Source organism: Candidatus Aegiribacteria sp. (assembly GCA_021108005.1).
GTDB lineage: Bacteria > Fermentibacterota > Fermentibacteria > Fermentibacterales > JCC-6 > Aegiribacteria.
Genome location: JAIORS010000101.1, coordinates 1 through 57094, shown reverse-complemented (window position 1 = coordinate 57094; position 57094 = coordinate 1). Strand labels below are relative to the sequence as shown.

Here is a 57094-nt window from a genome sequence, read left to right as displayed (position 1 = left end):
TTCAATTCTGTCAGCTGCCCTTGCAGGCACCTGCCTTGTTATTCCCGTGATAATCCGAACCACCGAGGAAGCGCTGAAGGCAGTTCCAAATTCCTACAGAGAAGCATCCCTGGCTATGGGCGCAGGTAAGTGGGAGACAATATGGAAGGTTGTTCTTCCATCGGCGATAACCGGGATATCTACAGGCATCGTACTCAGCGCCGGAAGGATTGTCAGTGAAACAGCAATATTCTATGTAACCCTGGGTGGAAGCTACAGAACCCCAACATCCCTCATGTCCAGCGGAAGAACAATGGCTCTTCACGTTTATTATCTGGCCATGGAAACCAGGGCTTTCGATAAGGCTCTGGCTACTGCCGCGGTACTGGTTATACTGATCGTTCTACTTAATCTGGTAATCAACACTGTATCGAGATGGCTTTCCGCATGAAAAAAGAAGGAGTAATGGAAACAATAGACTATTCGCTGTATTACGGAGGTTTCAAAGCTCTGAACAGTATAACCATGGACATTCCGATCAACAATATAACCGCTATCATCGGACCCTCCGGCTGTGGAAAGAGTTCTTTGATTCGAAGCTTTAACAGAATGAACGATTTGATAAGCAATTCCAGAACGGAGGGCAGCATTCTCGTAGATGGAGAAGATATTTACTCTCAGGATGTAGTCAGACTCCGGAAAAAAGTGGGAATGGTTTTTCAGCGGCCGAATCCTTTTCCGAAATCCATTTTTGCTAACGTTGCGTACGGTCCCCGTATTCATGGTATCAGAGATAAGTCGAAGCTTGCGGCAATTGTTGAAAGCAGTATAAGGGACGCTGCTCTCTGGGATGAGGTCAAGGATGACCTTGGCAAATCGGCTTTTTCCCTTTCAGGGGGACAGCAGCAGAGGCTCTGCATAGCGAGGGCATTGGCAGTGGAACCGGAGGTTATTCTCATGGATGAACCTGCATCCGCCCTTGATCCGGTCGCTACTTTGAAAATAGAAGAACTCATGGAGAAGCTTAAAAGCAAGTATACCATTGTGATTGTAACACATAACATGCAGCAGGCTGCAAGGGTATCGGATTTTACAGCCTTCCTGTTGACGGATTCCAACAGATCCGGTAACCTGATTGAGTTTGGAAAGACCAGCGATATATTCACTAATCCGGTTGACACCAGAACTGAAGACTATATCTCAGGCAGGTTTGGATAAAGGAGAGAAGATATAATGCCAAGAGAGACATATGAAGCGGAAATGAACAGCCTCAGGGAAGAGCTGCTAAAACTCTCAAGGATGGCTGAAAACGCACTTGGTGAATCTGTCGGTATCCTCAAGGAAAGACTGTTCAGTGAGGGTAAGGAACTCGTTCTGAATGATGAGAAGATCAATCTCCAGTGCCATGATATCGAGGAACAGTGTCTTAATATAATCGCCACACAGCAGCCGGTTGCGGGTGACCTGCGTTTTCTATTCGCGACCATGCAGATAGCGATGGAACTTGAAAGAATCGCGGATTATGCAAAGGGCATAGCGGTGATTAACAGCAAGATTCCTCCTGGAAGCCATATACAGCCTCTTGTTGATATTCCCATAATGCAGCGGAAGGTAAAAGAGATGCTCGAACTGTCCATAGATTCATTCCTTAACCGCGATATAGCGATAGCTGAGAGGTTACCGGCAATGGATGTTGAAATAGACATGCTTTACGAACAGGTCTTCAGAAAACTTGTTACCCATGTAATGCAGAATCCGGACAGCATAGCGGATGCCATGCTGCTGACTTTTGCTGCCCATAACCTGGAGCGAGTCGGAGACAGGGTTGTCAATATATGCGAACGCGTTGTCTACCTGTGCACCGGTGAAGTGGTGGACATGAGCTGAGATACTCTTCTCACCCCATGCATTTTAAACCATTCTATAAACGGAACTGCTGTAGCGGGTCTGATTACATTTGAATCTCTATATTGGAACCGGTTGACGCTTTAGTCATATGTATTAAATTGTATTCAGTTTATTGTATCGTTTGTCCAGACGAAAGAATCAGGAATTGCTTTTTTAACAGGAACCGGGAAAACCTTCCGATCACGTGAATAGAACGGATACGGAGTAACGAATGCGTACTTTTCCTGAAGCATTAATCCGCTTATGTGTATCCTTCGCCCTGGCTGTATTTCTTGGAGTGGGGCCTACCGGTCTCCCTCATATGCAATTACTTCATTTAAAACAGACAGCATCCCGCGAAAACCCGATAGAGGCTTTCAACCTTGAGCGGAAACTGTCACGCTCTGGTTCGATCCAGACAACGTCTTTATTCAGTTTCCCTGACACACTGAGACATAATCACGAACACTGCGCTTTCTGCAGTGGACATATGTATTCACAGTGTGCGGATATTAATGAATGCGTTCCCTGTCTTACAGTACTCGACATCGATGCATCGCATCAGGAAACCATACATATCTCTCCTCAGCCTGCTGAACTGACCATACGCTCACGAAGCCCTCCTTTCACAAATGCCTGATTGATCAGCTGACATAACAGTTGGTGACTTACCCGGTTAACACATATCCGGATAATCGAATAAACCAATGAGGAGGCGGTTTGCGAAAAACAGGATTACTAATCCTGGTATTTGCTATGATTACTTCATTATCTTGCCAGGATTATGATATAAGTGAAGTAGTTGAAGATTCCTATCTGTTTTCCAGGGACAGCATTGATGCAGAACCATCACTACGCAACACTCGATTTTTCTGCGAATTGGAAATCAGCGATTCGCTGACGGAATCAGCATCGGCAAACAGAGGATCACCTATGCATGCTCCCGGGCAGCGGAACATGTCCACAGCCTGGTTCTTCAATCAGCCCTGGGCAGCAACTTTCATATGGGGGAAGATGGTTCGCGATTCACTTCTGCTTCTGGGACTAGCGTTCGTGGTAGTATTCATTACCAGACCGAAAAAGGGAGGTGGATCGTCTTGAATGATACCGCTTACGGTTGCATTGAAGTGGACAGGAAATACAGGTTGTATCTTGCATTCCTGATTGTTGCTCTGCTCATGCTGCTGTTGACGCGCGATGTTGACTCTTTCCATACAGCCTTTCTCAGCTTTTCCGGCATTGTTCTGGAAGCTTTCCCGTTCATGCTGCTGGGTTCACTGGTTGGCGGAATCATTGAGGAATACATGCCGAAAAAAATGGTGAATTCGTTGAAAGATGGACGTCTGAAATCAGTACTGCTGGGTGGCTTGATCGGCTTCGCGGTTCCCGTTTGTGAGTGTGCCGTTGTAACTGTTGTATACAGGCTGATCAAGAAGGGGGTATCTCCAGGTGCGGCAATTGCTTATATGCTTGCGGGACCTACTATTAATCCAATTGTTGCTCTCTCCACTCTCGTGGCTTACAGGTTCTCATGGAAGATCATGGCTTTGCGGATAATAGGGGGATATACAATCGCTGTTATCGTGGCTCTAATAGTACAGAAGTATGCGGGAGATTCGCTGATCAGAAAGGATATCACTTCTCAAAAGACATGCAATCTGATGGACAGTGGGGAATCCGGAAGCCGGTGGAGCAGAGTTATTCGAACCGCTGCCGGGGATTTCGTCATTGCAGGTAAATATCTTGTTATGGGAGCTTTCCTGGCGGGGCTTCTTCAGTCTATTGTCAGCCGGAGTATAATCTCGGGAGTCATCGCGAGCCCTGTCATGTCAATCCTGATGATGATGGGCCTCGCTGTATGTCTCAGTATATGTTCTGACGGAGATGCCTTCGTGGCGGCCTCATTCGGTAAGAACGCTTTCCCATTATCCTCACAGATGTCATTCATGCTTATTGGACCAATGCTGGACATCAAACTTATGCTGATGTACAGAATCGTCTTCCGGAAAAGGGCCATTCCTGTAATCGCGATAAGCGTGATTGCAGTGGTTCTATGCGTTTCATACCTGCTTCATGTTCTGGGACCGGTATTCACATGAAGAAGCCACAATCGATTCCAACGCTTCTTAAAATGCTGGTATACACCGCCTGGATGGTAATGCTCGTTCTGTTGCTTCTTAACGGAAGGTACAAAATGCATATAGCCATTCATCTATGGCCGATTATTGCTATCGGCGCGATTCTATCCGGCTTGTTTCTTGCCTCTCTCGTACTATCTCCGGTACTCCTCAGAAAGGAAGAAGAGAGCAGAGCGGATCTGGTTGATACCGGTATTCTTCTTTTTCCACTGATTTATCTGGTTTTCAGTGCCGGGGATCAACTTGGTGCATACGCTTATTCGAGAAGAAGTATATCCATGGTCGAATCCCTGGACGGAATTGAATTGCAGCCCGGATCATCCGGATTACAGAATACGGTCATGCATACAGACCTTTACTCACTTTTGTCCGATTACGGATGTGCTTTCGAGCGTACAGTCACTCTTGAGGGTTCGCTGATTAATACGGACAGCATTTCCGGAAATATGCCTGTACTGTTTCGCTTCCTGATTGTCTGCTGTGTTAATGATGCGATTCCTTACGGAATCTATCTTGAAGGAGGTTCAGTCACAGGAATTCCCGATGATCAGTGGCTGAGGGTTACAGGAACAGCAGATACTCTGATTATTAATGAAGAAGTATTCCCATTTATTAAAGACCTTGAAATCACTGTTTTAGAATCGCCGGAATGTCCATATATGTATCCATAAGTGATATATAGCTGCATATTGAGAAGGGGAGCTTTGAATATGGATCAAAACAACAACTCAATTCCAGAAGAAAACCGCGGAAAACGAACGTTTTCATCACGAGTGGTCCGTTTCGCTGCCTGGTGGTTCGGTTATACCGGTTTACTTGCGTCAACAACCCCTTGCCCGTTCTGCGGCAGCAATGGATGTCCTTCCGGAATAGGGATCAGCAGTCTTATCGGAGCCCTTTTCGCATTCCTCACAAGCAGAGGAGAAAAGGGTTCTGGGAGCGGGAATCAGCGGAATAAGTAACCTTCACGGTAATATGGAAAAATCGAGCAATATGGACGAAGCGTAGACAGAGAATCCTGAAAGCCGTAAAGTGTATTGTGTATTATGAAGAACCTGTATAACTTCGTTCCACAATCAATTATATATTGCTGAAGTTTTTAAGGAACACAGCAGACATCAAATAACTCCGGAGTATTTCTACAGTGAAAAAGATTAAGAATAGCATTATCATATTCAAGGATCTGTTCGATATAAACAGGATACAGAAACTCCAGGATGCATTTGCCTCAGCAACAGGTGTAGCCTCCATAATCACAGACCCTGACGGAAAAGCTATTACCCGTCCGAGCAATTTCACAAGATTCTGCAGAGACATCGTAAAAAAGACAGAGAGAGGATGCAGCAACTGCAGACATTCCGATGTTATTACAGAAAAGGCCATTGCAAGCCCTGACGCCGATGGACCGGTGATAACGAATTGTTTAAGTGCCGGCTTATGGGATGCAGGAGCGGGCATATATCTTGGTGAAAGACATATTGCGAACTGGCTTATCGGCCAGGTTAGAGATGTTGAAACGGATGATTCAAAGTTTCTGTCGTATGCCCACGAGATAGGTGTAGATGAAGATACGTTCATGGAAGCTCTTGCTGAAGTAACATCCATGAAAAGAACACAGTTTGAGAACGTTTGCAAAACTCTCTATCTGATGACCAAGCAACTTTCAGAGCTTGCATTCAGGAACGAAGCTCTTAGCAGGGAAATGGAAGCCAGAAAGAGTGTGGAAGAGGAGCGCAGGAAGATCGAAGCGCAGATGATGAATACGCAGAAACTTGAAAGTTTGGGCGTACTTGCAGGTGGAATTGCACACGATTTCAACAACATGCTTATGGTCATACTGGGTTATGCGGATCTTGCCCTGACATCAAATCCAGCAGGAACGCAAACACACAGACAGCTATTGGAAATTAAAAAGGTGGCCAGACAGGGCGGTGATCTCTGTAACCAGATGCTTGCCTACTCCGGCAGGGGTCAATTCGTGATTGAAAACATCAATATAAACGAGATGATCCATGAAATAGCGCAAATGCTGAGTATGACCGTATCGAAAAGCACTGTACTACGTTACGAACTCGCCAATGATCTGTGTTCTATTCAGGGTGATTTGAGTCAATTGAGGCAGGTAGTAATGAATCTCGTTACAAATGCTTCTGACGCGATTCACGAAGGACAGGGTCTGATTACTGTCTCAACCAGTGTTTCGGGAAGGAGTCAGATAAAGGAACTGGGAAGCCTGATAAAAGGAGATCTGTCGTCGGAAAAATATGTTCTCCTCGAAGTCACTGACACCGGATGCGGAATGAATAAGATGACGATAAACAAGATTTTTGATCCTTTCTTCACAACCAAATCAACCGGCAGAGGACTTGGGATGGCGGTCGTTCTTGGGATTGTGAGCGGGCATAAGGGCACAATAAAGGTTGATAGTCAGCCAGGTGAAGGGTCAAAATTCAGATTGTTCTTTCCGGCAGCTTCAGATGAAAGCACTTGTTAAAAAATGACAAAACCCGTTACCGGAGAGCTGCCCGAATCACGAATCGATGGAACAATTCTTCCTGTTGATGATGAAGAGGGCGTGAGAGACGTTCTTTAGATAAGCTCGGATTAAATTCACTCCGTTTTGTGTGGAAATACTTCGCGGATTGCTTTTCCTCCGCCGGTGAGCCACCACAACGGAATGTAGATCAATGATGGCAGGAGCAGAGCAGGGAGGAATGGCAAGCCGCGTATCAGAATAACAGCTGCGAATGCCGGTATTGAGACAAGTATGGAAATGGCCGCCTCCTTCCAGATCGGTAGAGAATAACCGATTCTCCTGATATATACCCAGTAGCTTACGATTACCAATAAGTTTCCAGCAACATAAAAAATCCCGGCGGAGGGCAGCCCTATCACGGGCAGAAGCAGAAGATTGCCACAGATGACGAGTATCAGTGCCGCGGTCGTGACAGGTATAACCACCTTGAATTTACTCAAAGCCAGAAGAGCTGAAATCAGTATGTTCCAGAGATACAATGCTGCAAGTCCTCCAAGGCATAAATAAAGACATAACTGCATTTCCGAAGAGCTGAAATTTCTCAGGTATTCGCTTCCCCATATGAACCTCAGGAATCTGTCTCCGGTTGAAAAGACCGAAAGGGACAGCGCTACAGTAAGACCGACAAAAATTCTGGACATGTTGCCGGTCTGCCGTTTATACCCGCCATTCTTGAATGATCTGCAAAGAGACGGGAACAGTGCCCCTGGCAACAATGTGGGAACGACCAGCAGCAGCATCAATTCTACAATTTTAAGACACTCCTGCCATGCTGCCACTGCGTTTTCACCGAGCATCTGTCTGATCAGAATATTGTCGGCCCTTTGATGGACGATGCCAAGAAATCCCATAATTCCAAGTGGTAGCGCGGCAATGAAGAGTTCCTTTATTCTTCCCTTATCGATAGAGGGCAGTATTGAGAATCCTATCTTTCTTGCGAATACAGCTGCAGCAATAACTGCAGCAAGAGTTCTTATGACATAGGCAAAGGCAATTACAGTGAGATCCATTTTAAATTGAATAAAAGTAAGTACGGCTATCAGACAGATCGCGCCCATTGTTATTCTGCAGATAGATTCGTAAACCATTTTTTCCCTTGCTCTGAAAACCGAGTAGATCATTTCAGCAAAGGATTCGAAGAAAACCGAAAAGCCGATAATCCCGAGAACAAGCATTCTCTCTGAGGACATATTCAAAAGGAAACCTGCCAGAATCAGAAGAGGAAAACCAAGCAGCGAGAGGATTATCCGGAGAGTAATGGAAGTGGAAAGCAATCCCTGAGTATCGGTGGGACGTACGCTTGAACGCATATTAAGAACCAGCGAAATACCCATATCGGAAAAGGAAAAGTACAACTGTCCAAGTACCACCGCAAAGAGCAAGCAGCCGAAATCCGTATTGGACAGATACCTTGAGAGCAGCATAACCGAAACAAAGAGAGAACCTTTTCCAATAAGCTGGCCAGCCAGCATGAATGCGCTGTTTGCAGCCTTTGAGGATTTGTTGATATCTGTGGAGTTATCCTTTTTATCAGAATGGTAGGTGCTTCTGAATCCCGATCCAGCATTTTTCAATATACTTGACCTGGAAAGGGTAACCAGAGGTTACAGCAGAGCTGCTTTGCGGCCTTGTATTCTTCATAACTTTCGTATGGCAGTGCAGTTCTCCTGTCTTCCTGGCATCGTTAATTTTTGCCTGATGGAAGGCTAAAATACGCAACTAACCGAAAAGTAACAACACTGTCCATTGAAATTTGTTGCCGGAAAACAGACACAGTATACATTGCTTATGGGTGTTAGTTCTTTATTCCTTCTGCTCATCGGAAAGCCCCCGGCAGGTAGAGATGCTCATATCACTGCGGAAACAGACCTTCTTCCATTAAAAAAACATCGTATGTCTGCCAGTCCTCTATAATTGTGCAGTCCACTTCGAGCTTTCGCAGGATGTCTTTCATTCTGCTGAATTATCCTTCAGAATACTGTACAATCGCCATGTCTTCGTAATATATCATTGACAGAATGGATATGATGTATAATACTGGTGTATACATTGGAGGTGTGTAATGGTGAGAACACAGATTTATCTTACAGAAGAAGAGCGTGACAAACTGAGCGCCCTTGTCAAAGCAACGGGCAAGAGGCAGTCAGAGCTTATCCGTGATGCGGTCGATATGTATATAGACTTGGCCAATGGAAGCCGCCGAGATTCAATTCTGAATAAAGCAGCTGGCATGTGGCGAGATCGCAAGGATCTACCTGACTTCAGCTCAGTACGGCTTTCATGGGACAGGAGTTAAGCTGTGTCTGGCCCTGTTCTGGTTGATACAGATGTGATAGTAGATTTTTTAAGGGGTCACCCGAAGGCCGTTGCTCTCGTAAATGCACATTCCGTCCGGATCATTCTGTCCAGCATAGTTACTGCGGAACTCTACGCCGGTGTAAAGGGTGATAAAGAATTGGGCACTCTGGACAGTTTCATTTCCCTGTTCCGAGTAGTTCCTGTATCCGCCGCAATTGCCCGAAACGGTGGTCTTTACAGAAAAGCCTTTACCAGAAGTCACGGGATCGGACTGGCTGACGCTATCATTGCTGCCACTGCAGAAGCTGAATGCGCTGATCTTATTACGTTGAACATCAAACACTTCCCCATGTTCGAAGGCTTGAAACCGGCTTACACCAAGACGTAGAAAGGCCAGTTCGCCGCTACGGTCGAAGAGCTGATCTGTATTCTACCTGAAACACCGACAAATTTTCCGAGCTATCCGCAGGCGTTTATCTGGTTCAGCTGGCAAAAGGTGACATTATCTCAACAAAGGGAGTATCTGTAGTGAGGTAGAACGTACTCTACCGGCTACGAAAACTGAGAAAATTTCTTCAGACGTTTGAATTGTCTTATCAAAAGTGTTAAGCCCCATAGCAGAGCTAGAACCATAAATAGCTTTCCGGTTATTTCAGTAATGTTCGCGATCAGGTGATCATGTCTGAGCAGGTTCAGCTCGGAAAGTATGAAATTCCAGTCATGGAATCCATAAGGGGATGAAGCGCCGGTGTTGCCGCCGAGCAGCGGCAGACTCATTGACCTTGCGTCATTTATATAGGGAGCCATATCCAGTATACTCTCTCCAGTCCACCAGAAACCTATTGAGGCGCCAAAGGTGTCGCGGGTTTTGATCAGAAGAACAAGAGTGCAGACTAATGGCATGATAACCTGTCCCAGGCTTCCGCCAAGGGAATGCAGTACTCTGCCAAAAGGCAAGAAAGCAATATGACCCGCTTCATGAAAAGGCAGGTTCACAAGGTGCATGAAAGACTTCCCAACGTAATTGCTTTCTATGGAACACTGGAGGAATTTCAAACTCCAGATGAAAAGAAAGATGAAAACGATAAGCCTTCCGATGAAGTACACCACTTCAATTTCATCCTTTGTGTGAAACATATAGTTAAGAATTCGCTTAAGAAAAGATGTTTTGTCCGTTTCCATAGAATGTGATATTTTCAGCAATTCCTGGTAATCCCGGGGTCTGTACTGGCTGAAGATCAGTCCGCAACGGATACACTCCGTGTTTTCATCATTCTGTTCATGTCCGCACTTCGGGCAGTTCATATCACCTTTTTCAGATTGTATTACTTCAAATGGTAGTTCCGCTACCAACATATACCTTCTTAATATAGTTCTGATCGTATCCGGATTGTCAATCCTTTTCGAGATCAATTCTTATGATTTGGAATTATTCGTTCCTTTGACACGAATCCGAAGCGAACTTATCATTAATCAGAATTAATCCTGTCATGAGGGAAGCCTGGGAAAAGACCGGGTACAAATTGGAAGAATCAAATATGAGTGTAGCTTCAGACATTTAACTGTTGGCTTTCTTTGAATTCGCTATTATACTTAAAATGATGAATAAATATTTCGCAAAATATGATGGAGAAAAAATGAAAAATACAGTTGTTTTGTCAATTCTGTTGGTATTGATTTCTATTCCAACCCTGGCGCAGGCAACGATTCCGGGTGAGTACATCGTTCAAACATATATCGATGAAGATGGAAATATGATTGATGAGATTGTTGTTCCCGGCAGGCCGCCAATTGATCACAGAGAACCGTCAGTTGAATTGCCGGAAGTGTTGGTAAGCGATGGAGTTAACATTCTGCCGGAAGTTCCGGCGTACGATTGGTGCTACGGATGCTCTGCGACGTCCGGGGCAATGATAGCAGGTTATTATGACAGGGATAATGGAACATCGTATCCAAATATGTATTCCGGACCTGCAAACGGTGGTGTTGCTCCAATAACGAACACCGTGTGGGGAAATGGAGAATGTCCTTTGAGCGCAACTCATCAGGGATATGATGGTTTGTCTGTGAGAGGGCATGTAGATGATTACTACGATAGTAATGATACAGCATTAGACCCGTATTACGGTAATTGGACTCAGCATGAATATGCTGATTGTACAGCGGATTATATGGGAACAAATCAGTATCATAACTGGCAGAATGCAAATGGCTCAACAAGGTTTTACTACTATTCCAGCGGAGCGCCGGTTTACGATTATACAGCATGTGAACCGGATAAGAGAGATGGATGCCATGGATTGAAGCTTTTCTTTGAATCCCGTGGGTATTCAATTCAGTATCATGGAAATTATAATCAATACATCTATGGTTACAATGGGAATACACAAGGATTTACATATAATCAATTCAAGACAGAAATAGATGCCGGACGCCCTGTAATGATTCATGTGTCAGGTCATACCATGGTTGGTTTTGGATACAATGATAATGGGGCTTCTGATGTTGTTTGGATTCACGATACCTGGGACCATAACAATCACACGATGATCTGGGGAGATTCCTATAGTGGGATGACACACTACGGTGTAAGCGTTTTCAACCTGGAATATGCTGTTCCGATAGCAGGAGATGAATCGACTGAAGCATCATTTTACAATTTACACAATGTATTCCCCAATCCAGCGCATGGAACGGCGTTCGTGCAATTTGAAATCCCCGAGATTACAAACGTATCCCTGACTGTTTACGATATATCGGGAAGAGCTGTTACTGAACTGATTTACAGTGAACTAACTCCGGGAGTACATGAAGCTATGATTGATGATCTGCGTGCAGGATTTTACGTTATTCGTATGCACGCAGGTGACTTCATCGATTGCGCGAATATGATTATTGTTCGATAATACAATCACCGATAATTGTGCATAGCTATTGGAAATCATTATCTGAAGGGCTGTAATTCCTGTTTTTTTTCAGCATCCCACGCTTTTTCTTCTGAATCAGCCTTTTCCGTTCTGAGGTAACAGTTGGTTCGGTAGCCCTGCGGCTTCTTTGCTTTTTCGATGCTTTCCTTATTAATTTTATCAGTTTACAGATGGCATTCTCACGGTTTCTTATCTGCGAACGATATTTCCTTGAGTGAACCACCAGGATGCCATCGTTACTCAAACTGTTTCCCGCCACAGCTTTCAGGCGGTCTTTTATATCATCGGTAAGGGAGGGAGAATTGCGAACGTCGAATTTAAGCAGAACAGCCGAGGAAGTCTTGTTTACTTTCTGACCTCCCGGCCCTCCTGAGCGGACGAACTCAAAGCTCAATTCATTTTCGGGGATGCTTATCTGACTGGTTATCTCTATCATATCAATTTTCAGTTACTGTTCCTGCTTGACCTGTTAGCGAATGGATATCATTATCCTTATCAATATATAATAAGGTTAGAAAAGGAAAGGGGTATTTATGTCACAAGCACTTCCGATAATTGTCGTTCTTGCGATTGCAGGGATAATCATCTGGTTTTTCATAATGAGGGAGAAGAAACGGAGAGGTGCCTGGGAAGAGATATCTCATAGACTTGGCGGGAAGTTCATTCCAAAAGGTTCCACAGCCCATACATCTTATCCATTCCAGCTTTTCAACAGGGGATCGAGCAGGAAGATAAAAAATCATCTTCAGTGGGAATCGGAAGGTGTCACGATACATCTCGCCGATTATCAGTACACTGTTCGCACTTATACAGGCAAGAGCAATACATCAAAAACCTACAAGCAGACCATATGTATCCTTGAGAAAGAAGGTCTTGATCTGCCGGTAACCTTCATGAGAAGACAGGTAGCGTTGTTTGACTGGGTTGGCAGCAAGGTTGGCGCCCAGGATATAAACTTCGAAGAAGATCAGGAATTTTCAAAAGCGTTCGTTCTCAAGGGTGATGAAGTTCGAACACCACAGGTTATGGGGCCGGATCTCAGGCAGCACCTTCTTCAGAATAAGAAAGTCTTCAAGACGGTTGAAATGAATGGGAACGCACTGATGATTAATTTTGGAAAGAGAAGGAAGCCTGAGGAATACACCGATCTGGTGGCTCTTGCCATGCCCCTCTACTATATGAGCAGCAATCAGGGAAGCGCCTGGTAGTAAATAGGGACGGAGGCTTTTTATTTTAAATTCGCAAATAAATAGTATGGTTACTATTAGTAAGGATTTGTTTATTTGCCCATTTTGATTAAATTGCCTCCGTCCCTAATTATTACTCGAGAATGTAGAGTTTCTGATAACCTTCTTCCGGATCCTCTTCCCATGCAAGGACACCTTCCGGTGAAACGCTTGTTTTCCAACTCCAGCCCTCTGCCGGGAATACAGTATGATGGAGAAGTTCCCCGTTCTCTGGATCGAAGATATCGAAGAAGGGACTATCGACCGTACCGCGCCGAACCCATAGATTGCCATCCGGCCCTATATCTACTCCTATCACCATATCTTTGAATGAATCAGGCTCGAAGACCAATCCCGCGCCACCTCCGCCGCTCATCCGGTTCAAGTAGTTGTTTACATACGTACTCTCCGCGGCGATCTCTTCCATTGATTTGTTTACCGGTTCGATATTCAGGCAGATGCTCAGGGTTTCCTCTCCCTCCGGATTCCATCCGGTTACCTGATAATCCTCGCCATCTTTAAGAGAGAAATAGATTCCATGTGAACCGTTTCCTCCGATACTCAACGGATCAAGAAGATCGAGTATGAACATGGAGGGATTCTCGATTATCTCATTCATACTCGCTTCAATGGAATCCTGCCAGAAGATCTGATCCCATTCCTTATCTCCGCAGGTATAAAGAGCTACTCTACGGTTCATTACGATCTCGTTATCGGCCATATCCGTGTCAACTTTGTAGGCGACAAATTGACTGTCAGAAACCGCGGTTCCCTGCATTGGCGGATTCTGTGTCCAGAGACCGTATTCCTCAACGAACTGCAGCGAATCATCGAATACAACGAATCCCCGTTTTCCCATGTCAAGAATCATCAGCCTGCCGTCGGCCATAATGAACATATCCCACGGCATGACCAGTTCACCAGGGCCATTGCCCTGCCTGGACAGCTGCTGAAGGTAATTACCGTTACTGTCGTAGATCTTTACGCAGCATGCGACCTGATCAAGCACCAGAATTCTGTTACTCTGATAGATAAGAGCGCTGACTATGGAACCGAAAGTATTCGTGGAATCGCCTGTCTCAACTCCGATCTCATTCATCAGGCCAAGTGTATCAACAGGAAGGGTCGGAATATCCTGAACAGCTGCGGTTTCCTGCCCGTCTTCACCGCATCCTGAAAGAAAAGCTATAGAGATGACAATCAGCAGAAGATATTTCATTACGTTTCCTTCCCTTTAACGACCTTGAATGTCATAAGGCAAATTGCCTGGATCACAAATACATTACAATACTATAATACATTCGGTATCATTTCCAGATTTAATACTGGAAAATGTCTCAGTTACCGTTGTTTCTGTAGTTCATCCATCCGCCGAGAAGAATCAGTCCCGCTCCGATAAATACTGCTGCGACTGGCATAGAATCGAAGAAGAGTATCTGCCACAGCATCGAGAACACAACACTGAGATAGCCGTATATGGCAACTTCTCCACCCGGGGCGCAGCGGTAAGCCTTCGTCATGAACAGCTGACCGGCTGTTCCCGATATACCTATGCAGAAAAGGAAAACAAGCGGTTTTAAACCGGGCATGACTCCCCCAACGATGACTGAAGGGAGAAAGAATACAGTTACAGCTGCCGAAAACCAGAAAACTACGAGCAGGGGTCTGTCCGTTTTTCTAAGGGCTCTCAGGGTCGTATAGGCGCTTCCCGCGAACAGTGCTGAAATTACGGCGAGTCCGGCTGGAAGAGTCAATGGAATGGAAGCTGGTCTGAGGATTACTATCACCCCCGTAAATCCCAGAATTATGGCCAGTATCTGAGTTTTCTTCAATTTTTCACCCAGGAAAATCCAGGAAAGAATAAGAACGAAAAAAGGACTGAGCTTGTTGATCGTTACGGCTTCAGCAAGGGGCATACCTTCCACCGCAAGGAAATAGGCAAGCATTCCCGCAATTCCGAAGAGGGATCTTGCTCCGAGCAGAAGCGGGCTGCCCGGTTTGAAAGAAATGCCCTTTTTAAGAAGTACGACCGCCAGAGCAAGGGTTGCCACTGCTCCCCGCATGAAAAGCTTCTGCGTTGTTGGTATTCCTGCTTCCGGTGGAATAAGTTTCACAAAAACTGGAACTGTGGAAAGGAAAAGCGCGCCCAGAGACATGTATGAAGCAGCTTTTCGCCGAGGAGTATTAAGCATCAACTATTTTTACAAGGTTGTATTCCATGGAGCCCAATCCGATGGATTCAGCGATAGAGAGCTGCAGGATTCCACAGATGTCCGGGCGGCAGGCAGTGAATTTATCCTCTCCCGCTCCCGCCCTGACCGGGGAATTCTCCGAGGCCGGGGCAGCGGTTACCAGGTCAAGCGATGCCATGTCAATCGCGACGGGATCGGTTGAGGCCAGTATGCCGATATCATCAACAAATGGCGGATCGGAATCATGCATACAGTCGCAATCGGGTACAATCGATGTAAGGAAATTAACGTATACAAGAGGCCTTGAAACCTTTACTGCAGCCCAGGCGTACTCCACCATTCTCCTTACGAAAACGTTCATGTTCTGGTTCCAGCTTACCCTTATGGCCCCCTCCGGGCATCGGCCCAGACATTCACCGCAGCCTGTACAGATATCAGGGTTTATTTTCGCATATGTGCCGATACTGATGGCTTTTTCCCGGCAGTATGCGGCGCAGATGCCGCAGGCATTACATTTATCAGTTTTTATCAGCGGATTTACTGAAGAATGCTGATAGAGTTTCCCGGCTCTGGAGGCACATCCCATGCCGAGGTTTTTCAGAGCTCCCCCGAAGCCTGTAAGCAGATGTCCCTTGAAATGACTGATTACAACCAGAGCGTCTGAACTTGAGATAATGGAGGCTATATACGCTTCATCGGTATGAAAATCTTCCGGCGTTTTCACTACCGTCTCATCTTCACCGCGAAGGCCATCGGCTATTATAAACGGTGCTGTATACGGTAATCCGAATCCGTGTTCATTGGTCAAACGAAGGTAATCGGGAGCGGACATTCTTCTTCCCGGGTACAGGACGGTTGTATCGGTAAGAAATATCCTGTTCGTTCCCGGATCGAGAGCATCGATGACTCTGTTCACATTATCCGGGCTTACGTACGAAGTATTTCCCTCTTCACCGGGATGTATTTTTACAGCGACCGTATCCGTCGGTCGAATTCCCTTCATATCTGCGGCTTTATTCAGCAGCTTCGCGAATTCTCCATCCATTAGTGCCTTATCGATCGGAAGAAAGAAAACTTTCGACATGATTCTGCTCCTTTCCCGGGACAATTCAAAATGTTCATCCTTGCATAGAAAATATACGCTGTTTATAAATTATGGCATGGGATATCTTAAATGGATAGAAATCGACGAGTCTGCTCCCGATTGGAATCTCAGGCAGCTGAAATCCTGTTCAGACAATGACAGGATTCTCTTCTGCTCCGTTGTGAAATCCAACGCCTACGGACACGGTGTACGGGAGATTACCTCTCTGCTTCCCTCTGCTGACTGGTTCGCTGTCAATTCGCTTGATGAAGGTCTTGAACTAAGACATTACGGCATCAAAAGACCAGTTCTGCTGCTTGGCCATGTTCTTATGGAAAGGCTCCATGAAGCCGTCGACGCTGATCTGAGATTAACAGTTTACAATATAGAGACGCTTGAAAAGCTGGGGAAGATACCGCGAAACGATACAACCTGCAGGCTGCATGTTAAGATCGAAACAGGAACAGGAAGACAGGGAATTCTTCCGGAAGACGTTCCAGAATTCATCCGAAAGGCCTCCGGAACTCCGGGTCTCGAAATAGAGGGGTTGTCGACTCACTTCGCCAATATTGAGGATACTCTGAACCATGAGTTCGCTGAAAAACAGCTTGGTATCTTCAAAGAAGTGGTTGAAACGGTCAGGAAATCGGGAATATTTCCTCCGATTATTCATACAGCATGTACCGCGGCGACCATACTCTTTCCTGAAACGCATTTCAATATGCTCAGAACCGGGATCGGTCTTTACGGATTCTGGCCTTCCAGGGAAACGTTCCTGTCAGCACAGACAAACGGCATCCCTGTTCCGGAACTCAGACCGGTTCTATCCTGGAAAACCCGAATAGCCCAGATAAAAGATTTTCCAGAAGGAAGCTATATTGGTTACGGATGCACATACAGAACAAGCAGAAAAACAAGGCTCGGTGTTCTGCCGGTTGGTTATGCCGACGGTTACGACAGAAAGTGTGGCAATTCCGCACATGTACTGGTAAGAGGAAAAAGGGCACCCATTCTTGGGCGTGTATGCATGAATCTTGTTATGGTTGACCTTACGGATATTCCCGAAGTATCCCTTGAAGATACCGCCGTTCTGCTTGGGAAAGATGGAAATGAGATCATTACAGCGGAAATGATGGCTGAATGGGTGGGAACGATAAACTACGAAATAGTAACTCGTATAAGTCCTTTTATGCCGAGAGTTATTGTAAAGAGAGGATCGGAAAGTGTACATTGATGTCATAGGTGTTGACGGATCAAAACAGTTAGGGTGTAATCTCTGTTCGATGCTCCTTGGAGAATCGGTTCTTCTCGATGCAGGTTCGGCATCCATGCTTTCGGGATTACAGCAGCAGGAAGTAGAGATGGTTCTTCTTACCCATGCTCATCTGGATCACGTACTTGAACTGGGCTTTATGATAGATGCCACGGTTACCATCCGGGATGAGCCTTTGAGGGTAATGGGCAGTAAAGCATGCCTTGATATTGTTAAAAAGCATTATATGAACGATCTTATCTGGCCGGATTTCAGCCATATAAAAACCTCAAGCGGTCCCGCATTGGTTTACGAGAACATAGAGGACAGGAAATGGTTCGAGCTGCCAGGAGGAATATCCGCATGGGCTGAGCCTGTCTGTCATGGATCGGGTGCCAGGGGTTTTCTTTTCAGGTCCGATACCGGTACTATTCTGCATACCGGCGATACCGGACCAACCGATTCCATCTGGAAAAGAGCTTCAGAGATAAACGATCTGAAGATGGTCATTGCTGAGATATCATTTCCTGATCAGAAGACGGATGTTGCCATAGCAAGCAATCATCTTACCCCGTCTCTTCTTGAAAAGGAACTGGAAAAGCTGAACAAACCTGATATCCCTGTTTATGCTTTCCATCTGAAACCATGGGAAAGACACGAGATCGAAAAAGACGTCGCGCGAAGATTCAGCGACAGAATCGTAATACTCCGGCGCGGAGACAGGTTGGAATTCTGACGGGGTCGGATCTTAAGACAGGTCTTGACAGGCTTACTCGCAAAATGCTTCCAGGAGGAAGGATCGGGCTTCTTTCCCATTATGCGGCGGTGAATTCCAGATACAGGTCTTCACTGGATGTTATTGCGGCCATTCCGGATATTGAACTTCAAATGCTGTTCGGACCCCAGCATGGCTTTCATGGCGAGACCCAGGACAACATGATAGAGTGGGAAGGATATACGCATCCCCATTACGGGATACCCGTATTCAGCCTTTACGGTGAGACACGCAGTCCTGATCCGTCAATCCTTGAAGGACTTGATTGCCTGGTGGTAGATCTCCAGGATGTAGGCGCGAGATATTTCACTTACATTTACACGATGGCATACTGTTTGAGGGTCTGCCGGGAAGCTCGCGTGCCCGTTGTTGTGCTTGACAGGCCGAATCCGCTCGGCAATTCAATAATCGAAGGAAAGCCTCTGAAAAAAGGCTACGAATCCTTTGTAGGGCTGTATCCCATACCGGTCAGGCATGGTCTGACGATTGGGGAGATGGCCCTTCTTTTCGCCCGGCTTGACGGCCTTCCCGAACCTTCGGTTATTAAAATGGGCGAATGGGACGGAGAAGGCATCCCGGCCGATTACCCATGGGTTTATCCGTCCCCCAACATGCCTACCCCCGAAGCAGCATCAGTCTATCCAGGAATGTGTCTGCTGGAAGCCACCAACCTTTCAGAGGGGAGAGGAACCACAAGGCCATTCACAGTTTTCGGTGCCCCCTGGATTAAAGGAATGGAGCTTTGCGAAAGGCTTAATGGAACCGTATGGACGGAAGGAGCGGTTCTACGTTCACACACGTTTATTCCCACCTTCAACAAAAATTCCGGAGAAATGTGTTATGGTGCCGAGATTCATGTACTTGACAAATCCGCATTCAGACCTCTCCGAACCGGACTGGGCATTCTGCTCGAAGTTTTCAGATATTCCCGGACAAGGTGGAATGATCCGCCATACGAATACGAATACAGGAAAATGCCTATAGACATTCTTTCGGGAGGACCAGAGGTGAGGGAAGCGATAAACAGAAGCGATTCGGAAGCTCTTCTAGAACTGGCCGGTGGTAATCCTGTCCAACATACAGAGTTTACCGGTGATACTCTTCTATACGAGAGGGAGTTCCGCAGTTGAAAATAGGAATAATATCGGACATTCATGGGAATCTTCCAGGACTGGAAGCATGTTACAAAACGCTTATTGGAGAAGGTGTAGACCAGATTGTCTGCCTGGGGGATCTTGTCCAGTTCGGTCCGTACCCGTCGGAAGTTATCGATTTCATGCAGCGTAATGAGATTGATACCGTTCAAGGCAACTGTGACAGAGCGGTGGCAAAAGGGAGAGACAGTACTGGTGATTCATTTGTAAATGTTCAGTGGGAACTTCTGGCTTCCGAGCTGCTTCAATGGACGGAAGACCAGATCAGCTCCGAGCAAAGGAAATACCTTAAGAGACTTCCATCCGATATCCGGTACATGGTTGGAAGCCGGCGAATACTATGTGTTCACGGTTTGCCCGGGAATATCTGTGGAAGTATCGGGGGACGAGATTCAAAGGAAGTATACGATTTTATACTAAAACGGAATTCGTGCGATATTCTGCTGCTTGGTCATACCCACGATATGTACCTTCAGCCCAGAAATACACGTATGATTATAAATCCAGGAAGTATTGGGGGAGGAACTCTTCCGGAAGAATCAACAATGGCCATTCTGGATATTAATGAAGAGAACACTACCGCTTCTGTCAGCTGGCAGAGAATTCCCTTTGACATGGCTTTGTATAAGAAGAAATACGAATACGAAAATCTTCCGGAGACCTTTCTGAAATGCGTGACCCTTGGTAGAGACCCCAGGGGTAAATGGTATTCCGAAGATTTCACAAGGAGGCAGAAATGGGCAGAACTCTAATCGAGAAAATCATGTCATCCCATGGCGGAGGAGATTGCCACCCCGGAGATGTGGTCTGGATCGATATCGACAACAGGACGGCAAGGGATTTCGCAGGAGCGAACGTTGTGGGGAACCTTGAAAAGTACGGAGGGGATTCTCCCATAGCTGACAAATCGAAGACATTTTTCACTTTCGACTGCAACGTTCCGGCGAATACCATTCCCTATGCCAACAATCAGCAGCGGATCAGAAACTATGCCGGAAAGAACGACCTTAAGGTTTACGATGTCGATGCCGGTATAGGTTCCCATGTTGTTATCGAAGAGAAATACGCGAAACCAGGAACGACTACGGTCGGAACAGACAGCCACCTCAACATTATGGGTTCTGTGGGGGCTTTCGGGCAGGGAATGGGTGATGTGGACATCGCCTATGCTTTTAAAACCGGGAAAGTCTGGTTTGAAATTCCCGAATCCATAAAAGTTACACTTGAGGGAATGCCTGCTGAAGGAACAGAGGCCAAGGATGTTGCTCTGGCCATGCTCAGAAGGTTCAGCAATCATGAACTGCTTGGCAAATCTGTTGAGATATACGGACAGTGGGTTGAGAACGCGTCACTGGAGGACTGCGTAACACTCTCGAGTCTCGCCACGGAAATGGGAGCTATAATAGCTCTGATACCACCGAATAAAAAGGTTCTGGATTTCTTCGGTATGGGCCGCGGTGAAGCTGTTTATGCGGATTCGGATACTGTTTATCTGGAGGATTATTCACTTGATATAAAGGGGCTGGAACCTCTGATTGCTGCCCCGCCCAGCCCGACGAATGTGTATACCGTATTGGAAAAGACCGATGTAAAGGTAGACGGAGTCTTCGTGGGAAGCTGTACTAACGGTACCTACCAGGACCTGAAGTATGCGGCGGAACTGCTGCGGGGCAGGAAAGTGGCCCCCGGCGTCATGTTGAAAGTCGTACCCGCAACGAGGGCAACCTGGGCAAAACTTCTTGAGGAAGGTCTTCTGAAGGATATGTTCGATGCCGGCGCCATCGTCAGCAACGCCGGCTGCGGCGGATGCGCCTCGGGTCAGATTGGAATGACCGGAGAGGGAGAAGTACAGATAAGCACATCGAACAGGAATTTCAAGGGCAAGCAGGGTAAAGGCAATACCTATCTCGCCGGAATAGGAACAGCTGTGGCTTCCGCTGTGCTTGGCAGAATTGCTTCTGTACACGAACTGAAGGAGGTGCGGTGATGTCCCGCGAATTCATCTTGAAAGGAAGACTCTGGGTACTCCGTGAAAACGGGAAACTCTTCAGCGATATAGATACGGACATGATATATCACAATGCACATCTTGCTGTAACCGATATAGATGAGATGGGGCAGTTCGCATTCGGTAATCTTGAAGGTTACAAGAATTTTGCGGATGAAGCTCAGCAGGATGATCTAATCCTTGCAGGTGACAATTTCGGTTCCGGCAGTTCACGCCAGCATGCGGTTGACTGCTTTAAAGCCCTGGGTGTACAGGCGGTGATTGCCAGGTCATTCGGCGCCATCTACAAAAGGAATGCTATTAACAGCGGTTTTCCAATCATCGAACTGCCGCGCCTGCCCGATGACCTTTTCAGCGATTTCGAGATAGCTGAATTGAACCTTGAAGCCGGTATCCTCATCGCGGGAGGTAACACATATCAGGGCAACCCCATGAGTGAAGTAGCCCGGGATATCTATCTCGCGGGAGGGCTGTTTCAGTACGCTGAAAGAATGTAGAATCATTCTGCAGAAGAGTTTGATGGATGCGGGTTAAGCCCCTGAATATTGCCCCTTCTTGAGTTGATCAAGAACGAAATTGTACCTTTTCACATACTTCTTTCTGAACAGGGGAACAAGAAGTCTATCGTACAAAGGAGACAGAAGAAAGAAGAAGGTTCTGAATAACCATGTTTCCATCAGCCGCACAAGTGGTTTCCAGGCTAGAATCTTTATAATCCGATTGGGTAGACCCCTGTTTACGAGAGAGAAAAGCAGATTAATATATCTCTTGTTTTTCTGGTTGTCCTGCTTCCGATAGTCTACATGCGCATTACTCACAAGCCCATCTTCCAATGCCGTTTTAAGCAACTTCGTCCCCGGGAAAAGGGTCAGTGAAAAAAGGTTAAGCATTTTGGGGGCGGGAAGCTTCATCGCGAGATGAAGTGTTTCGAGAAGAGAATCAATATCATCGTATGGATTATCAAGAATTATATCGTAGATAGTCAGAAATTTACCTTCAGAGAATCTATTGAGTTCACGGGCTCTTTCGAGCAGCTGTTCCCATTTGAAGAAATCTCGTTCATATATCTGGTTCATCCTGGTTGATGCTGACTGTATACCTATCTCGACACTGACCAATCCCGCATCGAGAAGTGGTTTAACTCTTTTCTTATCCATATATGCGGAGGAAAGCAGGCAGAAAAACGGTACGTTGATTTTATCACGGTATTCGCGGCTGAAATGTTCCAGTTCATCCAGAGTTCTCGCTGCGAAACAGTCATCCGTGAAGATAATTGAATTGATCCAGGGAAAGCGTTCCATTATTTCCTTCAGTTCATTAACGAGATGCTTGATACTTCTTTTCCTGAAGAATCTGTTTTCGGAGTACAGATCAAGGAGGTATCCGTTTATGCAGAAAGAACAGTGATGAGGGCAGCCCCTGGTGGACATGATTTCGTAGGCGATCTTATCGTTTTCGCCGTAACTTGCGGTGATGGCGAACAAACCCTTCAGCATTGTTTCATTGAAAAGAACGATATCTTTACCAATAAGCACATACTTATCCTCAAGAGAATAATCAGGCGGCGGGATCGTATCCAGATCCTCTATCGGGGGACGAAGACGATTGCGAATGATTTTCCCATCCCTTTTCAACCATATATTCGGGATATCACGATCTGATCCGTTATCCTCTCCAATGCTTTCAAGGAGCTCAACCAGAGCTTCCTCTCCCTCGCCTACACATACATAATCCGCCTCTTCCAGACATTCATCGGGACAGATTGTCGGATGAATACCTCCCCATATCACCGGGAGTGATATTCTTTCTTTTAGAAGAGCTGTGAGTCGTTTTACCTTGTAAAAATAATTCGTCATGAGGGTAAAACCGACCAGATCACAATCGTCGCATAGTTCAGCCAGCTGGTCCGCTACCTTCTCGGGATAGTCATTGTAAAAATCGACACCTGTCTCAAGATAACTATCAAAATCCGAGAGAAACACGCATTTAGTATCATGCCCTCTGGATTTGACATAAGAACTAAGGGTTCTCAGCCCGATTCCGGTTGGTTGAAGAAAGGGAGATACTAGCATAACTCTCACAATATTATCTCCTTCAGTATATGTATCAGATAAAAAACGTTAGCATGAAAGATAATAGAAAACTGGATTTCCAGTCACCTCCAGTCGGACTGTGAAGCGCCCTGCAGTTCATCCTATGGTCAGGTGCTTTTCCGCTATTCTGAGTTCCAGCAAGGCCGTAGCACTGCCAGGTCATATTCTGTAGATTTACTAATTGATTAGTATCTTACTGGGAAAGCAGCTTCGCAGTGACTGTGTCCGATGATACAGATTGTAGGACTGTCGAGAAGCTGTGAGAACCGGAGTCTATTCGGTCAGTGTCTGAGGAAGCCTGCCTCTCTCAGCTGTGCCGGTTTCACTGACAATGAATTCTCACTGATCATGGAACAATGAACGGAGGATTGTATGGAAAATGCCTTTGAAATCCAGAAACGGTACTTCACATCCCAGCTTTCGCGGTTCAGGACAAAACCTGCGCTTAACAGGGCCAGGATCACAGATTGTGAGTATTACCTGAAAATGCTGGAGGAAACGGGTTCACCTTCCGAATTCAAGAAGAAGATTCAGCAGACCGGGAACATGGTTTCAACTGCGAAAGCCGAAAGCTGCGACAGGTACGATAACAGGGCTTTCATATACGAAGAGCTCGATCAGGAGAGAAAGGCTGAAGAGGACAGACTCCGTCTTGAAATAATAGAATCATCGGAGACCCACAGCGAACTCTGTCAAAAACTTGAGGATTTTGAGCAGAATACCGAACTGTCATTCAACGAGAACAAGGCCATAAATTCGATGAACTCGATTATCAGCGCTCTTTTCCATCTGAACACCGATGGGGCGGGCTCAAATGATGAAGAGCGGTCATTGATTAATTTTCAGACGTACTGGAAACTGATGAACGAAGCTGATCCGGATGTCTCATGGGAAAAGATCATGACGTATAAACCGTACAGGGACCGCATCATTTTCACCGATGAACAGATGGCATCGCTTGAAAGAAAATTCAGGGAGGTGCGCGATGGACTCGACGGTTAAACAGATACTGGATGGTTTTCGCTTCTCCGTGAGCAACTACACATCCAGCCTTGGCCCTGAAAACGCAAAACTGATGAGGACGAGTGAGCTCGTTGAATCCCTTTACGCAAAAGCTGAAGATGGCTCTGACATGATGGCCATCAGCATGGATCCGGAGTTTGGCGAGGTTGCCGCCCTTATAGGAGAGCTTGCTTCAGAACCCGCATTGCTCCCGGAAGAGCAGGCTTCAGAAAGTACCGGTGGAGATTCAACACCTGACGGAGAAATTCCTCCCGCAAGTATCGCTGCCGCCGGTTATCACATGGCCTACGATTCCATGGATCCAGCCGCGAGGGAGAAGCAGGGCAGGTATTACACCAGGATATTCGAACTTGAAGAACAGGCTGAGAATGCTCTTCACTTCAATACTCTGATGGTTGAGGACGGTGTTCTATTAGAGATGAGCAGGGAGCCGCTTATCGAGACCGCAAAGGAGACCCTCGCGCAGGCTGAAGAGATTCACTCACCGACTGTAAACCACCAGCAGCAACTCGCAATGAAGACTTATGCAGAGGTAAAATCAATTGCTGAGCTTGAATTCCAGGGAACGCTCATGGCGGAGCTTTCCAATGTAGAGCACGAATGGGATGCCCTCTTCATTGAGGTAATCGGTCTTCTGCCAGCCTGCGCTCAGGCAATAGAGGCATTCGGACCAACGGATGATAACGTGGCGAAACTCAGAAACAGCCACAAATTCATGCCGGAATTCATGGGCATCACCTGGGATGGTGTTTTTGCCGATCCCAGATACCTTCTGTTCTGGAACGAAATCTTCTGGCCGAAAGTGCCTGCCGAGAAAAGGAAGAAATACGAAGTGAACAGCGCCGAAGGGTGGCGGGATGTTCTAAAGGAAAAATTCTACGATCCATATGTAAAGGACGAACCGGTTCCCAGGACCGATTCGACGCAGACCTGCGTCAGGTTATGGAGAAAGGAATACTCCGCTCACGAAGCCCTTGACCTTCTGAATGACCCGCCGAGGCCGTTGATAAAGAGGGATTAGAACAGTTCCAGATCGAGAAGGAGATCGTTAAGCGCAGGTAGCCTTGGAATGGTTCGATGAAGAGCGTTTTCTATTAATTTGAATGCATCAGATGTTTCCTGATACTGCCCTTCGTAGGCTTCCCCATCCTGTTCTATGCGGATTAGCGAAGCAGTCCGTATGCTGTCGAAAGCCATCTGAATCTCAGCTACATCCTCCGGCCAGCGGGTAAGCCAGGCAGAGGACGGGTATATCAACGATCTGCCTAGTACTTCAAGAACACAGTAGGCATCGATACACGATGTCATGTTCCCGAACGCTGTAAACATTTCTTCACTGGCAATAAGACCCGATTCACGCAACTTGATGACGGTATCGATTCTCGCTTCGATCTGAGGGAGCAGATCATCGGTCTGTTCCGAGACAGGGGGCAGTGCCATCCTGGTTAGTGTCAAAGTTGATCCATAGTACGAATAATCGAATCTGTTGAGAGTCAGGTTTTCAAGAAGAGCAAGCTCCACGGAATCGATGCCTATTTCTTCGGAAACCCCTCTCAACTCCCTGAAAGCAACGTCCAGTTCGTTTCTGAATTGACTGACATCCTCTGAATGTATAAGATGTGGAACAGAATCCGTGTCGATCGAAGTTACATTGTCGAGCTTGCGCCAGAGCGTCTTAAAAGCCTGCCATTGCGGATTGCTCCACAGTATTGAAGTTCTGGTTAATAGCGACTGCGAACCTGAATTGACAGGAGTTATCGAGTTATTTCGGCTGTTCTCATTATCATTATCAACCTGTGCGGAAGCATCGTATTCAGGCAGGAACCCGACCGCAATAACGATTCCGAGCGCTGAGGGAAGGTATTTGTCCCTTCTCTTTCTGTTCATATAATGTTTCATGATACCTCCAAAATGTATTAAGCCATACAAATATCAATATAGAACAAGAGCTTGTTTGTTCCAGGGCATTTGAACAAATCCTGCTGACATGTAGATTCAATTCATGTTCAGGCTTCTATGGGCAGGCCTGAACAGCCTGTACGATTCTCCGGAACCTGATGAAAGAAGGACTGATTATGAAAACTTCGTTGAAAAGAAATATACTATCACTGATTTTCCCGACATTCGGTTTTCGGGTTTATGTGGATACCCGTACGAACAGCGTCTCAGAAATCCGGCGGATAACTTCGGAAATGATTGCAGAGTAACATCTGAATGATATGAGAGTTGAAAAATTAGCCGGATTCAGGTTTCTCGCCACCCTTCTGCCTTTCTGCAGTATTGCAGCAGGCATTTATCTCCTTCATTCTGCCTGGTGCGCAATACTGCTTTACCATTCAGGTATTCTGCTCATTCTCAGCGGAAAAAGGGATATCTGGCGTGGTGTTTTCTCGGGCTGGAACAGTTTCGCAGGTATCGGACTGTCAGTTCTTCTTGCAGGAAATGGACTCCTTTTCATTCTTATGTGGCCGCTTATCTCTCTTCAACCCGGAATTCTTGCTGAATCGCTTTCCCGTCTGGGCCTGTCCGGGTTATCATTGTTGATATTCGCTGTCTGGTACGTTACCGCTCATCCGGTATTGGAAGAAGTATTCTGGCGAAAGTATCTGCTTTCAAGCAGCAGGTGGCCGGCTCTGACTGACTGCGCTTTTGCCGCATACCACGTGCTTGTTCTCCTGCTCTTCCTTCGGTTGTCCTGGGTGCTTATCTCTTTTCTGGCTCTGACTATGACAGCCTGGTTCTGGAGGATGCTCGCTCTTAAGTACCGTGGGCTGGCGATACCGATCGTTTCACACATAACGGCCGGTCTCAGTACACTCGCCGCTATATTCCTGCTGATTCACCAGTGAGGAGCGGACATAAGATAGTACATTACCGGACTTCGATTTATGGGTTAGAACATCTCTCCGAAGGACATGCTTCCACCCATACCCTCGGGGGATTTGGCTATATCGAACCTTATCGTTCTGTCACCTGACAGATGTATTCTGATACCGCCACCGCCAGACAGATGAAAGCGATCCCATCTCAGCGAGTCAAAGGAATCAGAGACCTGGCCTGCGTCTCCAAATACGGCAATCCCGATACCCTGAAGGAAGGAACTGCTGTCGGAGCCGAAACTGAAGATGTTCCGGCGGAGTTCGATATTACTCAGCAGGAGCCACTCACCGGCAAATCGGGATTTTTTGTATCCTCGAAGATCATCGGCCCCGCCTATAAAAGAAAGCCACCTGAAAGGAGTGGTTTCAGTGCCGATATGCCTTTTTAGCATTGCCCTGCATGCGAACGTTGTATTGATCACGGGAACCGGGTAGAAAAGCGCTGACTGCCCTGTAAATGTCGAATAGGCGATATCGTTTCCGTTCTGCCAGCCAGCCTCGAATTCAGCGTACCCTGTCAATGTAGAGAATAAAGCTGGTTCCAGACGCGCACGTGCGGCCGGGCCGGTTGTCCAGATAGAACTGTAATGCTCCCCGGGAAGAGTCGACCACAGTGCACTTTCCCCGCGGTCGTATGTAGTGGAATGCCTTGTTTCGATACCGATACCCAGTGTAAGTGGAGCAGCTATTTGACGATTGTACAAAAGCTGGAGTCTTTGAGACTCCCCGGTGAATTCAGCTGTACTGTCGCAATCACCAGCGTTTCCATAACCGAAGAAGGGAACAGTAGGCAATTTCGACTGTTCCATGCGAACTGAGAAGCTGCCGCCAAATGCCCGCGCAGAAAAGGAAAGAGCCATTCGTTCCATGGATTCTGTAGAATGAACCATCTGGAGAGTGCCGTTGTCCAGCCCGATTTCTTCCTTCAGTTGAATCCTGACGCCGTATACAAAACTCGCGAAGGAGTTGTATCCGACAACAGGCAGAAACATCCAGTTGCATAGAGCAGTTGATGCAAAAAGAAGCAGGAGGGCAAACAGAGAAAATTTGTACTTGATACTATACCTCGTTCTGTAAATGAACTCCATCCTGATACCGTAAGAATATAACGAATCTTAACATTGTCAAGATGCATTTCCATTCGCGGGATTTTGTTCAGGGCAGTAGGAAAAAAAGCAGCGACATCGGGGCGTTCTTCCAGGCAGTATTGCCGATGCTGAAAGAACCAGTTACCTTTCGGTTGAATTTATCCGATGATAATGAGATGAGGATCCCGGATCAGGTTAGACCGGAAGGAAAGGTTGCCCAATGTTCATTGAAATGAATAGACGCGCTATCCTGCTCGCTGCAATACTGCCTGTGTTCGTATTGGTTTGCTGTGATGATTCCCCAACCACGCCTGGCGCGGAATACGAAGTTCTGATCCCGGTATCTCCACAGCCTCGTGGCGACAGGCTCTTCGGAATAACGATATCTGAAAGCATCAATGGATTCGAGAGTTCGTTCGCTGTTGCCCGGGAGGCAGGAGTACAGATTATTGAGCTCAACATTCCATGGAACTGTATCGAAGTATCGGAAGGCGTCTACCAGGATCCCTGGGGCGGAGTATTCGGAGCGACCTCGTTCTATGGCGACAACGGTATAAGCCTGATGCTCGGTCTTGCCGTAATAAATACTGTTACGGCAACCTGTCCCGATTACCTGGAAGGCTACGACTGGGATTCCCCGGAGATGATTGAGGCCTTCAATAACCTGGTCGACTGGGTTATGCTGAATATTCCCCCGAATGTGGATCTTATATGCATCAGCGTGGGTAATGAAGTGGATCTGTACCTCGATGAGTCGGACTGGTTATCGTACATCTCCTTTTTTCAGGCTGCGTCCGAGCATATCAACGTCAATTATCCGGATGTCGCGGTTGGCGTGAAGGTGACGGTCATGAACGGTGTCTTCGGCGATGACTATGCCAGAGCGCAGGAACTCAACCGGTACAGCGATGTGGTGATGCTCAATTATTATCCGCAGACTCCATCCTGCATCGTGCTCGACCCGGAGATTGTGGAATCGCATTTCAACCAGATTGAGGCTCTTTTCTCCGGCAGAGAAATCTGGTTCAATGAGGTTGGTTACCAATCCGGATCGGAGTACTGCGGAAGCAGCCAGACGAAGCAGGCGGAATTCTACCACCACCTCTTTGCTGCATGGGATTCAAACAGGGCTTCTATAGGTCTCATCCTTATCGACTGGCTCCATGATGTTTCTCCCGAGGTTCTTGCTGAATACGAGGAATACTACGGATCATCGGACCCGGCCTTCCTCGAATATCTTGCCACGCTCGGATTGAGAAATTACAACGACACTGACAAGTACGCCTGGGTGCAGCTCCTGGCTGAAACCAGCGCCCGAGGCTGGTAGCAGCGCGTAATCATATATATCACTCCGACATGACCACCGGATCAGGTTCGACCAGAAGGAAGGGAATGGGCTCCTCTTTTGGAATATTAAGATTACTGATCTCCACCTCGTAGCAGTGGGTATCTTCTGCAAGTAATTCATTTCCGTCGAATTCAACGTACCACATTTCGGGAGTATCCATCCAGGGACGCTCAAAAACTATACGTCCCTCGTTTAACGGACCGTTCCATAGAAGCGGCTGGCACAGCGAGAACCGCAATGGCTCGAACCCTGTGATATGTGTCCACCCGCGAACAATATATATCACCTGAACCACGATCTCTTCTTCGCCGTTACATGGAATTTCCCACACATCCGCATAGAATCGGCGGGTTTCCGGTACAGCACTCCGGAAGTCTTCCTCCGATTCGAAGCGTGACCTGTATTCCTCGACAGAGCGTAATTCGTGTCTGGTTATCGCTCCGTTTTCTCTCTCATACCTGTGCATGTGCAATTCGGAATCGGCTGATAGGTAGTTTGATTCAGTTATTTCATCAAGAATGTTCATATCGTTGGGGTAACCCCCGAGCATGCTTCGGGGTTCCATCAGAACTCCGTTGACCCAGAAGAATTCCAATTCCCTTGTCAATTCCGGAACTACTCCCAGATCAAGACATATGAGAATGCTGCACTCTGAAACAGGTGGAACTAGAACAAGGTTTTCGCAGACTGTATAATCCCATGTGGCATAGTCGAGCATAGTAGTATTTTCAATCAATACCGGTTGAATTGTTACATACCACGATTTTAGCACTGCAAGGTTATCAGACGATTCGCCTTCGACCTGGCCGCTGATGTCCGTTCTGTAAACCGGACAGAGCCAGGAAGCGTACGAGTAGCCTGCCAGACAAAGAATTACAGATAAAATTCTGAAGTTCATTTGCGCCCTCCATGGTTAATGCCTATCTGTCCGCCGCGAAATACCAACGGTATTATATGGCTCTTGACATACGGTATCGATACAAGTCTAATATTATTTGAAAAAGCCCATTGTCTAGACACCGGGCTAATGAATAGCAGGATTCGTATTATCACGTATAGTCCTGTTGTTGTGAGAGGTCTAAAAGGGGTACTATCCATGGATGATAATATCAGAAAAGAGTACATAGACGATCTTACCGGCCTTTTCAACCGCCGTTATCTCAACATGAAGGCCAGGGAGTATTTTCAGATAAACAGCAGGGAACCTTCTCCCACATCGATTCTTCTGATAGATCTCGACCACTTTAAAAACGTTAACGATACCTACGGCCATTCAATGGGCGATACCGTTCTTAATGAATTCTCCTCATTTCTTGAAGAGCTTGTCAGGGGTAACGATTCTGTATTCAGATACGGCGGTGACGAGTTCGTCTGTATCCTTCCCCAGACCGCTTACGAGCATGCGGAAAGGATCTCAAGCAGGTTCATCGAAAGTTGTCGCGTAAAGGAATTTTCCAGGGTACGCCTTACTCTGAGCATAGGAATCGCGTCATTTCCTCATGATGGAGAGGAATGGACTGATCTTTTCAACATTGCCGATCAGCGTCTTTACAGCGCTAAGAGACATGGTCGTGATAGAGTAGGTGTTCCGGTCAGCGGTAGACGTAATCTTGCAATTCCCACGAAGGAGATTGTCGGGCGAGGCGTTGAGCTTTCCGAGGTAATACGTTCCGCAGGACCATCTTCAGACAATCATGGTGGGGCATTCTGCATAAGTGGTGAGATTGGTGTGGGCAAGTCCAGGCTTGCCGGCGAAATCGTCGATACTGAGAGATTCGGGTCTTACCGGTTTTTCGGAAGCATTCTCTCTGCTACCACCCATTCGATTCCCTATTTTCCCTTCCGTGAGCTGGTTCGTTCGATGGTAAGAACTGATAGCGGATTGTGTCTCAAGGATATCCCCCGGACTTACAGAATTGAGCTTGCGAAGATCGTTCCGGAGTTATCGGACAGTATCGGCGAGAGTGGCGAAGAAGTACTCATTGTCGATAAGTTCCGCCTTTTCGAGGGCGTTAGAAGGCTCTTTGAACAACAGGTTGCCAACAGTCCTATCATCATATCCATTGATAATATTCACTGGGCGGATGAAGGATCGCTTGAACTTCTTAACTACGTTATCAGAGCATTCAGGGACAGCAAGATACTGTTCCTTCTCATTTATCGGATTGAAGAGGCCGATAAGGAGTGTTTCCAGAGGATACTGAATAATATGTCCCGAGAAGGCCTGTTCAGCAGGATTACGCTTGAGCCTTTGAAAGAGGCTGATGTATCCAGGATGCTCTCATTGATAATAGACAGGATTCCACCTCTCGAACTTACGGAATATATCTACAAACAAACCGGAGGGAATCCATTTTTCATCGAAGAGCTGATGAAAACCCTGTACGAGAGCGGCGCTCTTTACTGGGGAAATGACAAGTGGACTTTTTCCGCGGACAGAGTGGACAGAATTCCTTATTCCATCAAAGATGTGATAGACAGAAAACTGGACATGATATCCGCTGAAGCTTCGGATCTCATAGAACATGCTGCAGTGATCGGTCGGGAATTCGATTTTAGTTTCATGCTGGAACTTGCAGACTGGAACGAAGGCCACCTTTTTGACCTGATGGACGAAGCGCTGAAAGTAGGGCTTCTGAAGGAGTACGACGGAGAAAGGTTCTTCTTTCCAGAGGATGTTATAAGAGAAACGGTGTACAACGGAATAAACGGAGCCAGGCGCAAGAGATTTCATTTGACAATTGCCCAGAAGCAATTGGATATCCACAAGGAAGAAGTCGAGCAGGTTGTAGAGGATCTGTCCACGCACTTTTACAAGGGCGGGGACACGGCGTCAGCGATAGAACACAGCATTTCAGCAGGCGACAAAGCAAGGGACTCGTATGCTTACAGAGAAGCTGTCAAGTACTACAACAGGGCGATTGAGTGTTTCGGAACAAACGAGACACGATGGAGCAGGGAAAAGATTGAATGTACAATGAACAGAGCGGTAGCACTGGGTGTTCTTGGGGAAAACGAACAGGCAATTCACGACCTTCAGGAAGTGATATTGCAATCGGACAGGATATCGGATAGAGAACTTGAAGCTGATGGTCTCCTGCATATTTGTAAACCATATCTTGACATAGGTGAATATAACAGAGCTCTGGAAACAGCTGAAGAGGCTGAAAAGATCTCAAAGGAAATAGAGAACAATGGAAAAGTGGCGGATGCCCTGAATAATTCCGGTCTCAGTTGCTGGCATCTGGGGAGATACCATGATGCCGTGGAATATTATGAACGGTCGATGGTAATGCTTGACGGAACTGGCGAAGAAACAGTCAGTCCCTCAAAACTCAACAACATCGGTGCTGTTTACTGGAATCTTGGGGAATATAACAGGGCCATGGATTATTTCAAACGTTCGCTGGAAATAACGGAGCGAATAGGTGACATCAAGACGAACGCGGCATGCCTCAACAACTGCGGTCTTATACATTGGGGCTTTTGCGAATACAGGAAGGCTCTCGAATATTTCATAAAATCACTTGAGATAACCGAAAAGATCGGTAACCGGAATTCAATAACAGCCAATCTTAACAACATAGGTAAGGCATACGAGTACTTTAGTGAGTACTCCAAATCCCTGGAGTATTTAAACCGCTCATTGGCGATTTCAAGAGAAATCGGTGACCGTAGAACTGAATCCACGATTCTGGCAAACATGAGTGATATAAACCGGATTCTTGGCGAGTATGAAGTATCTCTCGAGTTGATCAATGATTCGCTCATTATCAGGAATGACACAGGCGATCGCAGGGGCGTAATGGAATGCATGATGAGTGAAGGTGACACACTGTTCATGATGAACAACCTTGAATCCGCCAGGAAATTCTATATGCAGTCCCGTGATATAGCTGTTGAGATCGATGCAGCAAGTCAGATAAAGGGAATAGATATCGGCATCCTGTCGCTTGATTTCGAGGAGAATAGACTTGAGGGTCTGGAAGAAGGTATAACGGATATTCTCCATTCTCCAGAGGAATCAGTTGGAAGGAATCTGAAGGCGGCTGCTCATCAACTGGCTGGAAGACTTCATTCAAGAATGCACGACTGGAACAGATCGATTGAATCTTTCGAAGAATCCGAAGTCATTTTCAAGGAATCTGATGATAACTACAATCTGGCAGTCACGCTTTATTACAAAGGGCAGATGCTTGGGGAATCAGGTAACGAAGACGGATTAAAGGAGTGTTACTCCAGAGCGAAAGAGATTTTCACCAGAATTAACGCAAAAGGATGGTTGAAACACCTGCAATCTTGAATTATTATGGAATAAGGCGATATGCCCCTTCGATGTGTACAGTTTTCGATTACTTCACTCCGTTTTACCTTCGATCCCTTCGCGAATAGCATTTTGAAGAACCTTCAGAACGTATGGTTTCTGGATAAACCCGATAAGTCCTTTGCCTGCGAAGTGCTTTAAAAGTTCCTGTCCGCTGTAGCCGCTGGAAAGAATTACACGGACATCGTTCCTGATTTTCTTCATCTCCTTAAAGGCTTCTTCACCGTCCATATTAGGCATAGTCAGGTCCAGAAGTACACAATCGATCTCGTTATGCCTTGCGCGAAAGATCTCTACGGCATCATGGCCGTCTACAGCCAGTATAACTTTTAAACCCAGCCGTTCAAGCATATATCTGCCAACCTTGCGCACTGTCTCCTCATCATCGGCAAGGAGAACCGTACCGTGTCCTTTCCACTCCTCCTCGCTGTCTTCTGATGTAAAAGGTTTTATTAATTCGATAGTGTCGGAGGCAGGAAGGAGAATCCTGAAAGTTGTTCCTTTTCCGGGTTCGCTGTAGACCTTGAGTGCTCCCTTGTGTCCGCGTACGATGCCCTGAACGGAAGACAATCCCAATCCGCGTCCGTTAACTTTCGTTGTGAAGAACGGGTCGAACAGTTTTTGCCTGATTGATTCATCCATTCCGCATCCGGTATCTATCACTTCAAGAAAAGCGTACAATCCTTCCTGCAGGTTTTCATCCGTGTACCTGTCGTACAGAAAAGAGCTGTTGTATTGAATGAATCCCGTGGAGATCGATATCACACCGTTTTTGTTACCTATTGCGTCCGATGCGTTCGTTATCAGATTCATGATTACCTGCCGGATTTGTGTAGCGTCGGCCATTATAACGACAGGATTGTCAGGGAATTTGTACTTCAGTGTAACTTTCTTCTTGATAGAGACCTCCAGAATATGGAACATCTCTCGAACCAGCTCCGATAGATCGACTTGCTCGATGACAGAATGTCCTTTTCCTGAATAGGCAAGCATCTGCTGACAGAGTTCGGCCGCTCGATTAGCCGCAGTTTCAATGTCCTTGATGTTCTGGCGCACCGGAGACACAGGGGGAAGATCGAATAGAGCAAGGTCCGCATTGCCCAGGATACCTGTAAGCATATTGTTGAAGTCGTGCGCAATACCGCCGGCCAGTATTCCAAGGCTTTCCAGTTTTTGCGCATGCAAAACCTGACGTTCAAGATTCAGTTGCTCCTGCTCGGCATGTTTGCGATCGGTGATGTTCGTCATGATTCCCTGAATAAACAGAGGTATCCCTTTATCGCTTTTAATAATGATGGCTTCATCCCTGAACCAGATTGTATCACCCGTTTGCGAAATCATGCGATATTCGGATAAGAATGGTTCTTCTGTCTGATGACAAACCGCGATCTCTTCCAGTACACGGTCGTGGTCATCCGGATGCAGATGCTCATCCAAATAATTCGGATTGTCCGTGTAGACCTGCGGTGAAACACCGAGGAATGATTCAATCTGCGGACTGATGAAGGTCGTCGAGCTTTTATCATCAAGTGCAGCGATATATGTAACAGCAGGCATTTGTTCAACAAGTGTTCGGTAGCGTTTCTCCGCTTCACGTAACGCCTTTTCAGCCATCTTGCGTTCGGTTATATCGCGTCCGGCCCCCTGGAACTCAACCACTTGTCCTTCGTCATCGAGAATGGCCCTATTGGTCCACTGGTTCCATCGTGATTCGCCGTCCGGTAAAACGATTCTGTATTCATGAGTGGCAACAGGATTCTCGCTTCCCAGAGACATGAAGTAATCCTTTACAATCCGATGGTAGTTATCGGGGATCAAAGGCATGAAACTTTGCCCTATGAGTTCATCACGGCTCCGATTAAAATAGCGGCAGTAAGCATCGTTAACGAATGTTAGCGTACCATCAGGAAGATTACGACAGATGAGTTCTGTCTGATCCTCGACTATACCGCGATAGCGTGCTTCGCTTTGTCGCAGGCGACCTTCCGCCCGTCTTCGTTTGAGTACATTTGTTGTCAGGGCGAGTATCATGAAGAACTGAAGCAGAACGAAAGTTGATGCCATCCAGATGAATGTTTTGTGCCGATAGTATAGCGATATCGGTTCGTTTATAACGACTCTCCCGGCTGGAAGATCCGAAACGGAAATTCCAAAGCGGCGCATCACTTTGTAATCGAACATCGGAACATTCGGACTTTCCGTCAGCACCGGAATATCGTCCGCTGATTCTCCATTCAGCACTCTCAGGGCCAGTAGAGCGGCATGCTCGCCCTGCGCCTTGCCGCTTATAACGATACCTCCAATAACGCCGTGTCCCACAAACATGTCCCATGCGGTGTATACAGGGGCATCGCAGTTATCAGTTACAAGCGCAGTGTATTCCTGGTAACTGTAAGCTCGTCCGGCTTGATCCCGATAGAAAGACAGGAGAAGGACTACTGTTTCATCAGGAAGAGTATTAAGAGATTCCGTCAGCTCTTCAGTAGTCAGATTCAGCAGTTCAATGAACTCAACCCTGTCAGTGAATTCCGGTGCGGCGTTTCTGAAGTTCTCCAGATTCCAGATGCCGGTAGGCGTATTGTCATTTACTACCGCGACGTAGCGTGTGTCCGGATGCAGGTCAAGCGCCAGTTCTATGGTTCCTGCCAGATCCATGGCTTCGGCCACGCCGGTGATTTCTCGAACACCCGCGATTCTGGATTCGGTGTAGTTATTCAGCCCGCAGAAAATGATGGGCACATCTGGAAATAGTAGATCGCGCCGAGGCAGCAGGAAGTTCAGGGCGTTGTCATCGGTGGTAATAATGAGATCGATGTGTTCATTCTCGTACTTAGCCCTGTATAGCTGCTCCAATTTTGGAAATATGCTATCGGGTAAAAAAATCTTCGTGTCCATATACTCGATATGAAGATTTAAATCAGAATCGTTTTCCTCCAGAATGGAGCATAAGCCATTTGAGATACTTTCCGTCCAAATGAATCCCGGATGATATGAATGAAGGACAAGAATGCACGGAGCGTCGTTTTCATGAATTGCTGATGATGCAAATGCAGTTCTACCGGACAACACTGCAATCAATATGAGCATGAAAAGCAGTACCAAAACCGATTTACTTCCCGTAACGCGTGTCAATCCGGATGTCACTGATGAGCCTCCATGAATACTAGAGAAGACAATTGTGAACCTATGGACACAAACCCCTATTTTCAATAATATCTTACTTGATGCGTAAGTCAAGATGCTTTGGGGTCAGGTCTGGAATCCATGCATTTATGTCATGATTTAGTATTCTATTACTTATAAATATCCCATATATGATATTTCAGAAAGCGATTAGCGGCAAAATCCTGAATAAAGAAGCGTTATTGTAAACAGCATCCTTAAAATGAACTGTATCAATATGCGTTGCAGAGTATGAATGAAAAGTGTATTGTTATACTGATTACGGTAGAAATGTTTTTTGTGCTGCTCTCAGTCAGCAAAAGTATCTATCAACTGCCCGGGTTGCTTTTAATCTGAACGCCTTGGGTGAACAGGAGGAATTGATGAGATATCCATTACTGTCCGATGCCGATATGAAAGCCATGGATGCTTTGAAGGAACATCATGGCGGAGCCACGAAAATCGTCAGCACAATCAGGAAGATGAGGGATTTCGAGACCAGGAAACGCATCCTCGCAGATAAGGGATTCGGGAAAATGATTGAGGAAGCTGAAGCCTATGCGAAGGAATTCCCTCAGGTTGAGGATTTCGAGAAGGAAAACGAAATTGTTTACAATGATGCTTTTGGAACCGGAACAAGTCAGGTTTCAGGATTCCAGGGCGCAAAGGTTACCCGCGAAGCGATCAGACGGATAGCTGAGAGCGCAGGGACCGATGAGCCCTGTTACGCTCCGCAGGAAATGATTTCCGTTGTAGCTCTGACAGATAATTACATTTACAATGGCGACCTCATGGCAACTCTTGCTATGGCCGAGAACATTATGCAGGCCAGTAAATTCTGCAGCACGAATCTTATAGGGATACCTCAACCCGAAGATCGTTTCAGAGAACTTGAAGCAATTACCGGTGAGAAGTTCGAAAGATACGAATGCGAAGGCGGAAACTGTGCGCTTACGTTGAAAAACCAGGGCACGCCCTTCGGGAATTTCGGCGGAATCGAAGTAGCGAACAATAACCACCTGATCTATCTTGACGGCGTTACCCGCACAGCACTGGCAACGGGCGGGAACTTCTTCCTGAATCCGAGCTGGAGCACAATCATTGCAGTCTGCTACTATGGACGGGATATTCCGAACCTTCATATAAAGATTTCCATGCTCCTGGCTACTCAGAATCCCATGCAGTTCAGAATGCTGCTCAATATCATGAACGAGTATATTCGCGAAGATGGAACCTCTCCCATATATGAAATCAACATCGGCAACGGCTCAACCGCTGCCAATTTCATCCAATGTGCGAAGGAGCTCGACGCAAGCGGGATCAAGGGCGTCAGCCTCGCTGCTCATATCTATATCAATCCCGATCTTGGTATGCCGAATTTCAACTGGACAGATCATATGTTCAAAGTACTTGAGAGCGGCACCAATATGACCTTCAAGTACGAGAGCGATGGAACCGCGCATGAACTCGATACCATGGCGACATACTTCATATCAGAGGATGAACGTGATGCTATCGCGAAGGATATCGGTGAGGTTATTTACAACAAGGCTGTCCGAGCGTCTGAAGACGGTAGAGCTATGATGAGACGTGGTATCAGGGCGATCTTCGCGAAGAGTTGCCAGCAGCACTGAATACTTTAAGGTAATAATCAGAACAGGGCAGAGAGGTTTTCATGATACAGGACTGGAACAATCGTTTCTCGGATAATATCAGGGAGTACGGCGGGTACTCCATAGGCAAGCTATTCGCTTTGCTGACCGATCCTGAGATTATTTCGCTGGCAGGCGGACTTCCTTCGCCGGATATGTTTTTAAAACACGAGATGAGACTCGTATCTGGAAGGGTGCTTGAGGAGGATATCGAGAAAGTCATGCAGTACACTCCCATTAAGGGGGAAAAGGCTCTACTCGACGCTATAGTGCAATTTCTGGATAGAGATAACATCCGGGTTACGGATGATAACATTGTCGTGACCTCATCAGGGCAGCATGGACTTGACCTGACGGGCAGACTGTTTCTGAACCCAGGAGATGTTGTTCTTCTTGACCGTCCCACTTTCGCCGGAGCGATTGTCGCGTTTCAGATGCAGCGCCCCGAGTTTGCGGGTGTAGATATAGAGGAAGACGGCTCGGATATTGAGGGATATCGAAAGAAGATAGAAGCTTTCGGAAAAGAGGGCAGGAAGCCCAAATTCATATACGTTGTGCCTGATTTCCAGAATCCATCCGGTATAACCATGAGCCTCGAGAAAAGGCTTGCTCTGATAGATCTCAGCAGAGAGTTCGGTATTCCTATTCTTGAGGACAGCCCCTACAGGGATTTCCGATACCAAGGCGAAACCATCCCTTCCATCTACTCACTTGATCAGAAGGATGGCGGCGGAAATGTAATAGGCCTGTACACATTCTCGAAGCTCTTCTGTCCCGGTCTCAGGGTTGGATTCAACATAGGTCCAGTCGAAGTGATTGAAGCCATGACCAACATCAAAGAGGGAAATGTTCTTAATTCACCCAAGTACAATCAGGACATGTGCGCGGCTTTCCTGACCGAGATGAACATGGAGGAGCACATCCTTAAGTGCAGAAAATATTACGGAGAGAAGCTCAAGGTGTTTCTTTCGACAATGGAGGAGTATTTCCCGCCGGAACTGGGAGTGACCTGGACGAAGCCCGAGGGAGGGCTCTTCCTGTGGGTAACGGTTCCAGAGGAGATCGATACACACGATCTATTTTACGAAGCCGTTAAACACAAAGTCGCGTTCGTTCCGGGTGATGTGTTTTTTGGAGAAAACCCCGCAAGAAACACTATGAGAATCAACTTCTCATTTGCCTCAAAGAATCAACTGGTCACAGCGGTTAAAAGACTTGCTGAATGTATTCGCAGCCAACTGTCCTTGTAGAGGAGAGAGACAACAGCCAGGCAGGAAAGAAATATGAGAAAAAAACCGATACAGTACCGATCAACAAATCTAAGAGCACCCGCGGTCAACTTCGAGCAGGCCCTTCTTAAGGGAATCGCCCCGGATGGCGGACTTTATATGCCGGAGGAAATACCCCGATTTACACTCGAGGAGATACAGGAATTCTCGGATGCGCAATATCATGAAATAGCATTTGCAGTTGGAAAAAAATTCCTGGCCGGTGAGATTCCAGAAGATGATCTAAGGCAAATTGTCATAGACGCCTACGATTACGAAGTGCCGCTTGAGCATGTGTACGAACGGAAGTACGTAATGAGACTGGATCAGGGGCCGACAGCTTCCTTCAAGGATTTCGCGGCAAGAATGATGGGCCGCCTTATGCAGTACTTCCTCGATCGGAAGAGTGGAGAGCTGCTGATTCTGACCGCAACTTCGGGAGATACGGGAAGCGCCATAGCAAATGCTTTTTACGGACTGGATAACATCAAAGTAGTTGTCCTGTTCCCTTCGAATGAAGTAACTGCGCGTCAGCGGAAGCAGATGACAACCCTTGGGAAAAACGTAACCATACTTTCTCTCGACGGAAAATTCGATGATTGTCAGGCGCTGGTAAAACAGGCATTCGCTGACAGGGAACTGGATTATCTGAACCTCTCATCCGCGAATTCGATCAACATCGGACGGCTTATACCTCAGACAATGTACTACTTCTATTCGTTCGCGAAGCTCCGGTCCGGAGACCCGGATGAGAAAGTAGTTTTCTCCGTTCCATCGGGAAATTTTGGCGATCTCTGCGGCGGTCTTATCGCAATGAATATGGGATTACCGGTCAGCAAGTTCGTTGTTGCTACAAACGAGAATGACGAGTTCCCTGAATTTGTCAAATCCGGTGTCTACGAAAAAGTCGTGCCCTCCAGAAATTGCATATCGAGTGCCATGAACGTAGGACATCCGAGTAATATCCCAAGGCTGGTTGCTCTTTACGGAGGAAACATGAACGAACAGGGCGTGATAAATACCGCGCCTGACCTCGATCGTATCCGGGAAGACATGTACGCGGTGAGCATTAACGACCATGAAACGGAAGCGATGATAAAGGATGCCTTCGAGGAACACGGACTTCTGCTTGAGCCCCATGGATCCGTCAGCTGGGCAGGCCTCATGCGCTATCTTCAGGAAACAGGAGAGCACAAAGATCAGCTCTGTATTTCGCTGGAAACAGCTCATCCGGCAAAATTCCCCGAGAAGATACGCGAAATCCTCTCTTTCGATCCTGAACTGCCACCAAGTCTTCACGGACTTGAGGAAAAAGAGGAATCGTACGAGCATCTGCCCGAAGGTTTTCCCGCCTTCAAATCCTTCCTGAAAGAAAACTATTAGAAACCCCAGCGTGACATCCATCGGCCTGGTGGGTGTCACGCATAAATAACCCGGTAAAGGCGCAAAAAATGAAGTATATCATCATTCTTGGAGACGGAATGTCTGACCGTCCGATTGAATCCCTGGGAGGCAAAACACCTCTAATGGCTGCTGACATCCCAAGCATTGACTCACTCTGCTCAAGTGGCAGGTGTGGCAAATTCGTAACAGTACAGGCAGATATGCCGCCCGGAAGCGCGGTGGCGAATCTGAGTGTACTCGGCTATGACCCGGCAGAAGTATTTCAGGGCAGGGGAGTGCTTGAGGCAGCGAGTATGGGGGTTGAACTTGATTACTCTGATCTGGCTATGAGGTGCAACCTTATCTGTATCGAGGACGGAAAGATAAAAAACCACTCCGCGGGACATATAAGTACGGAAGAATCACTTCAGCTTATCGAAGCGCTTGATAAAGAGCTGGGAACTGATGTAATGAGCTTCTATCCGGGCGTAAGCTACAGGCACCTTTTTGTACTCAAGAACGGAAGCGATTCCATTTCCTGCACACCTCCTCACGATGTGCCAGGCACGGATTACAATAAGGTTATGGTAGAAAGTTCCGGAGCAGAGGGAGAAAAAACAGCCGCGCTTCTTAACAGCATCATAATGAAATCCCATGAGATACTCAGCAGTCATCCGGTAAATCGGAAGAGAATCGCTGAGGGGAAGGATCCGGCCAATTCGGTCTGGTTCTGGTCCCCCGGTTTCAGGCCGAAGATGAAAACCATGACCGAGCTGTACGGGATCAAGGGAGCGGTAATCTCAGCTGTAGATCTTGTGAAAGGCCTCGGTATTTACGCGGGGCTGGACGTTATTGAAGTTGAAGGAGCGACAGGGCTGTACGATACGAATTACGAAGGCAAGGCTCAGGCTGCAGTAGACGCGCTGAAAGGCGATTACGACTTCGTCTATCTTCACGTGGAGGCAACCGATGAAGCGGGTCACGAAGGTGACGTTGATCTGAAAATAAGAACTATCGAATATCTCGATAAGCGAATCGTGAAATACATCGTTGAGCAGACTTCAGTTATGACTGAAGATGTAGCCATCGCCATTACTCCCGACCACGGAACCCCCTGCGACGTAAGAACGCATGTTCATGACCCCGTTCCGTTCCTGATCTATCATCCGGGAGAAACACCCGATGATGTCACTCATTACGACGAGATTCATACCGAAAGCGGCAGTTACGGCACCATCGAGGGAGATACGTTCATGAAATCACTGCTGCGATTCAGATGATGTTTATCTGAACAGCCCCTTGATCGCTCCCCAGCTTTCGTTTTCCAGTTCCAGGCCTACCCAAGTACAACCTGCCCTGAACAAAGCGTCGACCTCATATCCGCCCATTACCACTGGCCCCATGTCGTTGAAACTATGAGCCGTTCCCGTCCAGTTATCGTACTGGTCGTAAAGAACTGAGGGAAGACCTTCTACCGAATATACAGTGGTAATAGCGGACATCCAGAAGTCATGTTCTACAGGTACTGGTGTTGCGTAATTAACGATCACAGGTGCGTAGTGCAGCGCGGTGATAACATCGGACGTAAGGTTTGTCAAAGGTCCTGATGCATCATCACCGTTCCAGAGTTCCACAACAATCTGATCGGTATCCCAGGGATGATTCGAATGATGGTAGAACCACCATTCTGTATAGTCACATTCATAGTTCCCTGCTCCGGGCACAAAATCGGTAATATCGAACCATGTTCCGTAAAAGGCGCTTCCTGAGGATATCCAATAAGCGATTCCATCGTCGTACTGAAACCAATCAAGGGTTCCAGTTCCGCCTGCGACAGGATTCTCGATTTTACAGTTATCAATCGCGTAAGCAAAAACAGCTGTGAACGCAAGAACAAAAATTACCTTTATCATTTGTTTCCTTTCCAGTAATGAATTATCTTAAGTTATTAACATTAATTTGTATATCCTATCACAATACTCTATAAATTTAACATACAGGGGTGACTATTACCTGTCAACAACAGGATGAGTTGACGGATGCTTCGTCACTGCAATTCGCGCATGCTTCAAATTTGTTATCGGGGCATTTATTTTAAGAACTCGAAAAAACGATACATTTGGATTATTCGAAAAGGCCCTCTTCCCGAAGGCTCAGGGTTTCACCGTCGGCCACTATCATATGATCCAGAATCCTGAAGCCGAGGCTCTTGCCCAGTTCGCTGAGTCTTCTTGTCAGGTTTATATCCTCCTGACTTGCCCTTTTTGCTCCTCCAGGATGGTTGTGAACGAGTATCACGGCGGTTGCTCCTGTGGCAATTACTTTTTCCAGGAGGTTTCTGGGATGTACCGCAGCCTTGTCCACCGTACCGAACTCCAGAACGCACTCCGTAATGAGCCTGTTGCTGGAGTCAAGCAGAAGGGCGATGAGTTTTTCCTTTCTGAGGGTACCCATAGCGGTTTCAAGATAGTTTTTTACCTTTGACGGGCTGTCGATGACTTCCGCTCCCCTGGAGGGTTTCAGTGACCTGGCTGTCACCGAGGTAACCATATTCAATAGAACCGCAGCTGCGGGTCCTATCCCATCAACGGTCTGGAGCATATCGGGAGGTTGCGAAAGGACTGCATGAAGGGATCCAAATTTCTGTAGCAGTTCGTGCGCCTTCTCCTTCGTATCCTGCCTTGGTATAGCGTAAGTCAGAAGCAGCTCCAGCGCATCTCTGTCGGAGAATCCCCTGATACCGCCATTTAGGTATCTATCTCTCAGCCTTTTTCTATGTCCTTCTTTTGGAAGTGTCATTTTTCCAGGTAGACGGTGGTTGACGGGAAGGCAAAATCAAGGTCCAGTTCGTATACGATCTGCATTATCTTGAGATTTATATCCTCCCTTTTGTCAAGCCATTTCTGATATTCAACTGTCAATATGAAGTATTTCATTTCTATATCCAGGGATGAGTCTCCGAAACCCGTGAAATTTACGTATACATTCTGGTTATCAACATCCTCATCGTTTTTCATCATCTGGCGCAGCCGCTTCAGAAGTTCTTTCATCTTCTCCGGTGTTGTGTCGTACGTAACTCCAACGGTTGTTGAAGTTCTTCTCATCGGGCGTTTGGAATAGTTGTTGATATTGGAATCCATGATCTCTTTATTTGGTAGCGTGACAAGTGTTTTCTCCACTGTTCTTATGCGGGTTGAACGGATGCCTATTTCCTCAACTGTTCCGCTGACTCCGTTAACCTCGATAAAGTCTTCCACCATGAAAGGTTTGTCGAGGAATATCACAACCGAGGCGAATATACCTGAGATCGAATCCTGAGCAGCCAGCGCCATGGCAAGTCCACCGATTCCCATTCCGGCAAGAATTCCACTGACAGGATATCCGTTGGACTGCATATAGAAGATAATGCCTATCGCAACCAGTATGAACTTGGCAAGCTTCCTGAGAATGGGGACGAGCTGATCATCCATCTTTGATTCGGTATTATCGGCAACGGAAGACATCTGCTCCGCGACAGTATCGATGGCTTTCATAAGAAGCCAGAGAACGTTAACGGTAACGAAGAAGAGAAATACCTTTCTTACCCATTCGGTTGTGGAGGGCGGCAGGGCGTGTATTCGTATGGAAATGTAAACACCAAAAATGATTATCAGAAATGCTGCGGGTTTAATAAAATCCCTGGCGAGGGTTCCGAAAAAGCCCGTATTCTTCTTCCCGATTTTTTCCAGAACCGTTTTAAGTATGCTTTGTACCAGAAACGCTATCAGTACAATCAGCACAGATGTAGCGATTTTACCAAGAGGAAAGCCTCCCGTAGTATAATTATACGCATCAGTAAGAAAACTTATCATTAAGGTACCTCCGGTAGGATTTCATGCAGTTTGCATCCCCGACACCATGAATCAGATACTCAGCGGTGTCAACATCCAGGTCAGTTTTGCTTATGTTATTATGATAGCTTGTAATAAAGATAATAAAAGATAGCGTAATGTAACGAGGTACGTTTATCGTTCACAGGTTTGAGATGGCTTTCTGAATTCTGATACCTGTTGACATTGGTGGTCAGTCTGTGCAATTCATTGGTTTACTATCTTGAGATAAAATGGAGGCATCTTGAAAATTGCGAAAATAAAAGACTGGATTTTGCAGCTTTCCCTTGCGTTGATAATATTTTTCGGATTTCTCCGTCCTTACGTTATCGAAGCTTTTAGAATTCCTACTCCCAGCATGGAGGGAACCATGCTCGTTGGAGACCACCTGCTTGTCTTGAAGGTTTCGGAGGGTCAGCAGATTCCATGGACAGACAGAATGAGACCACTGCTTCATTGGTTCAGGGGCGATGAATATGGATTACTGATGCCTGCAACCAGTGATCCTGAAGTTGGTGAGGTTTTGATCTTCAAGTATCCGGCAGAGCCTGGTAAGGACTTCGTAAAACGGATGGTGGCCGCTGCAGGTGATACGGTTCGAGTAAGCGGGGATACTCTGTATGTAAACGGTGAACCCTCTGAGGATTGGTCCTTCTGTTATCAGGATGGATTTGAGCCATGCCAGTTGGATCAGTCATGGCCCGATTGTCTTGACCGGCTTTATGGAGGAGTTCAAGACCTGGCATACTGGGAAATACGGGACAACTGTATTATGACGGAAGGTGTTCTGGCATACGTTGTGCCTGAAGATCATGTATTCATGATGGGAGATAACCGCGATCATTCAAGCGACAGCAGGGTTTGGGGAGCATTGCCGGTTGATCTTATCAAAGGAGAGGCTCTTGTTACATATTGGTCATGGGTTCCCGGTCACGGTCTTCCTAAATTCGACAGGATCGCGAGGCTGATAAGGTGAGCGATATCCTGATCAGTGAAGTATTGCCATATTCCAGTAAGTATCTGGAGAATATTTCAGTACGGTATCTTAATCTTCGCGAACTTGCCAGGGGAGCTCTTGACAGCCGTGAACTGCACCGTGACGGTTACTGGAGAATCGATAACGAAAGTGGCCCTGTAGCTTATCATGCTATCAAGAAAGGAACACCCTACAGGTTCATAGGGCGTGATGTAAGAGGTTTGGATGATTTCCTCAACTGGCTGGAGAATGATATCACCGAGTTGAATTTGTCCTACTATTTTCTTGAAGATAGTGTGCTGAAATATCTTTTAAGATGCTGGACGGAGGAACCTGTTCTGAGGAAATTAAAGGGTTCCAGGGGACAGATCATGGAATTGTACGAGAAACTTATAGGCAAAAGAAAATCAGGGTTGCTCAGGGTAGTTAAAGAAAACATAATCACATTGATTCCCATAGTTGAAGGCGAAGCCGAAATCGGCTGGATGCCCGAGAGAACCCTTGATGGTCCCGAAGTATGGGAATATCTTGAATATGAGGCAAGAAACGGAGGAACCGGCTACTTCTATCCCGGAAAGACGATTTCCCTGTCAGGAGTAGGGCTGGATGAAATATCTCTCCTTATTAATGCATTCAACCAATGGTATGTGCTTCTATTGGAGATGTGGTCCGATTGCTTCATGCAGGCAGTCAACGTTTTCGGGACACTGCGGCAGGAAAAACCCATACTTGGGAAACTGGTATTTATTCCTGATGAGGGTTTACAGCAGAAAAGTTCTTTTAACGATCCACAGAGATTGCCGGATGTGCTGATATTGCTGGTAAAGGCAATTTCAGCGGAACACAATAACCCTGAAATCTGTTTGAAGCTGTTCAGAGATTCCAACAAAGATCAGAAACATGCTCTGAATTCCGCAGGCCTCAGCGAATTGATGGGGAAATAGTAGAACACAGTTAAGTTCCGGCAGCAAATCAGCTCTGAAGATATCTTTTTATGTCTTCCTGTGTTCCCATAATGAAAATATGGTCATCTGCCCTGAAAACATCGTCCGGTCTTGGAATTCTGTATTTCCTTCCATCTTCAGTCATACGACCTATATAAGCAATATTCAGACCGAAGATCTTTCGAATGTCCAGATCCCGGAGCATTCTGCCAACCATGGCTTCCTTAACTTCTACATGAGCGAACACAATTCCTCCTGAAAGGGGAAGGTACGATTCGACACCCTGAAGTGTGAGGCGCCTTGCTTCCGTAACTCCCTGCGTCTGCTCCGGCGTGTAAATGAAATCAGCTCCGACAGCTTTCAGTATGCGCGCTTCGCGGTTGCTTGTTGCTCTGCTGTGAACTTTAAGATCCATGTCCTTGAGAATTTTTGTGACCAGAACGTTTGAGCCGAAATCTTCACCTATCGCTACTATTACAAGATCCATACTGGCAAGACCATGTGCTTCGAGCATATTCTCATCGGTGCAGTCGAATGACACCGCTGCGGACACGGAATTGCTGATTTCCTGTACAATCCGTTCACTTCTATCGATAGCCAGCACCTCGGCTCCGAGATCTTCAAGTTTCGTCGCAAGGCTGAACCCGAAAGAGCCCAGGCCGATTACTGCAAATTTCTGTGACTTCAAAAGCTCTTCTCCGTTCTATCCTATTGTTATCCGGGTTTCAGGATATTCGTAACGCATAACAGTCCTTCTTCCGGTTGCAGCCGCCAGTGCAGCGGGTCCAATCCGGCCCACGAACATTGTCAGTATGATTATGACCTTTCCCATCCAGGTCAAATCAGCAGTTGGTCCTGTGGAAAGCCCAACTGTACCGAATGCGCTCATCGATTCAAAAATATAATCAAAAGTGCTATGTTCAGAAGATGAATTCTGTTCGGATATAAGTAGAAGTCCAGCCGAGACGGTGAATGCCATTCCACCCAGAAGAAGTAATGCCGCTGTTCTCTTAATATCATGTGAAGGTATTCTACGCTTGTATACCTCGGTTGCCGGCTTATTCCTGATCAGGGAAATAACGCTCATGAACAGTACTCCTACCGTAATTGTTTTGACTCCTCCTCCTGTTCCTCCCGGAGAGGCGCCAATGAACATCAAAGCAACAAAGAACCATAACATGGCTGGTGAGATAACTGATGTGGGAACCGTGTTGAATCCCGCTGTTCTTGGCGTAACAGACCCGAGGTATGCGTTGGCCATCTTCTGCGAGAGAGTCATTCCCTCAAGAGTATTGTTCCACTCGAGGATAAGAAAAAGAGCCATACCGGCAACAATCAATATGCAGGTAACCCAGAGTATCAGCTTGATCTGGACGGACATACGTTTACTTGTCCCGGTTCGCATCCTGTGCATCATGTGGATTCCAAGGGAAGTCAGCACCATGAAACCGATACCTCCAAGTACTATCAGGCTGCCAATTGTAATTGCGATTCCGGGAACATGTGCGAATCCTTCAAGGTTGGTTGGATTGCTGAAATAGCCTGCGGATGCGTCGGTAATCACCGGATTCAGGCTGAATCCAGCGTTGCAGAATGCTGATATGCTGTGAAAAACCGATTGCCATATCTTGAAGTTGGTCGTCCAATCTACAGGTTGGCCGTCCCAGATGATGTAGAGAATGAAAGCACCGGCCGTTTCAATGGTCAGTGTCCAGCCGATAATCGACCCCATTATCTTCTTCAGGTCGCTTACGAAATCACTGTCCATAACCCTTATAAGAGATGTTGATTCACGCAGGCCGGCATTATGCCCAAGGAAAAGAGCGAAGAACGCCACAAAGGTCATGATGCCCAGACCACCCACCTGAATAAGTATCAGTATTATGATTTGACCGAAAAGCGTAAAATCGATGGCTGTATCTCTTACGATCAATCCGGTAACACACGTTGCTGAAGTCGAAGTAAATGCCGCGTCAATCAATCCGATACCTCCCTGCGGTGTTGAGGCAGGCATCATCAGCATCATAGTGCCAAAGAGTATGACAATAGCGAATGAGACCGGAAGTATCGCGGCAGGAGACAGATGCTCAAAAGCCCATGATCCGAATGAGGCAAGCATCACCCTGACTGAACATAGAATACTGTACCCTATTGATATCCTTACTACTGTCCTGAACGCGGCAGCTGAGGGAATATTATCTGAAGCAGACAGTTTAATTGCAAATGCCAGGAGAGCCAGGATATAGAGGAATGAGAAGAGAAACAGCCATTTTTCCTCGCTGAGACGATCCTTTAATGAAGCAAGGCTTACCGGTAGAAGTATCCCGATAAGATACAGCAGCGAAGCGGCAAGTATCAGAATATCCCCGGCCTGCCTGATATCGGCAGAATCCGGATCAAGGCCGAAACGTATTGTCAGAATAGAAAATACGATAATCGCGAGCAAAAGCCTTGTAGCTCTGTTTCCCGGAAATCGTGTATCCAAAATTACCATACCTCTCAGCTACGGTTTCAAGCATATTAACACTCTTGGAAGGCTTGGTCAAACATGAAAGGATTCAAAATGAATAAAACCAGTGAGTACGACCGGTTTCTTGATCTAAGACCATTGAATGTTACAAGAGCTCTTCCCGGCAGCAGGTGTGCTCTTGTAAGCATGAGGGATATCGCGGCTGTCGGGATTGACGAGAACGCCATTGTGATGGCGGCAAATATCCGAAACCCGCTCAGTGCATTTGGAATTCTTAAAGCCGCACACCAGGTTGATTCATTTGTAGTCTTTGAGCTCGCCAAGTCGGAAGCCACATATACCGGCGTTAACTTCAAAAATCTTCCCTGGTTTGCCATGCAGTACTCGAGCCTTCTGGGTGACAGGGTGGTTTACGCTCTTCACATGGATCATTACGCCATCAAATCGACAGCTGACAGAGATGAATCGATTGTAACAGTTCCGGACGCAATATTCAGGGGGTGGACATCTGTAGCCGTGGATGCCTCTCACAACCATGATTACGATAACCTCATGTTCACCCGGGATCTTGCAATGCACATTCCTCCCTATATCGGGCTTGAGGCTGAAGTAGGTGAAATAAAAGGCGCCGGAGTTCTGACAACCGTTGAGGAAGCCGAATATTTTGTTGGCGGCCTGAACAGCTGGGGCATTTTCCCCGATTTCCTTGCTATCTCGAACGGTTCAAAACATGGCACTTACGATTCTTCCAAGGGGGAAGGAGAGGGAATAGATCTTGCGAGAACCGGCGAAATCGCCAACGCCATTTCAAAGTATGGTTGCGTAATTGCCCAGCATGGCATCAGCGGAACACCCCTTGACAAGGTGGGACATTTCAAAGAATACGGCATTAATAAAGGCAACGTGGGAACACTGTGGCAGAATATCGTGTTCGGACTGGAAATGGATATTGTAAGCGGAAATGCCGTGATTGAGAACGGAAGTTATGTCAAGAGACCGGACAAGGGTATTCCTATGGAACTCTGGAAGGAGATGGTAGCATGGGCGGACGCTCAGGGCTACCCGCGTAACTCCGGTGATTACAAGAAGGCTAATCTTCCGTTTCATCATCTTATAATGGGTCTTCCGGAGGAGTACCGGAAAAGAATAATCGATGAGACGGAAGCATGGGCTTTAAGATTCTTCGAAGCATTCAATTCAAATGGAACCGGATCGAAAGTTATTGATAGAATCCTTCAGAGGGATGACTGGAATGCCACTCCCAAACGGAAAATCACGGCTGTGAGGTCCGAGTATACAGCTGCGTCAGCACCGGACCGGGGCGAAGTAATCTCAAGCGGGGAAGACTATTCGGATTGATAGGATGATACACCTCTGAAAAAATATGTAATAAGGAATGCCAGAATACTGGATCCAGGATCGGACACGGATTTTATCGGAGATATTCTGATATCAGACGGTATTATAGAAACTGCCGCGCCACGGCTTCAGCAGCATCTGGATGCAATAGAGGTAGACGGCATCGGTAAATGGGTATTCCCGGGCCTTATTGATATGCATGTACATTTGAGGGAGCCTGGAGGCGAAGATTCTGAAACTGTAGAGACAGGGCTAAAAGCGGCGATTGCCGGAGGCATAACCACAGTGGGAGTTATGCCGAACACTGTCCCCCCCATGGATACACCGGAATCCATTGCAAACCTGAAGAAATCAGCGGAGCGCTGCGGGCTTGCAGATGTCATTCCTGTTGCATGTGTTACAGCAGGAAGATCCGGAAGAGAACCGGTTAACTTTATCGAGCTTCACGAAGAAGGGGTATCCGCTTTTTCTGATGATGGAGACCCTGTGCATAACTCCGGGTTACTTCTGGAAGCACTTGATGCAGTCAATGAATTTGATGGCGTAATTATTGAGCACCCCGAAGTTAAAGAACTGGCGGGAGGTTCTGTAAACAGCGGGTCGGTGTCCTTGAAACTCGATGTAGAAGGTATTCCATCTGTGGCGGAAACAGCCGATATAGCCAGGTGCATGGAAATCGCGTCGAATTCCCGGGGGCATCTTCACCTGACACATCTTTCTCTGCCAAGAAGTATTGAACTGGCGAGAGAGGAGTGCTTCAATTCCGCGAACGTAACCATCGATGTTACTCCCCACCATATTGCTCTTAACGAGAACGCGCTGATGGAACACGGAACACTCGCTAAAATGAACCCTCCTCTTCGCAGCCTCGAACAGATGAGAAGACTTGGGGAAATGGTGAGGGATGGAATGGTTGATGCCATCGCGTCGGACCACGCGCCGCATGTCGCGTATATGAAGGACGGATCCATCTCCGAAGCCGCCTTTGGAATAACCGGTCTTGAAACTCTTCTTCCGATAACACTGGAAGTTCTAACCGGTCTTAAGATGCCTGTTATCAGAATACTGCATCTCCTTACCTGCGGTCCGGCGAGGGCACTCGGTATAACTGCCCCCGGGCTTACCCCTGGTCTCAAAGCCGACTGTGTTCTCTTCGATCCTGAAATAGAATACCGGCTTTCCGAAAAGGGTTCATTTTCCAGGTCAGCCAATACCCCGTTCCATAACAGAATGCTGAAGGGCAGAGTTGAAGCTGTATGGATGGGAAGGCTTATTTACAGGGATGGTGAATTTGTCAAAACTTAACACAGGAATTCTGTTGTCTTTTGTACTGATTGCTTTCATGGGTCTTTCGTGCGCTTATTACAACACGTATTACAACGCCAGAAAAAGCTACGAATCAGCCCTGGAACTGGCCAGAACGAATCCTGATAATCCCGTTTCATCGGAGGAGAACCTCCTTGATGAAGCTATTTCCGGTGCGGCCAAGGTTCTCGCGGTTTATCCTGAAAGTCGCTGGGCAGACGATGCTCAGCTTCTGCTGGGAGATGCTCTTCTACAGTCCGGCAGGCGGACACTCACAGGCAGCGGCACGTCAGATTTCACAGAGGCGATGATGGCGTATTCCTCCGTTGTCGTAATGACGGACAATCAGGAATTCCGGGATAGAGCAAACACCGGCATAGGACTTGCTGCCATTGAACTCGGAAGGTTCAACGATGCCAAAGCATCTTTTGAAAGTGTCTCATCCGAAGACAACGGGCTGTTCATTCGCTCAAGATTATATCTTATTGAAACCTACCTGCTCGATAAACAGGCTGAAATTGCTCTGGAAGTAGCGGACGATCTTGGAATACCCGATAATGACAGTCTTGCCGCTGAACTCACCCTTTTAACCGGTCGTGCTTTCATGGAAATCGGGCAGCCGGACAGCGGAGCTGTTCTTGCCCTCTCTGCCGGGGAAATGTTCGGCAGAGGAGAGGGATACTACCGGGCTCTTACCGTTGCGGCGGAGGCTTACATCCAGGAGGAAAAGCCGACAATGGCTGTAGAAGTTCTGAACAGGCTTCTTGCAGGATACAGGTCGGATATGGAAACGGCAGCAATTGCTCTGTTGAACGGAAAGGCCAGAGAATTATCCAGAGATTACTCTGGAGCTATACTTTCCTACCGGTCAGCTGCGGACCTTGACCGGTACAGAGAGTTCGGCGCTGAAGCCCTCTACCTGAGAGCATTGCTCCTGGAAGAAGAAGACAGAATTGATGACGCTCTGGACGATCTTAAGGAACTTACCGAAAGAAGCGGGAATTATCTTTGGAAAAGGCTGGCTGCGAACAGAAGAAATGACCTTGAGCTGCTTGAGGAATATTCGGATGAACTGATCAGCAGTAATGAGGATAGAAGCTGGCTGTACAGGCTGATGATAGCCGAGAAGAGAATAGACCTCTACGGAGAAGAAGACTCTATGGCATTATCAGAACTTCTTGATATCTCGGAAAACGGATCTGAGATGGAAAGGGCAATTGCACTGATAACGCTCTCTGAAATCCTGCCCATCAATGAGGATTCTTCCTTGTCGCTGACGCTGGAAGCCTATTCCCTTTGCGATGAAGGAGACATTGCGACTGAAATTGAAGACAGACTGAACCTGCCGAGAGGGCGTGGATATCATTCCCGTCCTTCGGTGATGCTGGAAAGAGCATGGGAATTGATAGAAGCAATGGAATTCACCGACGCGTGGGAAATACTTGATTCTCTTCAGTCATCGGCATGGGGAAGGATGATAAGACCTGATATACTCTGGGCATCGTATATTGCGGGAGAAGCTGCCAGGATTGATGACAGGATTCTTGAAAGCTACCTTACAGAACTGATCGAAGATTATCCGGAGACCGATTTCGGCAGGGCTGCCCTGAACAGAATGGGTGGCGAGGAAGAGGGAGGAGAAGAATAATCGACTCGGAATCAGTGATTATTGAAAAGGAAGAAATACTACCCGGCATATTCAGGTTTGAATTCAAAGCATCCGAAGAGTTTCTCAGGGAAGCCGAACCCGGCAGGTTCGTGCAGATAGAAGTTTCTTCCGAGCCGTTTCCCGTTACCCGCAGACCATTCACTATCAGCAAATGTTCCTATAACTCTCTTGTAATCATTTTCGAAGTTGTCGGTAGAGGGACGGAAATACTTGCCGAGGTGGACGAAGGGCAATCGCTCAGGATGCTTGGCCCACTCGGGCATGGTTACACACTCAATTCAGGTAAATGGCTGCTTATAGGAGGCGGGCTGGGAGCTGCCGGATTTCCCGGGCTTGCCGCCAGTATCGACTGCCGGTTGATGGTTCTTGGAGCGGCAACAAAGGACAAACTGCTGACCTTTCCCGGAATCGAGACCATAGCGATTACCGAGGATGGCTCTTCCGGTAGAAAGGGTCTTGTAACCGATCCTCTTAAGACGGTACAGTGGGATTCATTCAGCAATATAGCCCTTTGCGGTCCCATAGCTATGATGAGAGCTGTAATTGAATCAATGCCTGTGGAATCGCGGAAAATTACTCAGGTATCCGCTGAAGCCAGGATGGGATGCGGATGGGGAGCGTGTGAAGGCTGCTCTATCCCCGGGGCCGATGGAGGTTATCTGAAATGCTGCACCGATGGCCCCGTACTGCCCGCTGAAGCCGTGGACTGGGATATGTGGGAAGGGATTCTCTGATGAGATATTACTGGGAACTCTGGGGTCGCAAATTCGATTCCCCGATAATCCTGGCCTCCGGGACAGCCGGTTTCGGGCTTGAGCTGATGAAGCAGAATAATCTGCACGGAGCTGCGGCCGTCATATCAAAGGCAACCACACTGAAGCCCACTCCCGGGAACCCTCCTCCAAGAATAGTTGAGACGAGGTTCGGCCTTCTGAATTCTATCGGACTCGCCAACCCTGGTGTTGATGAAATCGTAAAAACAATACTCCCGGAAGCCGATAAGCTTCCCGTTCCTCTGATAGTAAACGTAGCAGGCGAAACAGTAGAGGAATTTCCCGCGGTTATTGAAAAACTTGAGCGTTCCCCCGTTCCCTTCGGGTACGAAGTAAACGTATCCTGCCCCAACGTTGCCGCAGGTGGGATAACCTTCGGGGCATCACCATCCACAGTCGAAGAGATATCAAGGCTTGTGAAATCGGTTACATCCAGGCCCTTCAGTGTTAAGCTTACTCCCAATGAGGGCAGCATGGCAGAATCGGCACAGGCCGCCGAAACCGGTGGAGCCGACAGTGTAACTGTCTGCAATACTTTCCTCGGGATGAAGATGAACTGGAAGACCGGCAGAGCTCCCCTTAAGCGCAAGGTGGGCGGCTATTCCTCACCGGCCCTTCTTCCACTGACTGTGGCAAGGGTCTTTAAAACAGCCGAAGCAGTTGATATTCCCATTCTGGCCTCCGGGGGCGTAAGCTGTCCTGAAGATATTCTTGAACTGCTTGCTGCCGGGGCAGCCATGGTTCAGGTGGGAACATGGCTTATGAGAAGGCCGGATGCCGCGGGAGAAATGAGAGAGGGTGTTGTCAGACTCCTTGAGCGTGATTCTCTATGAGACTGCTTCTCCGCTTATCTGTGATATTCATTCTTATTCTGTCAGGATGTTACCTCGAATCCAACCCGGCATATCGTTCCGGAGGGATCTCAGCCGGGGGAACCGCGGCGGGATTCCGGCAGCGGGGCGTGGCCTCCTATTACGGTGATGGATTCCATGGAAACCTGACAGCAAACGGAGAAACTTTCAATATGCACGCCCTTACCTGTGCCCATCTTACCCTGCCATTTGATACTATCCTCCGTGTGCATAACCTGGATAATGACAGGGAAGTAACAGTCAGGGTGAACGACAGGGGGCCATACATCGGCGGCAGGATTATAGATCTTTCCAGAGGAGCCGCAGAGGATCTGGGCATGCTGGAAGCCGGGACCGCGAACGTTTTGCTGATGGTTATAAACTGAAGTTTATAATTAAATATTTGAATATAACTATATCAGTAAACTATTTTATATTTAGTATAGATAATCTATATTCACTACGAATTGGATCCACTATACTATCAACAAGGTTGAATGAACAATTTGATACTTCAGCACTTAGTTCTTCCTCACTTTTTATCCATTTCCATTTACTCAAATCATCTTTCTGATATAAAGATGGATAAATAGGAGTACAGCAAGAAAGAAGTATGGATCCATGTTGTCTAATAATGCGGTGCAAATCCCTTAAAAGTTGAAATCTGAATGATCCCATATTTGAATAAAGACTACAAAAAATAAAATCAAAAGAGTTATCCTTGAATGAAAATCCCTTACAAACATCATCCTGGATAAATGAAACATTAGTAATACCAATCTTTCTAAATAGTCTTTGTCCAATTTCTAGATAAATCGAAGCAATATCCATGCAGTAAATATCATGTTGATCCTGACATATTGGCCTGGCTTCACGGCCATTACCGGAACCAATAATAAGAATATTGCTTTTTGTTTTTAAGAATTTTTTCACAAGGATTTCTTCTGAAGCAAAATAGCCAGCTTCAAAATTTGATCGTTTAGCGAATATTGGACTCCAGGGAAATATACTGCATAGCAAATCGTTTTTTTTGTGAAATTGATTAGTATCCTTCATTATGTATTCCCTAATTGAAAACAAACTTATCACTATAATATTAATCAGATACACGAGAAAAATTCTGAATCATGCACACAATTAATATAATCCTAAGTTGAGCGATTCATGGTGAAGTGCCCCACCTTTCGCGTGGGTTAAACTGT

The 57094-nt window shown here is 46.8% G+C and carries 54 protein-coding genes; 37 read left to right on the top strand and 17 right to left on the bottom strand.

The genetic code is table 11. From position 1 onward, the window contains the following. The 9 genes from K8S15_05885 to K8S15_05845 all read left to right on the top strand — a co-directional run. Positions 1-430, top strand: a 430-nt coding sequence (locus K8S15_05885; protein ID MCD4775567.1) for an ABC transporter permease subunit, incomplete at its 5' end; no start/stop codon positions are given. After that, complete coding sequence (pstB, locus tag K8S15_05880; protein ID MCD4775566.1) at positions 427-1197, top strand: phosphate ABC transporter ATP-binding protein PstB; 771 nt, start codon at positions 427-429, stop codon at positions 1195-1197. The genes K8S15_05885 and pstB, both read left to right, overlap by 4 nt. A 15-nt stretch (positions 1198-1212) precedes the next feature. Next, positions 1213-1866, top strand: coding sequence for a phosphate signaling complex protein PhoU (gene phoU, locus K8S15_05875; protein MCD4775565.1), 654 nt, complete (start codon positions 1213-1215; stop codon positions 1864-1866). Between the two features lie 232 nt (positions 1867-2098). Continuing rightward, the gene (locus tag K8S15_05870; GenBank protein MCD4775564.1) at positions 2099-2506 is read left to right on the top strand and encodes a hypothetical protein; all 408 of its coding nucleotides are present in this window, start codon (positions 2099-2101) and stop codon (positions 2504-2506) included. 80 nt (positions 2507-2586) lie between these two features. Continuing rightward, positions 2587-2967, top strand: a complete 381-nt coding sequence (locus K8S15_05865; protein MCD4775563.1) for a hypothetical protein — start codon at positions 2587-2589, stop codon at positions 2965-2967. Then, positions 2964-3965, top strand: coding sequence for a permease (locus K8S15_05860; protein ID MCD4775562.1), 1002 nt, complete (start codon positions 2964-2966; stop codon positions 3963-3965). Before K8S15_05865 ends, K8S15_05860 begins: the two co-directional genes overlap by 4 nt. Further along, positions 3962-4675, top strand: coding sequence for a hypothetical protein (locus K8S15_05855; protein ID MCD4775561.1), 714 nt, complete (start codon positions 3962-3964; stop codon positions 4673-4675). The genes K8S15_05860 and K8S15_05855 overlap by 4 nt, the downstream gene beginning before the upstream one ends. Positions 4676-4714: 39 nt before the next feature. Next, positions 4715-4966: a hypothetical protein gene (locus K8S15_05850; protein MCD4775560.1), complete on the top strand. Its 252-nt coding sequence runs from the start codon at positions 4715-4717 to the stop codon at positions 4964-4966. A gap of 182 nt (positions 4967-5148) precedes the next feature. Next, complete coding sequence (locus K8S15_05845) at positions 5149-6498, top strand: PocR ligand-binding domain-containing protein (GenBank protein ID MCD4775559.1); 1350 nt, start codon at positions 5149-5151, stop codon at positions 6496-6498. A 116-nt stretch (positions 6499-6614) separates the two neighbouring features. On the opposite strand, the gene K8S15_05840 is transcribed toward K8S15_05845, so the two are convergent. Beyond that, positions 6615-8114 carry an oligosaccharide flippase family protein gene (locus K8S15_05840; GenBank protein ID MCD4775558.1) on the bottom strand — a complete coding sequence of 500 codons (1500 nt, stop codon included), beginning with the start codon at positions 8112-8114 and terminating at the stop codon, positions 6615-6617. A gap of 488 nt (positions 8115-8602) precedes the next feature. Here K8S15_05840 and K8S15_05835 point away from each other — a divergent pair, with 488 nt between their 5' ends. Both K8S15_05835 and K8S15_05830 read left to right on the top strand, forming a co-directional pair. Beyond that, the gene (locus K8S15_05835; GenBank protein MCD4775557.1) at positions 8603-8836 is read left to right on the top strand and encodes a ribbon-helix-helix protein, CopG family; all 234 of its coding nucleotides are present in this window, start codon (positions 8603-8605) and stop codon (positions 8834-8836) included. Positions 8837-8839: 3 nt separating this feature from the next. Further along, positions 8840-9226, top strand: coding sequence for a type II toxin-antitoxin system VapC family toxin (locus K8S15_05830; protein MCD4775556.1), 387 nt, complete (start codon positions 8840-8842; stop codon positions 9224-9226). Positions 9227-9390: 164 nt separating this feature from the next. Here K8S15_05830 and K8S15_05825 read toward each other — a convergent pair whose 3' ends face one another. Beyond that, positions 9391-10143: a zinc ribbon domain-containing protein gene (locus tag K8S15_05825; GenBank protein ID MCD4775555.1), complete on the bottom strand. Its 753-nt coding sequence runs from the start codon at positions 10141-10143 to the stop codon at positions 9391-9393. A 332-nt stretch (positions 10144-10475) separates the two neighbouring features. Between K8S15_05825 and K8S15_05820 the strand changes: the two genes are divergently transcribed. Then, entirely contained in the window at positions 10476-11744 is a 1269-nt protein-coding gene (locus K8S15_05820) for a T9SS type A sorting domain-containing protein (protein ID MCD4775554.1), read from the top strand. 25 nt (positions 11745-11769) lie between these two features. Here K8S15_05820 and arfB read toward each other — a convergent pair whose 3' ends face one another. Continuing rightward, positions 11770-12201 carry an aminoacyl-tRNA hydrolase gene (arfB, locus tag K8S15_05815; protein ID MCD4775553.1) on the bottom strand — a complete coding sequence of 144 codons (432 nt, stop codon included), beginning with the start codon at positions 12199-12201 and terminating at the stop codon, positions 11770-11772. A 97-nt stretch (positions 12202-12298) separates the two neighbouring features. Between arfB and K8S15_05810 the strand changes: the two genes are divergently transcribed. Then, positions 12299-12973, top strand: a complete 675-nt coding sequence (locus K8S15_05810) for a hypothetical protein (protein MCD4775552.1) — start codon at positions 12299-12301, stop codon at positions 12971-12973. Between the two features lie 112 nt (positions 12974-13085). On the opposite strand, the gene K8S15_05805 is transcribed toward K8S15_05810, so the two are convergent. The 3 genes from K8S15_05805 to K8S15_05795 form a co-directional block, all read right to left on the bottom strand. Next, entirely contained in the window at positions 13086-14210 is a 1125-nt protein-coding gene (locus tag K8S15_05805) for a 6-bladed beta-propeller (GenBank protein MCD4775551.1), read from the bottom strand. Positions 14211-14328: 118 nt separating this feature from the next. Then, complete coding sequence (locus K8S15_05800) at positions 14329-15183, bottom strand: DMT family transporter (GenBank protein ID MCD4775550.1); 855 nt, start codon at positions 15181-15183, stop codon at positions 14329-14331. Beyond that, positions 15176-16267 (bottom strand): DUF362 domain-containing protein, encoded by a 1092-nt coding sequence (locus tag K8S15_05795; protein MCD4775549.1) that lies wholly within the window; start codon positions 16265-16267, stop codon positions 15176-15178. The genes K8S15_05800 and K8S15_05795 overlap by 8 nt, the downstream gene beginning before the upstream one ends. Before the next feature lie 76 nt (positions 16268-16343). Here K8S15_05795 and alr point away from each other — a divergent pair, with 76 nt between their 5' ends. From alr to K8S15_05765, 6 genes are read left to right on the top strand one after another with little or no spacing between them, the layout of a single operon-like run. Next, positions 16344-17501, top strand: a complete 1158-nt coding sequence (gene alr / locus K8S15_05790; protein ID MCD4775548.1) for an alanine racemase — start codon at positions 16344-16346, stop codon at positions 17499-17501. Then, positions 17491-18255, top strand: a complete 765-nt coding sequence (locus K8S15_05785) for a 3',5'-cyclic-nucleotide phosphodiesterase (protein ID MCD4775547.1) — start codon at positions 17491-17493, stop codon at positions 18253-18255. Before alr ends, K8S15_05785 begins: the two co-directional genes overlap by 11 nt. After that, on the top strand, positions 18165-19424 hold the full coding sequence (locus K8S15_05780; GenBank protein MCD4775546.1) for a DUF1343 domain-containing protein: 1260 nt from the start codon (positions 18165-18167) through the stop codon (positions 19422-19424). Before K8S15_05785 ends, K8S15_05780 begins: the two co-directional genes overlap by 91 nt. Continuing rightward, positions 19421-20200: a metallophosphatase family protein gene (locus K8S15_05775; GenBank protein MCD4775545.1), complete on the top strand. Its 780-nt coding sequence runs from the start codon at positions 19421-19423 to the stop codon at positions 20198-20200. The genes K8S15_05780 and K8S15_05775 overlap by 4 nt, the downstream gene beginning before the upstream one ends. Further along, entirely contained in the window at positions 20185-21435 is a 1251-nt protein-coding gene (locus tag K8S15_05770) for a 3-isopropylmalate dehydratase large subunit (protein MCD4775544.1), read from the top strand. Before K8S15_05775 ends, K8S15_05770 begins: the two co-directional genes overlap by 16 nt. Then, complete coding sequence (locus tag K8S15_05765; GenBank protein ID MCD4775543.1) at positions 21435-21953, top strand: 3-isopropylmalate dehydratase; 519 nt, start codon at positions 21435-21437, stop codon at positions 21951-21953. Before K8S15_05770 ends, K8S15_05765 begins: the two co-directional genes overlap by 1 nt. 33 nt (positions 21954-21986) lie before the next feature. On the opposite strand, the gene K8S15_05760 is transcribed toward K8S15_05765, so the two are convergent. Further along, complete coding sequence (locus K8S15_05760; protein ID MCD4775542.1) at positions 21987-23537, bottom strand: cobalamin-dependent protein; 1551 nt, start codon at positions 23535-23537, stop codon at positions 21987-21989. Between the two features lie 384 nt (positions 23538-23921). Between K8S15_05760 and K8S15_05755 the strand changes: the two genes are divergently transcribed. Both K8S15_05755 and K8S15_05750 read left to right on the top strand, forming a co-directional pair. Next, a complete protein-coding gene (locus K8S15_05755) occupies positions 23922-24551 on the top strand; it encodes a hypothetical protein (GenBank protein MCD4775541.1) in 630 nt (209 codons plus the stop codon). Continuing rightward, positions 24535-25593 carry a hypothetical protein gene (locus tag K8S15_05750; protein MCD4775540.1) on the top strand — a complete coding sequence of 353 codons (1059 nt, stop codon included), beginning with the start codon at positions 24535-24537 and terminating at the stop codon, positions 25591-25593. The genes K8S15_05755 and K8S15_05750 overlap by 17 nt, the downstream gene beginning before the upstream one ends. On the opposite strand, the gene K8S15_05745 is transcribed toward K8S15_05750, so the two are convergent. After that, positions 25590-26471 carry a hypothetical protein gene (locus tag K8S15_05745; GenBank protein ID MCD4775539.1) on the bottom strand — a complete coding sequence of 294 codons (882 nt, stop codon included), beginning with the start codon at positions 26469-26471 and terminating at the stop codon, positions 25590-25592. The two genes, K8S15_05750 and K8S15_05745, sit on opposite strands and share 4 nt — an antisense overlap. A gap of 103 nt (positions 26472-26574) precedes the next feature. Between K8S15_05745 and K8S15_05740 the strand changes: the two genes are divergently transcribed. Together K8S15_05740 and K8S15_05735 are read left to right on the top strand one after the other, a co-directional pair. Beyond that, entirely contained in the window at positions 26575-26790 is a 216-nt protein-coding gene (locus K8S15_05740) for a hypothetical protein (GenBank protein ID MCD4775538.1), read from the top strand. Position 26791: 1 nt separating this feature from the next. After that, positions 26792-27421 (top strand): hypothetical protein, encoded by a 630-nt coding sequence (locus tag K8S15_05735; protein ID MCD4775537.1) that lies wholly within the window; start codon positions 26792-26794, stop codon positions 27419-27421. A gap of 44 nt (positions 27422-27465) precedes the next feature. Here K8S15_05735 and K8S15_05730 read toward each other — a convergent pair whose 3' ends face one another. Next, positions 27466-28539: a hypothetical protein gene (locus K8S15_05730; protein ID MCD4775536.1), complete on the bottom strand. Its 1074-nt coding sequence runs from the start codon at positions 28537-28539 to the stop codon at positions 27466-27468. A 220-nt stretch (positions 28540-28759) separates the two neighbouring features. Here K8S15_05730 and K8S15_05725 point away from each other — a divergent pair, with 220 nt between their 5' ends. Next, positions 28760-29866, top strand: a complete 1107-nt coding sequence (locus K8S15_05725; GenBank protein ID MCD4775535.1) for a hypothetical protein — start codon at positions 28760-28762, stop codon at positions 29864-29866. A 19-nt stretch (positions 29867-29885) separates the two neighbouring features. On the opposite strand, the gene K8S15_05720 is transcribed toward K8S15_05725, so the two are convergent. Further along, positions 29886-30785 (bottom strand): hypothetical protein, encoded by a 900-nt coding sequence (locus K8S15_05720; protein MCD4775534.1) that lies wholly within the window; start codon positions 30783-30785, stop codon positions 29886-29888. Positions 30786-30983: 198 nt separating this feature from the next. Between K8S15_05720 and K8S15_05715 the strand changes: the two genes are divergently transcribed. Further along, positions 30984-34190: a diguanylate cyclase gene (locus K8S15_05715; GenBank protein MCD4775533.1), complete on the top strand. Its 3207-nt coding sequence runs from the start codon at positions 30984-30986 to the stop codon at positions 34188-34190. Positions 34191-34244: 54 nt separating this feature from the next. Here the strand turns inward: K8S15_05715 and K8S15_05710 are convergent, their stop codons facing one another. Further along, on the bottom strand, positions 34245-37355 hold the full coding sequence (locus K8S15_05710) for a PAS domain S-box protein (protein ID MCD4775532.1): 3111 nt from the start codon (positions 37353-37355) through the stop codon (positions 34245-34247). A 401-nt stretch (positions 37356-37756) separates the two neighbouring features. On the opposite strand from K8S15_05710, the gene K8S15_05705 reads away from it, so the two are divergent. From K8S15_05705 to K8S15_05690, 4 genes are all read left to right on the top strand, one after another. Further along, a complete protein-coding gene (locus tag K8S15_05705; GenBank protein ID MCD4775531.1) occupies positions 37757-39007 on the top strand; it encodes a hypothetical protein in 1251 nt (416 codons plus the stop codon). 41 nt (positions 39008-39048) lie between these two features. Then, positions 39049-40275, top strand: coding sequence for a PLP-dependent aminotransferase family protein (locus tag K8S15_05700; protein ID MCD4775530.1), 1227 nt, complete (start codon positions 39049-39051; stop codon positions 40273-40275). Between the two features lie 33 nt (positions 40276-40308). Beyond that, positions 40309-41676: a threonine synthase gene (gene thrC / locus K8S15_05695; GenBank protein MCD4775529.1), complete on the top strand. Its 1368-nt coding sequence runs from the start codon at positions 40309-40311 to the stop codon at positions 41674-41676. Between the two features lie 68 nt (positions 41677-41744). Next, positions 41745-42956 carry a cofactor-independent phosphoglycerate mutase gene (locus tag K8S15_05690; GenBank protein ID MCD4775528.1) on the top strand — a complete coding sequence of 404 codons (1212 nt, stop codon included), beginning with the start codon at positions 41745-41747 and terminating at the stop codon, positions 42954-42956. A gap of 3 nt (positions 42957-42959) precedes the next feature. On the opposite strand, the gene K8S15_05685 is transcribed toward K8S15_05690, so the two are convergent. From K8S15_05685 to K8S15_05675, 3 genes are all read right to left on the bottom strand, one after another. Further along, positions 42960-43589, bottom strand: a complete 630-nt coding sequence (locus tag K8S15_05685) for a hypothetical protein (protein ID MCD4775527.1) — start codon at positions 43587-43589, stop codon at positions 42960-42962. A 211-nt stretch (positions 43590-43800) separates the two neighbouring features. After that, complete coding sequence (gene radC, locus K8S15_05680) at positions 43801-44475, bottom strand: DNA repair protein RadC (GenBank protein ID MCD4775526.1); 675 nt, start codon at positions 44473-44475, stop codon at positions 43801-43803. Continuing rightward, a complete protein-coding gene (locus K8S15_05675; GenBank protein MCD4775525.1) occupies positions 44472-45527 on the bottom strand; it encodes a mechanosensitive ion channel family protein in 1056 nt (351 codons plus the stop codon). The genes radC and K8S15_05675 overlap by 4 nt, the downstream gene beginning before the upstream one ends. 262 nt (positions 45528-45789) lie before the next feature. Between K8S15_05675 and lepB the strand changes: the two genes are divergently transcribed. Both lepB and K8S15_05665 read left to right on the top strand, forming a co-directional pair. After that, positions 45790-46521, top strand: coding sequence for a signal peptidase I (gene lepB / locus K8S15_05670; GenBank protein ID MCD4775524.1), 732 nt, complete (start codon positions 45790-45792; stop codon positions 46519-46521). Further along, a complete protein-coding gene (locus tag K8S15_05665; protein ID MCD4775523.1) occupies positions 46518-47465 on the top strand; it encodes a hypothetical protein in 948 nt (315 codons plus the stop codon). The genes lepB and K8S15_05665 overlap by 4 nt, the downstream gene beginning before the upstream one ends. 28 nt (positions 47466-47493) lie before the next feature. On the opposite strand, the gene K8S15_05660 is transcribed toward K8S15_05665, so the two are convergent. Beyond that, positions 47494-48153, bottom strand: coding sequence for a TrkA family potassium uptake protein (locus K8S15_05660; protein ID MCD4775522.1), 660 nt, complete (start codon positions 48151-48153; stop codon positions 47494-47496). Positions 48154-48168: 15 nt separating this feature from the next. Beyond that, complete coding sequence (locus tag K8S15_05655; GenBank protein ID MCD4775521.1) at positions 48169-49950, bottom strand: Trk family potassium uptake protein; 1782 nt, start codon at positions 49948-49950, stop codon at positions 48169-48171. Positions 49951-50028: 78 nt separating this feature from the next. Here K8S15_05655 and K8S15_05650 point away from each other — a divergent pair, with 78 nt between their 5' ends. Genes K8S15_05650 through K8S15_05625 form a run of 6 tightly spaced genes read left to right on the top strand, consistent with a single transcriptional unit; the run spans position 50029 to position 56278 of the window. After that, positions 50029-51294 carry a class II fructose-bisphosphate aldolase gene (locus tag K8S15_05650; GenBank protein MCD4775520.1) on the top strand — a complete coding sequence of 422 codons (1266 nt, stop codon included), beginning with the start codon at positions 50029-50031 and terminating at the stop codon, positions 51292-51294. 15 nt (positions 51295-51309) lie between these two features. Next, entirely contained in the window at positions 51310-52599 is a 1290-nt protein-coding gene (locus K8S15_05645) for a dihydroorotase (protein MCD4775519.1), read from the top strand. After that, positions 52586-54247 (top strand): hypothetical protein, encoded by a 1662-nt coding sequence (locus tag K8S15_05640; protein MCD4775518.1) that lies wholly within the window; start codon positions 52586-52588, stop codon positions 54245-54247. The genes K8S15_05645 and K8S15_05640 overlap by 14 nt, the downstream gene beginning before the upstream one ends. Positions 54248-54261: 14 nt before the next feature. Then, positions 54262-55002 (top strand): hypothetical protein, encoded by a 741-nt coding sequence (locus K8S15_05635; protein ID MCD4775517.1) that lies wholly within the window; start codon positions 54262-54264, stop codon positions 55000-55002. Next, on the top strand, positions 55002-55874 hold the full coding sequence (locus tag K8S15_05630; protein MCD4775516.1) for a dihydroorotate dehydrogenase: 873 nt from the start codon (positions 55002-55004) through the stop codon (positions 55872-55874). Before K8S15_05635 ends, K8S15_05630 begins: the two co-directional genes overlap by 1 nt. Then, entirely contained in the window at positions 55871-56278 is a 408-nt protein-coding gene (locus K8S15_05625; protein ID MCD4775515.1) for a septal ring lytic transglycosylase RlpA family protein, read from the top strand. The genes K8S15_05630 and K8S15_05625 overlap by 4 nt, the downstream gene beginning before the upstream one ends. Before the next feature lie 40 nt (positions 56279-56318). Here the strand turns inward: K8S15_05625 and K8S15_05620 are convergent, their stop codons facing one another. Next, positions 56319-56948, bottom strand: coding sequence for a class I SAM-dependent methyltransferase (locus tag K8S15_05620; GenBank protein ID MCD4775514.1), 630 nt, complete (start codon positions 56946-56948; stop codon positions 56319-56321). Between the last annotated feature and the right edge of the window lie 146 nt (positions 56949-57094).

Excerpts from the sequence above, each read along its gene's own strand:
- pstB (MCD4775566.1), top strand. The coding sequence starts at position 427 with ATGAAAAAAGAAGGAGTAATGGAAACAATAGACTATTCGCTGTATTAC.
- phoU (MCD4775565.1), top strand. The coding sequence starts at position 1,213 with ATGCCAAGAGAGACATATGAAGCGGAAATGAACAGCCTCAGGGAAGAG.
- K8S15_05870 (MCD4775564.1), top strand. The coding sequence starts at position 2,099 with ATGCGTACTTTTCCTGAAGCATTAATCCGCTTATGTGTATCCTTCGCC.
- K8S15_05855 (MCD4775561.1), top strand. The coding sequence starts at position 3,962 with ATGAAGAAGCCACAATCGATTCCAACGCTTCTTAAAATGCTGGTATAC.
- K8S15_05850 (MCD4775560.1), top strand. The coding sequence starts at position 4,715 with ATGGATCAAAACAACAACTCAATTCCAGAAGAAAACCGCGGAAAACGA.
- K8S15_05835 (MCD4775557.1), top strand. The coding sequence starts at position 8,603 with ATGGTGAGAACACAGATTTATCTTACAGAAGAAGAGCGTGACAAACTG.
- K8S15_05825 (MCD4775555.1), bottom strand. The coding sequence starts at position 10,143 with ATGAACTGCCCGAAGTGCGGACATGAACAGAATGATGAAAACACGGAG.
- K8S15_05820 (MCD4775554.1), top strand. The coding sequence starts at position 10,476 with ATGAAAAATACAGTTGTTTTGTCAATTCTGTTGGTATTGATTTCTATT.
- arfB (MCD4775553.1), bottom strand. The coding sequence starts at position 12,201 with ATGATAGAGATAACCAGTCAGATAAGCATCCCCGAAAATGAATTGAGC.
- K8S15_05810 (MCD4775552.1), top strand. The coding sequence starts at position 12,299 with ATGTCACAAGCACTTCCGATAATTGTCGTTCTTGCGATTGCAGGGATA.
- K8S15_05805 (MCD4775551.1), bottom strand. The coding sequence starts at position 14,210 with ATGAAATATCTTCTGCTGATTGTCATCTCTATAGCTTTTCTTTCAGGA.
- K8S15_05800 (MCD4775550.1), bottom strand. The coding sequence starts at position 15,183 with ATGCTTAATACTCCTCGGCGAAAAGCTGCTTCATACATGTCTCTGGGC.
- K8S15_05795 (MCD4775549.1), bottom strand. The coding sequence starts at position 16,267 with ATGTCGAAAGTTTTCTTTCTTCCGATCGATAAGGCACTAATGGATGGA.
- alr (MCD4775548.1), top strand. The coding sequence starts at position 16,344 with ATGGGATATCTTAAATGGATAGAAATCGACGAGTCTGCTCCCGATTGG.
- K8S15_05780 (MCD4775546.1), top strand. The coding sequence starts at position 18,165 with ATGGGAAAGACACGAGATCGAAAAAGACGTCGCGCGAAGATTCAGCGA.
- K8S15_05770 (MCD4775544.1), top strand. The coding sequence starts at position 20,185 with ATGGGCAGAACTCTAATCGAGAAAATCATGTCATCCCATGGCGGAGGA.
- K8S15_05765 (MCD4775543.1), top strand. The coding sequence starts at position 21,435 with ATGTCCCGCGAATTCATCTTGAAAGGAAGACTCTGGGTACTCCGTGAA.
- K8S15_05755 (MCD4775541.1), top strand. The coding sequence starts at position 23,922 with ATGGAAAATGCCTTTGAAATCCAGAAACGGTACTTCACATCCCAGCTT.
- K8S15_05750 (MCD4775540.1), top strand. The coding sequence starts at position 24,535 with ATGGACTCGACGGTTAAACAGATACTGGATGGTTTTCGCTTCTCCGTG.
- K8S15_05745 (MCD4775539.1), bottom strand. The coding sequence starts at position 26,471 with ATGAAACATTATATGAACAGAAAGAGAAGGGACAAATACCTTCCCTCA.
- K8S15_05740 (MCD4775538.1), top strand. The coding sequence starts at position 26,575 with ATGTTCAGGCTTCTATGGGCAGGCCTGAACAGCCTGTACGATTCTCCG.
- K8S15_05735 (MCD4775537.1), top strand. The coding sequence starts at position 26,792 with ATGAGAGTTGAAAAATTAGCCGGATTCAGGTTTCTCGCCACCCTTCTG.
- K8S15_05730 (MCD4775536.1), bottom strand. The coding sequence starts at position 28,539 with ATGGAGTTCATTTACAGAACGAGGTATAGTATCAAGTACAAATTTTCT.
- K8S15_05725 (MCD4775535.1), top strand. The coding sequence starts at position 28,760 with ATGTTCATTGAAATGAATAGACGCGCTATCCTGCTCGCTGCAATACTG.
- K8S15_05720 (MCD4775534.1), bottom strand. The coding sequence starts at position 30,785 with ATGAACTTCAGAATTTTATCTGTAATTCTTTGTCTGGCAGGCTACTCG.
- K8S15_05715 (MCD4775533.1), top strand. The coding sequence starts at position 30,984 with ATGGATGATAATATCAGAAAAGAGTACATAGACGATCTTACCGGCCTT.
- K8S15_05705 (MCD4775531.1), top strand. The coding sequence starts at position 37,757 with ATGAGATATCCATTACTGTCCGATGCCGATATGAAAGCCATGGATGCT.
- K8S15_05700 (MCD4775530.1), top strand. The coding sequence starts at position 39,049 with ATGATACAGGACTGGAACAATCGTTTCTCGGATAATATCAGGGAGTAC.
- thrC (MCD4775529.1), top strand. The coding sequence starts at position 40,309 with ATGAGAAAAAAACCGATACAGTACCGATCAACAAATCTAAGAGCACCC.
- K8S15_05690 (MCD4775528.1), top strand. The coding sequence starts at position 41,745 with ATGAAGTATATCATCATTCTTGGAGACGGAATGTCTGACCGTCCGATT.
- K8S15_05685 (MCD4775527.1), bottom strand. The coding sequence starts at position 43,589 with ATGATAAAGGTAATTTTTGTTCTTGCGTTCACAGCTGTTTTTGCTTAC.
- radC (MCD4775526.1), bottom strand. The coding sequence starts at position 44,475 with ATGACACTTCCAAAAGAAGGACATAGAAAAAGGCTGAGAGATAGATAC.
- K8S15_05675 (MCD4775525.1), bottom strand. The coding sequence starts at position 45,527 with ATGATAAGTTTTCTTACTGATGCGTATAATTATACTACGGGAGGCTTT.
- K8S15_05650 (MCD4775520.1), top strand. The coding sequence starts at position 50,029 with ATGAATAAAACCAGTGAGTACGACCGGTTTCTTGATCTAAGACCATTG.
- K8S15_05630 (MCD4775516.1), top strand. The coding sequence starts at position 55,002 with ATGAGATATTACTGGGAACTCTGGGGTCGCAAATTCGATTCCCCGATA.
- K8S15_05625 (MCD4775515.1), top strand. The coding sequence starts at position 55,871 with ATGAGACTGCTTCTCCGCTTATCTGTGATATTCATTCTTATTCTGTCA.
- K8S15_05620 (MCD4775514.1), bottom strand. The coding sequence starts at position 56,948 with ATGAAGGATACTAATCAATTTCACAAAAAAAACGATTTGCTATGCAGT.